At 60.3% G+C, this 57,671-nt stretch carries 38 protein-coding genes and 2 pseudogenes (2 of these 40 cut by a window edge); 22 read left to right on the top strand and 18 right to left on the bottom strand.

Features of this window, described 5'->3' with window-relative positions; genetic code table 11:
• The 4 genes from M5C01_RS16285 to M5C01_RS16270 all read right to left on the bottom strand — a co-directional run.
• Positions 1-163 carry the beginning of an efflux RND transporter permease subunit gene (locus tag M5C01_RS16285; protein ID WP_103496621.1) on the bottom strand. It extends 2,897 nt beyond the left edge of the window, so 163 of the gene's 3,060 nt are visible here — the first part of the coding sequence; it begins with the start codon at positions 161-163; its stop codon lies beyond the left edge, outside the window.
• A gap of 12 nt (positions 164-175) precedes the next feature.
• Positions 176-1,285 carry an efflux RND transporter periplasmic adaptor subunit gene (locus M5C01_RS16280; RefSeq protein ID WP_248764357.1) on the bottom strand — a complete coding sequence of 370 codons (1,110 nt, stop codon included), beginning with the start codon at positions 1,283-1,285 and terminating at the stop codon, positions 176-178.
• Positions 1,286-1,386: 101 nt separating this feature from the next.
• On the bottom strand, positions 1,387-2,913 hold the full coding sequence (locus M5C01_RS16275) for an efflux transporter outer membrane subunit (RefSeq protein WP_152740388.1): 1,527 nt from the start codon (positions 2,911-2,913) through the stop codon (positions 1,387-1,389).
• A 191-nt stretch (positions 2,914-3,104) separates the two neighbouring features.
• The gene (locus M5C01_RS16270; RefSeq protein ID WP_152740389.1) at positions 3,105-4,088 is read right to left on the bottom strand and encodes an aldo/keto reductase; all 984 of its coding nucleotides are present in this window, start codon (positions 4,086-4,088) and stop codon (positions 3,105-3,107) included.
• Between the two features lie 106 nt (positions 4,089-4,194).
• Between M5C01_RS16270 and M5C01_RS16265 the strand changes: the two genes are divergently transcribed.
• Positions 4,195-5,097, top strand: a complete 903-nt coding sequence (locus M5C01_RS16265; protein WP_152740390.1) for a LysR family transcriptional regulator — start codon at positions 4,195-4,197, stop codon at positions 5,095-5,097.
• Between the two features lie 50 nt (positions 5,098-5,147).
• On the opposite strand, the gene M5C01_RS16260 is transcribed toward M5C01_RS16265, so the two are convergent.
• A complete protein-coding gene (locus tag M5C01_RS16260) occupies positions 5,148-5,870 on the bottom strand; it encodes a pirin family protein (RefSeq protein ID WP_152740391.1) in 723 nt (240 codons plus the stop codon).
• 223 nt (positions 5,871-6,093) lie between these two features.
• On the opposite strand from M5C01_RS16260, the gene M5C01_RS16255 reads away from it, so the two are divergent.
• Positions 6,094-7,044, top strand: coding sequence for a GlxA family transcriptional regulator (locus M5C01_RS16255; protein WP_152740392.1), 951 nt, complete (start codon positions 6,094-6,096; stop codon positions 7,042-7,044).
• A 187-nt stretch (positions 7,045-7,231) separates the two neighbouring features.
• Positions 7,232-8,728, top strand: a complete 1,497-nt coding sequence (locus M5C01_RS16250; RefSeq protein ID WP_152740393.1) for a winged helix-turn-helix domain-containing protein — start codon at positions 7,232-7,234, stop codon at positions 8,726-8,728.
• Here the strand turns inward: M5C01_RS16250 and M5C01_RS16245 are convergent.
• Entirely contained in the window at positions 8,675-11,476 is a 2,802-nt protein-coding gene (locus tag M5C01_RS16245; RefSeq protein ID WP_152740394.1) for a winged helix-turn-helix domain-containing protein, read from the bottom strand. The two genes, M5C01_RS16250 and M5C01_RS16245, sit on opposite strands and share 54 nt — an antisense overlap.
• Positions 11,477-11,606: 130 nt before the next feature.
• Between M5C01_RS16245 and M5C01_RS16240 the strand changes: the two genes are divergently transcribed.
• The 6 genes from M5C01_RS16240 to M5C01_RS16215 all read left to right on the top strand — a co-directional run bounded on the left by M5C01_RS16240 (position 11,607) and on the right by M5C01_RS16215 (position 17,644).
• Positions 11,607-12,431: an alpha/beta hydrolase gene (locus M5C01_RS16240; RefSeq protein ID WP_100941953.1), complete on the top strand. Its 825-nt coding sequence runs from the start codon at positions 11,607-11,609 to the stop codon at positions 12,429-12,431.
• Between the two features lie 20 nt (positions 12,432-12,451).
• On the top strand, positions 12,452-13,399 hold the full coding sequence (locus M5C01_RS16235; protein ID WP_103496612.1) for a LysR substrate-binding domain-containing protein: 948 nt from the start codon (positions 12,452-12,454) through the stop codon (positions 13,397-13,399).
• Positions 13,392-14,024, top strand: a complete 633-nt coding sequence (locus tag M5C01_RS16230; RefSeq protein WP_103496611.1) for an antibiotic biosynthesis monooxygenase — start codon at positions 13,392-13,394, stop codon at positions 14,022-14,024. Before M5C01_RS16235 ends, M5C01_RS16230 begins: the two co-directional genes overlap by 8 nt.
• The gene (locus tag M5C01_RS16225; RefSeq protein ID WP_103496610.1) at positions 14,021-15,859 is read left to right on the top strand and encodes an amidohydrolase; all 1,839 of its coding nucleotides are present in this window, start codon (positions 14,021-14,023) and stop codon (positions 15,857-15,859) included. The genes M5C01_RS16230 and M5C01_RS16225 overlap by 4 nt, the downstream gene beginning before the upstream one ends.
• A 68-nt stretch (positions 15,860-15,927) precedes the next feature.
• Positions 15,928-16,554 carry an isochorismate family cysteine hydrolase YcaC gene (gene ycaC / locus M5C01_RS16220; RefSeq protein ID WP_103496609.1) on the top strand — a complete coding sequence of 209 codons (627 nt, stop codon included), beginning with the start codon at positions 15,928-15,930 and terminating at the stop codon, positions 16,552-16,554.
• Between the two features lie 175 nt (positions 16,555-16,729).
• Positions 16,730-17,644, top strand: coding sequence for a LysR family transcriptional regulator (locus M5C01_RS16215; protein WP_152740395.1), 915 nt, complete (start codon positions 16,730-16,732; stop codon positions 17,642-17,644).
• A 47-nt stretch (positions 17,645-17,691) separates the two neighbouring features.
• Here the strand turns inward: M5C01_RS16215 and M5C01_RS16210 are convergent, their stop codons facing one another.
• The 4 genes from M5C01_RS16210 to pnuC form a co-directional block, all read right to left on the bottom strand.
• A complete protein-coding gene (locus M5C01_RS16210) occupies positions 17,692-18,177 on the bottom strand; it encodes a Spy/CpxP family protein refolding chaperone (protein ID WP_152740396.1) in 486 nt (161 codons plus the stop codon).
• A gap of 153 nt (positions 18,178-18,330) precedes the next feature.
• Complete coding sequence (locus tag M5C01_RS16205; RefSeq protein ID WP_152740397.1) at positions 18,331-19,929, bottom strand: lactate dehydrogenase; 1,599 nt, start codon at positions 19,927-19,929, stop codon at positions 18,331-18,333.
• Between the two features lie 130 nt (positions 19,930-20,059).
• Complete coding sequence (locus M5C01_RS16200) at positions 20,060-20,293, bottom strand: UTRA domain-containing protein (RefSeq protein WP_255916942.1); 234 nt, start codon at positions 20,291-20,293, stop codon at positions 20,060-20,062.
• 52 nt (positions 20,294-20,345) lie between these two features.
• Positions 20,346-20,951 (bottom strand): nicotinamide riboside transporter PnuC, encoded by a 606-nt coding sequence (gene pnuC / locus M5C01_RS16195; RefSeq protein WP_152740399.1) that lies wholly within the window; start codon positions 20,949-20,951, stop codon positions 20,346-20,348.
• Between the two features lie 276 nt (positions 20,952-21,227).
• On the opposite strand from pnuC, the gene M5C01_RS16190 reads away from it, so the two are divergent.
• From M5C01_RS16190 to M5C01_RS16165, 6 genes are all read left to right on the top strand, one after another.
• Positions 21,228-30,620: a filamentous hemagglutinin N-terminal domain-containing protein gene (locus tag M5C01_RS16190; RefSeq protein ID WP_152740400.1), complete on the top strand. Its 9,393-nt coding sequence runs from the start codon at positions 21,228-21,230 to the stop codon at positions 30,618-30,620.
• An 8-nt stretch (positions 30,621-30,628) separates the two neighbouring features.
• Positions 30,629-31,048, top strand: a complete 420-nt coding sequence (locus M5C01_RS16185; RefSeq protein ID WP_152740401.1) for a hypothetical protein — start codon at positions 30,629-30,631, stop codon at positions 31,046-31,048.
• 851 nt (positions 31,049-31,899) lie between these two features.
• Positions 31,900-32,103, top strand: coding sequence for a ParB N-terminal domain-containing protein (locus M5C01_RS16180; RefSeq protein ID WP_152740403.1), 204 nt, complete (start codon positions 31,900-31,902; stop codon positions 32,101-32,103).
• Positions 32,104-32,106: 3 nt separating this feature from the next.
• The gene (locus M5C01_RS16175; protein WP_152740404.1) at positions 32,107-32,442 is read left to right on the top strand and encodes a hypothetical protein; all 336 of its coding nucleotides are present in this window, start codon (positions 32,107-32,109) and stop codon (positions 32,440-32,442) included.
• A 518-nt stretch (positions 32,443-32,960) separates the two neighbouring features.
• Positions 32,961-33,368: an SMI1/KNR4 family protein gene (locus M5C01_RS16170; protein ID WP_152740406.1), complete on the top strand. Its 408-nt coding sequence runs from the start codon at positions 32,961-32,963 to the stop codon at positions 33,366-33,368.
• The gene (locus M5C01_RS16165) at positions 33,369-33,899 is read left to right on the top strand and encodes a hypothetical protein (protein ID WP_152740407.1); all 531 of its coding nucleotides are present in this window, start codon (positions 33,369-33,371) and stop codon (positions 33,897-33,899) included.
• 307 nt (positions 33,900-34,206) lie between these two features.
• On the opposite strand, the pseudogene M5C01_RS16160 reads toward M5C01_RS16165, so the two are convergent.
• A pseudogene (locus M5C01_RS16160) lies at positions 34,207-34,998 on the bottom strand (transposase); the annotation flags it as partial.
• 167 nt (positions 34,999-35,165) lie between these two features.
• Here M5C01_RS16160 and M5C01_RS16155 point away from each other — a divergent pair.
• The 4 genes from M5C01_RS16155 to M5C01_RS16140 all read left to right on the top strand — a co-directional run bounded on the left by M5C01_RS16155 (position 35,166) and on the right by M5C01_RS16140 (position 38,735).
• Complete coding sequence (locus tag M5C01_RS16155) at positions 35,166-35,609, top strand: DUF2846 domain-containing protein (RefSeq protein ID WP_103496604.1); 444 nt, start codon at positions 35,166-35,168, stop codon at positions 35,607-35,609.
• A 541-nt stretch (positions 35,610-36,150) separates the two neighbouring features.
• Positions 36,151-36,399, top strand: a complete 249-nt coding sequence (locus M5C01_RS16150; protein WP_152740408.1) for a hypothetical protein — start codon at positions 36,151-36,153, stop codon at positions 36,397-36,399.
• Between the two features lie 229 nt (positions 36,400-36,628).
• The gene (locus tag M5C01_RS16145) at positions 36,629-37,429 is read left to right on the top strand and encodes a class I SAM-dependent methyltransferase (protein WP_152740409.1); all 801 of its coding nucleotides are present in this window, start codon (positions 36,629-36,631) and stop codon (positions 37,427-37,429) included.
• A gap of 64 nt (positions 37,430-37,493) precedes the next feature.
• Entirely contained in the window at positions 37,494-38,735 is a 1,242-nt protein-coding gene (locus M5C01_RS16140; protein WP_152740410.1) for a M20/M25/M40 family metallo-hydrolase, read from the top strand.
• Positions 38,736-38,805: 70 nt separating this feature from the next.
• On the opposite strand, the pseudogene M5C01_RS16135 reads toward M5C01_RS16140, so the two are convergent.
• The 3 genes and pseudogenes from M5C01_RS16135 to M5C01_RS16125 form a co-directional block, all read right to left on the bottom strand.
• Positions 38,806-38,962 (bottom strand): annotated as a pseudogene (locus M5C01_RS16135) (addiction module antidote protein, HigA family); the annotation flags it as partial.
• Complete coding sequence (locus tag M5C01_RS16130) at positions 38,963-39,208, bottom strand: type II toxin-antitoxin system RelE/ParE family toxin (RefSeq protein ID WP_178129911.1); 246 nt, start codon at positions 39,206-39,208, stop codon at positions 38,963-38,965.
• Positions 39,209-39,223: 15 nt separating this feature from the next.
• Positions 39,224-39,796: a LuxR C-terminal-related transcriptional regulator gene (locus M5C01_RS16125; protein ID WP_103499341.1), complete on the bottom strand. Its 573-nt coding sequence runs from the start codon at positions 39,794-39,796 to the stop codon at positions 39,224-39,226.
• 149 nt (positions 39,797-39,945) lie between these two features.
• Here M5C01_RS16125 and M5C01_RS16120 point away from each other — a divergent pair, with 149 nt between their 5' ends.
• From M5C01_RS16120 to M5C01_RS16110, 3 genes are read left to right on the top strand one after another with little or no spacing between them, the layout of a single operon-like run.
• Entirely contained in the window at positions 39,946-41,124 is a 1,179-nt protein-coding gene (locus M5C01_RS16120; RefSeq protein WP_152740411.1) for an acetyl-CoA acetyltransferase, read from the top strand.
• A 2-nt stretch (positions 41,125-41,126) separates the two neighbouring features.
• Positions 41,127-42,668 (top strand): AMP-binding protein, encoded by a 1,542-nt coding sequence (locus tag M5C01_RS16115; RefSeq protein WP_103499342.1) that lies wholly within the window; start codon positions 41,127-41,129, stop codon positions 42,666-42,668.
• 41 nt (positions 42,669-42,709) lie between these two features.
• Positions 42,710-44,050, top strand: a complete 1,341-nt coding sequence (locus M5C01_RS16110) for an MFS transporter (RefSeq protein WP_247263496.1) — start codon at positions 42,710-42,712, stop codon at positions 44,048-44,050.
• Between the two features lie 108 nt (positions 44,051-44,158).
• Here the strand turns inward: M5C01_RS16110 and M5C01_RS16105 are convergent, their stop codons facing one another.
• The 4 genes from M5C01_RS16105 to M5C01_RS16090 form a co-directional block, all read right to left on the bottom strand.
• Positions 44,159-44,365: a hypothetical protein gene (locus M5C01_RS16105; RefSeq protein WP_103499346.1), complete on the bottom strand. Its 207-nt coding sequence runs from the start codon at positions 44,363-44,365 to the stop codon at positions 44,159-44,161.
• A 19-nt stretch (positions 44,366-44,384) separates the two neighbouring features.
• Positions 44,385-45,803 carry an AdeC/AdeK/OprM family multidrug efflux complex outer membrane factor gene (gene adeC, locus M5C01_RS16100; protein WP_152740412.1) on the bottom strand — a complete coding sequence of 473 codons (1,419 nt, stop codon included), beginning with the start codon at positions 45,801-45,803 and terminating at the stop codon, positions 44,385-44,387.
• Positions 45,803-46,630 (bottom strand): helix-turn-helix transcriptional regulator, encoded by an 828-nt coding sequence (locus M5C01_RS16095; RefSeq protein WP_103499344.1) that lies wholly within the window; start codon positions 46,628-46,630, stop codon positions 45,803-45,805. The genes adeC and M5C01_RS16095 overlap by 1 nt, the downstream gene beginning before the upstream one ends.
• A gap of 282 nt (positions 46,631-46,912) precedes the next feature.
• Positions 46,913-57,671, bottom strand: partial view of a non-ribosomal peptide synthetase gene (locus M5C01_RS16090; protein WP_152740413.1) — the 3' portion only. It continues 2,843 nt past the right edge of the window; only the last 10,759 of its 13,602 coding nucleotides appear in the window; the start codon falls outside the window, past its right edge; it ends in the stop codon at positions 46,913-46,915.

The following is a 57,671-nucleotide window of genomic DNA, read 5'->3' as shown; positions in this document are numbered from 1 at the left end:
CCGCACCGTAGTAGCTGGTGGTGATGGTGACCACGGTGTTTTCAGTGCGTGGCCACTGGTTGACCGGCAGCCCGAAGATCGAGCGCAACCCCAGTATCAGGATGAACAGCGAGATGACAACGGCCCAGACCGGTCGCTTGATGAAGATATCGGTAAGCTTCATGGGGCGCGCGACCTATTGTTCTTGCGGCTTGGGGGCCGCGTCGTTCAAGGGCGCGCCCTGGGTATCGACCTTCACCGGTGAGCCGTTCTTGAGCTTCATCTGGCCACTGGTGATCACCTGGTCGCCTTCCTTCACGCCGGACAGAATGGCCACCTGGTCACCGCGGGTCGGCCCGGTCTGGATAAACGTCTGCTGCGCCGTGAGCACATCGTTGCCCTGGTCGTTCTTCTGCACCGCGGTGAACACCGTCGTACCGTAAGGGTTATAAGTGACGGCGGTCTGTGGCACGGTGAGGTAGCGCTGCTTCTCTCCGGACTGCACGACGGCTTGGGCAAACATGCCGGGCACCAGGCTTTGCTTCGGATTATCGACGGTGGCTTCAACGACGACATTGCGTGTGGTCGGATCGAACCTGGTGTCGATGGCCGTGACCTTGCCGGCGAAGGTCTGCTTGGGCAGGCCGCCCGCCGTGACCGCGACGGGCAGGCCGAGGGCAATCGCCCCCACTTGGGCTTGCGGTACGTTGAAGTCGATATAGATGGGGTTGAAGGTTTGCAGGGTGGCGATCTTGTCGCCGGGGTTGAGAAATTGACCGGGATTGACACTGGTGATCCCGATCTTGCCGGCAAAGGGCGCACGGATGGTTTTCTTGGCCACCAACGCCCGCTGCTGTTCTGCAGCCGCCATCTTGGCTTTCAAGTCAGCCTCGTCCGCCTCGACCTGCGCCTGGGACACGGCGCTCACCGCCAGTTGTGCCTTGTCGCGTTTGAGGACCGTGCCGGCCAGGCTGGCGGTGGCTTCGAGGGAGTGAAGCTGGGCGATGTCCGAATCCGCATTCAACTGGACGAGCAGCTCCCCGGCCGCCACCTCCTGGCCCGGTTTGAAGCCGAGGCTGCGCACGATACCGCCGACCTCGGTGGTGACATCGACACCGCGTACCGCCTTGATCGACCCCACGCTGGAAACGCTCGGCTGCCAATCGGCGAACTCGGCGCGCATGACCGTCACCACGGCAGGGGGCAGCGGGATCTTGGATTGGGCGATCAGCTTCGAGATCTGGGTGAATTTCACCCCCGCGATGATGGCGACAATGACCAGGACCACCGCGATCATGATGAGCATGGGCTTGAGTAGCCGGCGTTTGCGCGCACCGCCAGGTTCAGTCGGCTGGGGCGATGGAGCAGCGGCAGTGTTGGCGTCAGCCATGGTTTTTTCTCGCTGTTTCAAAAACGGTCGGGGCTGCCCTGTGAAGCAGGGGCCACATCGGTTCGGTTCCACCATCCGCCGCCCAGTGCCTGGAAGAGGGCGGTGGTGTCGCTGTAGCGGGTGCTCTGCACCTTGACGCGGGTGAGTACCGCGTTCTGATAGTTCTGTTGCGCCGTCAGCAGATTCAGGTAACCCACGGCGCCAAGGCGGAACTGCGCCTGTGCCAGATCCAGGCTTTGGTGGGCAGCCTGTTCGGCTTGCACCTGCTGGTTGAGCGTATCGGCGTCCGCTTGCAGTGCCCGGAGTGCGTTGGCGACATCCTGGAAGGCGGCGATCACGGTGCTGCGATAACGTGCCGCCGATTCATCGTAGGCGGCCACAGCGGCCTGCTTGCGATGCTCCAGTGTGCCCGCGTCAAAGATCGTTTGGCTGACTGAGCCTGCGAGACTCCAGAATCCCGTGCCCGACGAAAACAGCCGGGTGCCACCCAGCGCACTGGAGCCCAGTGTTCCGCTGATGCTGAATTGCGGCAGTTGATTGGCAACGGCAACGCCGATATTGGCGCTGGCTTGGTGCAGTTGCGCTTCGGCGGAGCGCACATCGGGTCGCTGCTCGACGATGGTCGAGGGCAGGCTGAGCGGCAACTGCTCGGGCAGATGGAGGGAGGCCAGGTCGAAACTCTCCCCCTGATCCTGATTGGGAAAGCGGCCGAGATAGGCCATCAACTGATTACGGGTCTGGGCGAGCTGCTTTTGCAAGGGCGGCAAGGTCGCGCGGGTTTGGGCCAGTGCCGCCTGCTGCGTGAGCACATCGGTATTGGCGATCGCCCCCAGCCGCCGCTGCGACTGCAGGAGATCGAGCTGATCGCTCTGCAGGCGAATGATTGCCTGGGTGGCCGTCACCTGATCGCGCAGGGACGCCAGGGTCACGGCGGTGTTGACGACATTGGAGGTCAGCGTGAGGTAAGTCGCCTCCAGTTGGTAGCGTTCATACTCGGCCTGCGCCGTGGAGGATTCTATCTGGCGTCGGCCGCCCCCGAACACGTCCGGGTCGTAAGAGACGCTCAGCGATGCTGAGTTGACGGTGAGAATCCGCGCGGGCGAACCGAAGGTATTGGCGGTCGATGGCAGCTGTCGTGTCTTGGATGCACTGCCACCTAGGGAGGGAAACAGTGAAGACTGCTCGGCATAAGCCAGTTCATTGGCCTGGCGGAGGGCTGCTTGAGCGGCGGCCACGTCCGAATTGGCCTTCAGCGCCTCTTCCACCAGCGCGTTCAATGTCGGCGAGCGAAAAAGCGTCCACCATTGGCCGGGAATATCCATGCCCTCGACCAGCTTTTGCGCGGCACCTCCGTCTGCCACGTCCGCCGAGGCGGTGGTCGTCGCCAGTTTCTCCTGCGAATAACCGGCATTTTTAGCGACACTGGGCCGGGTAAAGTCCGGGCCCACGGCGCAGCCCGTGAGCAGGGCGATGCAAAGTACACCGGCAGGAGCAAGCATCTGCCAGGTGTGAGAAATCGCCTGCCGCCGGGGTTGCTCTTTCATGGGCTCTCTAGTTAATCCATTAGTCAGTTTATGAATAGATCAAGCCTGCGCCCTTTGCCTCCTTGAGCGACGATTTATGCGCAAACTGCGAGAGGAGGGTAGCGCCGGGCCCAAGGCGCTAGTACCCGGCAGAAGACTAATTGCTGATTTAATGACCGTTAAGTCAAGTGAATTTTCTTGTGGGCGCGGACTCAGCGATTGACGCGTTGTTGCAAGTGCGCGGGATAGCGCTCGCCCACGACGGTAATCTGCGCCATGGCCGATTCGATGGCACTCAGGTCCGTAGGCGTCAGGATGATCTCGGCCGCGCCGATGTTTTCCTCCAGGCGATGCAGTTTGGTGGTGCCGGGTATCGGTACGATCCAGGGCTTTTGCGCCAGCAGCCAGGCGATGGCGATCTGAGCGCGGCTGGCGCCTTTGCCATCGGCGATCTGGCCGAGCACTTCGACCAGATGAGCGTTTGCCTTGCGATTTTCTTCAGAGAACCGCGGGACCAGGCTACGGAAATCACCGGCGGCGAAGGTGGTTCGCTCGTCGATCGCACCCGTCAGGAAACCCTTGCCCAAGGGGCTGAAAGGCACGAAGCCGATGCCCAGCTCTTCGAGGGTCGGCAAAATTTCCGCTTCCGGCTCGCGCCACCACAGAGAATACTCGCTCTGTAGCGCGGTGACCGGTTGAACCGCATGGGCCCGGCGAATTGCTTGCACGCCCGCTTCGGACAGGCCGAAGTGCTTGACCTTGCCTTCTTCGATCAACTGCTTGACGGTCCCGGCCACCTCTTCAATCGGAACGTTCGGATCGACCCGGTGTTGATAGAGCAGGTCGATGCGGTCAGTACGCAGGCGCTTGAGCGCGGCTTCCGTTACCGCGCGAATCGTCTGCGGGCGGCTGTCCAGGCCTTCCGAGACCAGGCCGTCCTTGAAGCCGAATTTGGTGGCAATCACCACCTGGTCGCGAATGGGCGTCAGCGCCTCACCCAGCAAGGTCTCATTGGCATAGGGGCCATAGGCTTCGGCACTGTCGAAGAAGTTCACGCCCTGGTCGAATGCGTGGCGAATCAGCTTGATCGCCGCCGCCGTTTCCTGCGCCGGCCCATAGCCGTAGCTCAAGCTCATGCAGCCCAGGCCCATGGCCGAGACTTCCAGGCCGCTGTTACCTAATTGACGTTTGCGCATGCTCTATCTCCTTCATAACGATGGGATGAATGAAGGCAGCTTAAATTGCTGTATAAATATCAACAATTAGGCTACGGTTTTATGTGCTATTGAGGAGAATTCATCAATGATTCGTGCAGGATTACCGGAGTTGACGGCGTTCGTTGCCATTGCCGAGCAACGCAGTTTCAGCGGTGCGGCGCGACTATTGGGGGTTTCGCCGTCGGCGCTCAGTCATTCGATGCGTGGCCTGGAGGCGCGCCTGGAGCTGCGCCTGTTCAACCGCACAACACGATCCGTCGCCCTGACCGAAGCGGGGGATCAGTTGTTCCAGAGAGTCAGGCCCTTGCTGGGGGATCTGGAAAGTGCGGTGAATGAAGTCACCTCGGCGCGTAATACACCGTCAGGCTCGATTCGTCTCAGTGCGTCGGAATCCTCTTTTCGGCCACTGATCCGCCACGTCATCCCGGGCTTTCTCGCCGCCAACCCGCAGATCCATATCGAGTGCATTGCCGACGGCCGTCTGGTGGACATTGTCGCCGATGGTTTTGATGCGGGTATCCGTCTTCACGACGACGTGCCCCGGGACATGATCGCGGTGCGATTTGGCCCGGATATTCGTTTTGTGGCCGTCGCATCGCCCGACTACCTTGAGCACCACGAGGCGCCCAAGGCGCCCCATGACCTCAAGCAACACCGTTGCATCCGTTTCCGTTTTGCCAGTGGAGCGTTATTTCGCTGGGACCTGGAGCATCTGGGCAGGAGCGCGAACATCGACGTGGACGGTCCGATGACCATGGACAACCTCAACCTGATGGTCGAGGCGGCCCTGGCGGGTATCGGTGTGGCCTGGGTGCCCGAGGCGCAAGTGACGGAGCACGTGGAGGCCGGGCGCCTGATTCAGCTGTTGCCGGAATGGAGCCCTTACTACCCTGGGCTCTGCCTCTATTACCCGGCCAATCGACATCCGCCCATGGCGCTCAGATTGTTTGCCCAGGCCGTGCGGGAGTGGGCAAGCCAAGGATTGTGAATGATGGGCAACATGGCTGAAGCCCGGGCACAGGCCCGGGCCCGCTACACTCATGGCATTTGCGGCAGTTCTTGAGGGCGCAGGTCGAACACCAGCACTTCGGCATCCGCGCCATTGCTCAAGGTCAGCACCTGTTCATCCCGAACCCGCACGCCATCGCCCTCCTGCAGTTGCACGCCGTTGAGTTCGACATTGCCCCGGGCGACATGCACGTAGGCATAGCGATTGGCGGCCAACTCCAGGGTGGCGCTTTCCTTGCCGTCAATCAGCGCGGCATAAACCCGTGCATCCTGACGCACGCTCAGTGAGCCGTTGGCCCCGTCAGGCGAGATGATCAATTGCAGCCGACCGCGTTTTTTCTGAGTACTGAAGTGCTCTTGCTGATAACGCGGTTTGGCGCCGACGACGTCCGGCACGATCCAGATTTGCAGGAAGTGCACCGGCCGGTTGGCCGAGTGGTTGTACTCGCTATGGGCCACGCCACTGCCGGCGCTCATCAGTTGCACGTCGCCGGGGCGGATCACCGAACCGGTGCCCAGGGTGTCCTTGTGTTCCAGGGCGCCTTCGAGCACATAGGAGAAAATCTCCATGTCCCGGTGCGGGTGTTGACCGAAACCCTTGCCGGCGGCCACCCGGTCGTCGTTGATCACCAGCAGGTCGGAAAAACCCTGCTCCCGCGGGTTGCGGTAATTGGCGAAGGAAAAGGTATGGAACGACTTCAACCAGCCGTGATTGGCGGCGCCACGCTCAGAGGCTTTGCGAAGGGTCAGCATGTTGAGATCTCCCGTAGGGACGAGAATTCGTCCGAGTGAGGAGAAGGTTAATGTTTACCGCTGGGAGCAATAAGTAGGTGGAAGTTGAAATACTGTCTCTTTCAGGTTGACAGTTTTGTGCGGGAAATCACGTATTCTCAGCCGCCGTTCGTGCCATATCCGGTCATACTGTCCAATGTCGGCGTGAAGCTTCTATTCTTTTTATATCAATGAGTTAAAACCCATGAAAACAGTGGCGATGGTGCTGTTCCCGGACTTTCTCCTGCTCGACATGGCCGGGCCCATGGAGGTGTTTTCCATCGCCAATCGTTATCTGGGGCCGGACGACCACTATCAGCTGTCGCTGATTGGCACTGAGCACGAGGCGGTGCGGGCCTCCAACGGTGTCCGGGTACAGGCTGACACGCACATCGATCAGGCGGATGGGGGCTATGACCTGTTGCTGGTGCCTGGCGGCCCCGGCGCCTATAACGAAAAAAATCCGTCGCTGCTCGCCTGGCTCCAGGACGCTGTCCGGCGGGTGACCTGTTATGGCTCGATCTGCACGGGGGCCTTCGTGCTGGGGCATGCCGGTTTACTGGATGGCTATCGCGTGACGACTCATTGGCACTATACGGAACGGTTGATCAAGGCTTTCCCCAAGGCGGCGGTGGAGACCGATCAGATTTACGTCAAGGACCGCAACCTGATCACCTCTGGCGGCGTTACTGCCGGCATAGACCTGGCCTTGGCGGTGGTCGCCCGGGACCACGGCAAGAAAGTCGCCCAGGACGTGGCCAAGGTATTGCTGGTGGCGATGACGCGCCAGGGCGGACAGGCGCAGTACAGTCCGTTGATGGCGGCGGTGTCACCTCATGAAACCCCGGTTACCCGGGTTCAGCATCATGTGCTCGAACACCTCGATGAAAGCTTCAGCGTCGAACGCATGGCCGGGCTGGCGAATATGAGTGCGCGGCATTTTGCCCGGATATTTACCCGGGAAGTGAACATGACGCCGATGGCGTTTGTGCAAAATGCACGCATCGATTGCGCCAGGCGTCTGCTGGAAACCAGCGACTTGCCACTCAAGACCGTGGCCTACAAAAGCGGCTTCGGCAGCGTACGGCACATGCGCTTTCTGTTCAGTGAGAAACTCGGCCTGACCCCCAGTCAGTACCGCGAACAGTTCAGCTAGAGCGCTCTTGTCCGTCCCGCGCACTGGGATGGCCGTAGCGCTCCTCCCGTGGTGGTTGTACCCTCACCCATGCCTGCCAAGATATCCATGAATTTTTAGCCATGGAGGTGCGGGAGCCTGGGTCAACGTGCGCAACGGAGCATGCAGTACCTTTGGGCCGGACCAGGTTTTCAGCACGTGAGCGTGCATGAACGACCTCAGAGATCTGAACCGCGATGGGCCGCTGCGCTTCGGTCCCTATATGTTCCACCCCTGGCAAAGGTTGATTCTCGACGGTGACAGGCCCCTGCGCATGGGCGGGCGGGCGCTGGACATTCTACAGGTGCTGGTCGAGCGCGCCGGCAATGTGGTCGGCAAGGATGAGCTTATTGCGCGGGTCTGGCCGACCTCGGTGGTCGAGGAAATCAATCTGCGGGTGCACATCGCCGCCCTGCGTCGGGCCCTCGGTGACGGCCAGGAGGGGCAACGCTACATCGTCAACGTGCCCCAGCGTGGCTATGTCTTTATCGCCCCGGTGCAGCGGATGGCGCACGGTACGGCGGTCGCGATCGACACCTCGCCCAAGCCCCAGCACAACCTGCCTGCGCGGCTGACCCCCGTCATCGGTCGAGACGCGATGGTCGGCAGTCTGGTCCGGCAGTTGCCCGTCCACCGTTTCATGACCCTGGCCGGCCCTGCCGGCATCGGCAAGACCAGCGTGGCGTTGCGCGTGGCTGAATTGCTGCTGCAGCACTACCGCGACGGCGTCTGGATGATTGATCTTGCGGCAATCGATGATCCCGCGCGGATCATCGGGTATCTGGCGCACACCCTTGAATTGGACAGCGGTGTGGACGCCCTGAGGTCATGGCACGCCTTGCTGGTGTTCGATAATTGCGAGCATCTGCTCGAAGGCTGTCGAGCAGTCGTCGAGACATTGCGGGTTTCGGCGCCACGACTGTCGATCCTGGTCACCAGCCGCGAACCGCTGCGGGCACTGGCTGAAACAGTGCTGCGCGTGCCGCCCCTGGTCGTTCCGCCCACATCGGCGTTGCACAGTGTGGCCGATGTCATGGGCTATTCGGCAGTGCAGCTGTTTGTCAGTCGGGCCCGAGCCCGTCAGCCAGCCTTTTGCTTGCGCGAGCGGGACCTCCGGGCCGTGCGCGAAATCTGCCGTCGACTCGATGGCTTGCCGTTGGCCATCGAGTTGGCGGCGGCGCAGATCGATGCGCTGGCACTGGTGGGACTGCAAGCCCAATTGGGCAACTGCCTGCAACTGCTGACCCAAGGCCGGCGTACCGCCGTTCCACGGCATCAGACCCTCAAGTCCGCATTGGACTGGAGTTATCAGCGCCTCAGCCCGCTGGAGCAAACCGTGTTGCAGGGTCTGGCGGTGTTCAAAATGGCCTTTACCCTGGAGGCTGCCGTCGGCGCCATCAGCTGTGCGGTACTGCGCCCCACCAGTCTGGTGGACGTGGTGGAACGCCTGGCGCGCAAATCGCTGTTGTCGGTCGAACAGCGCAACGGCGTGACACGTTACCGGTTGCTCAACACCACCCGCGCCTTCGCTCTGGAAAAGCTTGAGCGCGGCGGACTGCTGCGGGCGTTTGAAATGCGCTACGCCCGCTACTTCAGCCCGGCACATTGGGCATCACGGGGCACGGTGCCGTTGCAATTCGTCGAGCAACTGACGAGCTTTGGTTAGGTCCGGTGTGGCAAAGCCTTCGGTGAATCGGGCGTAGAGTGGGGCGAGCAGCTCATGAGCTTGCTGGAAGTGACCCTGGCGCTGCCAAAGCTGTGCCAGTGAGGTGGCGCTACGTAGCTCCCAGGCCAGTGCGCCCTGGGCTTTTGCCACGGCCAGCGCCTTGAGCAGAACCGTCTCGGCCGCGCTCGCGCAGTTGGCTGTCAGCAGTGTATTGGCCCTGGCTCGAAGGATTTCCGCCGTACTCCAGCCGGCCATGCCGGTTTCGGCGCGTTCCAGCAAGGCGTCATCGAGAAAGCCGGTGTCCAGGGTCACCATGATGTCCTTGATCAGCCCGGTGCCGGGTGGCGGCGACGAGTACTCAGCGCCGCTATCGATCACCTGGGCATAGCGCCGGGCCCAGGTGTAGAACAGCAGCACCGAGTGCTTCTGTGCCTGCTCCAGCAACTGGCGCAACAGTTCACGGGCCGTCCCGGTGTCGCCGTTGTAGTGGGCGATCAGGCAGCCGGACAGCGCCAGGGTGTAGCAGATGGAGGTGCCGTGGTTGATCTGGATTGCGATATCCAGGGCCTGGCGAGCCGTGTGCCAGGCTTTTTCCGGATGGCCTTGCAGCCAGAGGATCCGCGCCAGGATCGTCAGGGCGGCGACGCTCTGGTCGTATTGCACGCCAAAGCCGCGGGTAAAGCGATTGAGGTGGCCGCTCTGGGCCATGCGCTGGATGACTTGCTCGGCATTCTCCCGCGCTTGTGGCTGGTCCCCGGCAAAGTGCAGGGCCAGCACCCGCAAGCGATGGGTGCTGAGGGACATCGCGGCGGTCCCGTTGCCGAGCAGACCCAATCGGTCGAACTGCCGGCTTTGCTCCAGGGCCTGTTGGTAGTGACCGCAACTGAGGTTGACCGCCATATGCCCGGATACCGCCCGGAGCTGGCCGGCCACATCGGCGCAGCTTTCGGCCAGGGCGCGGGCGCTCACGAAGGCGTCGACCGTTTCGGCGGTACCGCCCTGGGCGTGGTAGCAGGAGCTGCCGAGGGCGAGCTTGAGGGTCATGGTCAAGCGAGGGCAGGGTTGCGCGGCCGCCTCCAGCCGTGCCAGAGCCTTGCGTACATACCCGCCGTGTTCCTTGAGTAGCGACAGTTCCTGCCAAAGCGGCGTCGAGGCGGCTGTCAAACGGATCGCCAACAAAGACGGACCATCGCCCTTCAAGCCCCAGTCGAGTGTCGCGCGGATGTCTTCCAGGCCTCGGGCGTAACGTTCGATCCATAGCTCGGACAGGGTCAGTTCCCAGTCCTCTTGAGCCTGGTGCATCAAGGCCAGGCAACGTTCGGCGTGACGCTCGCGGACCTCCGCCAGCTCGGCGGCCTGGTCGAGTTTTTCCAGGGCGTAGCCGCGGGTGGTGTCCAGCAGGCGATAAAACACCTCCTCGTCACCGACTTCCACGTTCAGCAGGGACTTGGCCACCAGTTGGGTGATCGAGGCAAAAACCCGGTCGGGAGCGATATGTTCGCCGACGATCACCGCCGCCGCCGATGCCAGGGTGAATCCTCCCCTGAAGATGCCCAGCCGGCGCAGACAGGCCTGCTCGCAGGCATTGAGCAGTTCGAAGCTCCAATCCAGCGTGGCACGCAAGGTCTGATGACGGCCCAGTGTCGTATGGGAGCCCTGGGTCAGCAGGCGAAAACTGCCTTGCAGTTGCGTCAGCAATCCCTCGATCCCCAGGTTGGCCACTTGCGCCGCCGCCAGCTCGATCGCCAAGGGAATACCGTCCAGGCGCCGGCAGACTTCGATCGCCAGCGGCAGCTCATGGTCGGCCAATTCAAAACTGTCGTGGCTGGCCATCGCCCGCTCGACGAACAATTGCAAAGCCGAAAAGCCCAAGGCCTGAGTGCGGTTGAACGCGGCGAAGGGCGGCGGGCAGTCCAGCGACTCCAGGCGTTGCACGAATTCGCCTTCGGCCCGCAGGCTCTCGCGGCTGGTGGCCAGGATATGCACCTGTGGCGCCGCGCGCAGGATGCTTTCGCAAAGCAACGCGATGGCCTCGACCAGGTGTTCGCAGTTGTCGATGACCAGCAGCATCTGCCGCTCGCGCAGGCACGTCGCCAGGCAGTTCATCGGCTCGCCGTCATGCAGCGCCAGGTCCAGCAGCGTTGCCAGATGAGCGCTGATCATCCGCGGGTCGTGGATAGGGGCCAGGTCCAACAGTCGAATGCCGTCGCGGTAGTGACCGATCAGCTGTTCGGCAACGCGCAGCGCCACGGTGGTCTTGCCGATGCCACCGGGGCCGACCAGGGTGATGAAGCGCAGGTCGGGCAGTTGTGTCACGAGGCTGTCCAGCAAGGCGTGACGCCCGATCATGCGGGTGCGACGTATCGGCAGGTTATGACCCTTCGGCTCGTCCGAGGCACTCCCGGGGCTTTGCTCGATAGTCTCGAGAGAGACGGGCGCGACAAAGCTGTAGCCACGCTGAGCGACCGTGATGATGTAGCGCTGGCCAGCCTGGCCGTCGCCGAGGGCTTTGCGCAGTGCGGCGATGTGCACGCGCAGATTGGTGTCTTCAACCACGCTTCTGGGCCAGACCCGGGCGATCAATTGCTGCTTGCTGACCACATTCCCGGCGTGCTCCAGCAGGATCAACAGAATGTCCAGGGCGAGCCGCCCCAGGCGCAGGCGCTGATCGCCCTCCATGACCAGGCGTTGTCCGGGGTAGATCCGGTAGGGGCCGAAAAGCACGGCCTGCGCGGGGGGAAGGGCCAACAGATTACTCCTCTGGAAAATTAACAACGTTTAACTCGTCCTGTGCCCGTTCTACGTTCAAAAATCCAATCCTTCAAGTTCAACGCAAAGCTCAGCCTTCTTGCAACGACAACCCCGAGGAGCAATCGCCATGAGCACATTTACCACCCGTGACGGTACCGAGATCTACTACAAGGACTGGGGTACCGGTCAGCCCATCGTCTTCAGCCACGGCTGGCCGCTGAATGCCGACAGTTGGGAGGCGCAGATGATCTTCCTGGCTTCCAAGGGTTATCGGGTTATCGCTCATGACCGTCGTGGCCATGGCCGCTCCAGCCAACCCTGGTTCGGCAATGAAATGGACACCTACGCCGACGACCTGGCCCAATTGATCGAGCTGCTGGACCTGAATAACGTGGTGCTGTTCGGCTTCTCCACCGGCGGTGGCGAAGTGGCGCGCTACATCGGTCGTCACGGTACCGGACGGGTCGCCAAAGCGGGACTGATTTCTTCGGTGCCACCGCTGATGCTCAAGACCGAAGCCAACCCGGGCGGTTTGCCGATCGAGGTGTTCGATGGCCTGCGCCAGGGCTCCCTGGCCGACCGTTCGCAGTTGTACAAGGATGTCGCCAGCGGGCCGTTCTTTGGTTTCAACAAGCCGGGTGCCCAACCTTCGCAGGGCATGATCGACTGGTTCTGGATGCAAGGGATGATGGCTGGCCACAAAAGCGCCTATGACTGCATCAAGGCGTTCTCGGAAACCGACTTCACCGAAGACCTGAAGAAGTTCGACGTGCCGACCCTGGTGGTGCATGGCGACGCTGATCAGATCGTGCCGATCGAGGCCGCCGGCATCGCCTCGGCCAAACTGATCAAAGGCTCGAAGCTGTTGGTCTATCCCGGTGCCCCCCATGGTCTGACCGACACCCACAAGGATCAACTCAACGCCGATCTGCTGGCGTTCCTCAAGGGTTGATTGCTTGTGAGCGCGTACTGATGAACCGTAACGATCTGCGTCGCGTCGACATGAACCTGTTGGTGATTTTCGAGGCCCTGATGTTCGAAAAGAACCTGACCCGAGTGGCTGAAAAACTGTTCATGGGGCAGCCGGCCGTGAGCGCCGCGCTGGGACGCCTGCGGGATCTGTTCGACGACCCGCTGCTGCTGCGCAACGGTCGTGGGATGGAGCCGACGGCGCGGGCGTTGGCGATCCTCAAAGAGCTGCAACCGGCGATGGACACCATTTCGGGGGCGGTCAGCCGGGCCAAGGCGTTTGACCCGGCAACCAGCTGCGAGGTGTTTCGCATCGGCCTTTCGGACGATGCCGAGTTCGGTTTGTTTCCGCCATTGCTCCGGCAGTTGCAGGAGGAGGCGCCGGCGGTCGTTGTGGTGGTGCGTCGGGCCAATTATCTGTTGATGCCGGCTTTGCTGGCATCCGGGGAAATCTCCGTCGGGGTCAGTTACACCACCGAGTTGCCGGCCAACGCCAAGCGCAAGAGGCTGCGTGATATCGCCTGCAAAGTGTTGCGCGGTGACAATCGCCCCGGTCAGCTGACGCTCGATGAATACTGTCAGCGACCCCACGCCATGGTGTCGTTTTCCGGCGACCTGAGCGGCAATATCGATCTCGACCTGGCCAAGGTCGGCCGTACCCGGCGCGTGGTGCTGGGGGTTCCGCAGTTCAGTGGTTTGCGGGCGATGCTCGCCGGTACCGAAATGATCGCCACGGTGCCCGACTACGCGGCTTGCGCCTTGGTTGAAGGCGGTGCCTTGAGAGCGGAAGAACCGCCGTTCCCCATCGAGGCGGCGCAACTGTCGATGGCCTGGAGTGGCGTGCACGACAACGATCCGGCGGAGCGCTGGTTACGTTCGCGGATCAGCCAGTACATGTCTGAACCGTTGAACATCCCTGATCCTCTCACCGGAGCTTCGTATCATGCCTGATTCCAATCGCCTCGATCCCGTCGGTCGCCCGGCGCGGGGGGCTGATGAAGTCGTGACACTGATCGTCAAACACCGGGTCAAGGTCGGCTTTGAGGCCCCCTATGAAGCTTGGCTACGGCGTATTGTCGGCATTGCCGGGCAGCGCGAGGGGCATTTGGGCGTGGACGTGATTCGTGGCAGAAGTGCCGGTCTCGACCTGTTCACCTGCGTGCTGCGCTTCTGCTCCACCGAGGCGATGCAGCGCTGGCTTGATTCGCCGCAGCGGCTGGAGCTGGTCAACGAAGCCGCCCCGATGCTCGCCGACGGTGATCGGACCGAGGTCCATCCAGTCAATGCGTTCTGGTTTTCACCGCCGGCGGATGCCACCTCACCACCCCCGCGTTGGAAGCAGGCGGTGCTGACATTGATGGTGATCCTGCCGCACACCCTGCTGGTACCGCTGATCTGGGGACCGGTACTGCGGCTCGACGCGTTCCTCTCCAATTACCTGATCTCCACCTTCCTGATCACCCTGACCATCGTGCTCTCGGTGGTGTACCTGTTCATGCCCCTGGCGACCCGACTGTTTGCCCCCTGGTTGACTGCCGCCCCGTCTCATTCCACTTTGTCCGAGGAAACGCGATGAACGCCGATCTGATTTTGTTCAATGGTCAATTCCACACGGTTGACCGTGCCAAGCCCCTCGCCAGTGCGGTGGCGATCCACGATGGCCGCTTTGTGGTGGTGGGCACGGATGCCGAAGCCATGGCCTTGCGCGGTTCGAGTACCCAGGTCATCGACCTCAAGGGCCGTTGCGTCATCCCTGGTCTCAACGACTCGCACCTGCACCTGATCCGTGGTGGCTTGAACTACAACCTGGAGCTGCGCTGGGAGGGTGTGCCTTCCCTGGCCGATGCCCTGCGCATGCTCAAGGAGCAGGCCGACCGCACGCCGACGCCGCAATGGGTGAGGGTGGTGGGCGGCTGGAACGAATTCCAGTTTGCCGAAAAGCGTATGCCGACCCTGGAAGAACTCAACCAGGCCGCACCGGACACACCGGTATTCGTCTTGCACTTGTACGACCGCGCCTTGCTCAATCGCGCTGCGCTGCGGGTCGCCGGCTACACCCGTGATACGCCGAACCCGCCGGGCGGCGAGATTGTCCGCGATGCCAAAGGCGACCCGACGGGCATGTTGGTGGCGCGACCCAATGCGATGATTCTTTACTCGACCCTGGCCAAGGGACCGAAGTTGCCCCTGGAATATCAGGTCAACTCGACTCGCCAGTTCATGCGTGAACTCAACCGTCTCGGCCTGACCAGCGCTATCGATGCCGGTGGCGGTTTCCAGAATTACCCGGATGACTACGCGGTGATCGAGCAGTTGGCCAAGGACCAGCAACTGACCATTCGCATCGCCTACAACCTGTTCACCCAGAAGCCCAAGGAAGAACTGAGCGATTTCAAGAACTGGACCGGCAGCGTCACCTTGCACCAGGGCGACGACTATTTGCGGCACAACGGTGCCGGGGAGATGCTGGTGTTCTCCGCCGCCGACTTCGAAGACTTCCTCGAACCGCGCCCGGACCTGCCGCAGACCATGGAAGAAGAGCTGGAACCGGTTGTCCGCCATCTGGTGGAGCAACGTTGGCCGTTCCGTTTGCATGCGACGTACAACGAATCCATCAGCCGCATGCTCGATGTGTTCGAGAAGGTCAATCGCGACATTCCATTCAATGGCTTGCCCTGGTTCTTCGATCACGCTGAAACCATTACCCCGCAGAACATCGAACGGGTGAGGGCGTTGGGCGGCGGTATTGCGATTCAGGACCGCATGGCGTTCCAGGGCGAATACTTCGTCGAGCGTTATGGCGCCAAGGCTGCCGAAGCCACGCCGCCGATCAAACGGATGCTGGCCGAGGGTGTCCCTGTCGGCGCGGGCACCGATGCCACGCGGGTTTCCAGCTACAACCCGTGGACCTCACTGTACTGGATGGTCAGCGGGCGTACCGTGGGCGGCATGGAATTGCACCGCGAAGGGCTTTCCCGGCAGACCGCACTGGAGCTCTTCACCCATGGCAGCGCCTGGTTCTCTTCCGAGCAGGGCAAGAAAGGCCAGATCAAGGTCGGGCAACTGGCAGACGTTGTCGCCCTGACCGCGGATTTCTTCCAGGTCGAAGAAGAGGCCATCAAGTGGATCGAGTCGCTGCTGACGGTGGTCGGCGGCAAGGTGGTGTATGCCGCCGGGGACTTCGAAAAACTCGGGCCAGCCAGCGTGCCAGTGCTGCCGGACTGGTCGCCGGTAGCCAAGGTCCCCGGTCATTGGCGCCCGACGTCGCCGATGCAGGCTCAGGTTCACCATTGCAGCGGACCCTGTGCCGTTCACTCCCACAGCCATGAGCGGGCGCGCCTGTCGAATGCACCGGTCAGTGACTTCCAGGGGTTCTGGGGCGCGTTCGGCTGCTCGTGTTTTGCTTTCTGACGATCAAAAAAAGCGCCGGCCAAAGCTGTCGGCACCCTGTGCAATATCCATCCACCAAGGAGTTTTACATGAGCAACGTTCCGTACAAACGTCTGAACAAAGATGATGCGGTTGTGCTGTTGGTCGATCACCAGACCGGGCTGATCTCGCTGGTGCAGGATTTCTCACCCAACGAATTCAAGAACAACGTACTGGCGCTGGCAGACCTGGCCAAGTTCTTCAAACTGCCGACCATCCTGACCACCAGCTTTGAAAACGGCCCGAACGGCCCGATGGTGCCGGAGCTCAAGGAGCTCTTCCCGGATGCGCCGTACATTCCACGCCCTGGCCAGATCAATGCCTGGGACAACGCCGATTTCGTCAAGGCGGTAAAGGCGACCGGTCGCAAGCAACTGATCATTGCCGGCGTGGTGACCGACGTGTGCGTGGCGTTCCCGACCTTGTCTGCCCTGGCGGAAGGCTTTGAAGTGTTTGTGGTCACCGACGCGTCGGGCACCTTCAACGAAACCGTGCAGCAGGCGGCATGGGCACGGATGACGGCGGCGGGTGCGCAACTGGTGAACTGGTTCTCGGTAGCCTGCGAGCTGCAAGGCGACTGGCGCAACGACATGGAAGGCCTGGCGAACCTGTTGTCGCCGCGCATTCCGAATTATCGCAACTTGATGAACAGCTATTCGGCCCTGACCTCCAGATAAGTTCTGGTGCACTGCTGGTTCGAATGAATGCCCGCCACTGTGCGGGCATTTTTTTGATCAACGTTTCTGCAGTCACCCAGCGGGCCTTTCAATCAAGGCCTCATCACCGATTAATGGGCTGTCAGAAAAGGAAAAAGTCGCTATAACGTGTTTGGCTGTCAACCAGAGAGTGACAATGAACCCGTTCGAAGATATGCGTATTTTTTGCCAGGTCATGGACTCCGGCAGCTTCACCGCAGCGGCGGATCAGTTGGGCCTGTCCAAGCAGTTTGTCAGCCGGCGTCTGATGCAACTGGAGGAACGTCTGGGCGTGCGACTGATCAATCGCTCGACCCGGCGGCTGGACATGACGCCCCTGGGGCAGAGTTATTACGAGTCGGCTTTGCGCCTGCTCAGTGAGGTCGAGCAAGTGGAGCAGGGCATCGCCGGTCAGACGGTAGAGCCCCGTGGCACTGTTCGCCTGAGCGCTCCACTGTCGTTTGCCATGGTGCATTTGAGTGAGGTGTTGCCGGCTTTCTTGCAGCGCTATTGCGACGTCACGGTTGAAGTGGATCTCAGCGACCGACCGGTAGATTTACTCGGTGAGGGCTACGACCTGGCATTACGTATCGGGGTGCTGGAAGATTCGACGCTGATTGCCCGGCGTATCGGGTCCATCCAGCGGGTGTATTGCGCCAGTCCCGCTTACCTGGCCGAGCGCGGCACCCCGGTCAAACCCGAGGATGTGCAGGCCCATGACTGCCTGCCTTACGGCCATGGCCGCCAGGTGCAATGGCGTTTCGAAGGGCAGGGCAAGCCATTGATCGTCAATGTCACGGGACGGATGCGGGTCAACAATGGTGAGTTGCTCAAGGACGCCGCCATCGCCGGCATGGGTATTACCTATTTGCCGACCTTCATTGTCGATTCGGCCTTGAAGGATGGGCGGCTGGTGCCGGTACTGGCTGACTTCTGTCCTGAACCGTTGGCGTTATCGGCAGTTTATCCGCAGCATCGCCAGGGCTCTCGACCGGTGCGGGCGCTGATCGAGTTCTTGCGTGAACGGCTGGATTGCGACGTTACCCTCGCTCAAAGCGCTCGGCACACATGAGTGGTTGATCGCCAACATGCTCGGTGTCCACTGGGACTCTTTGCGCATCAATGAAATCTATCCGCGACTTCGTGCCGCTCCCCGCGCTCGCTGCGAAACAGTTTATCGGCGGTTTTTTTCTGGTCGGCGGACAGCGTGCCGTACAGCGCGCTGAACGAAGTGGCAAGCTTGTGCAGATTGTCCGCGTGCATCTGTGCCAGCCTGGCATAGGACTGCATCGCCTCATCGGCATTTAATGAGGGCAGCTTCTGCGCCTGATCCAGGTAGGCCTTGTCGGTACCGTGCGCATTGTCACGCATGGTTTTCGCATAGGCGTCCCACTGGGCGGACTGCTTGTCGGTGATCTTCAGTTTGGCGCGCAGTTCGTTGATCCGCTTCTCTACCAGGTCTTCGTATTTTTTGGCGTGACGGGCGGCCGTTTGGGAGACAGCGTCAGAACTTCTCGCGGCCATCGTCGGTGCCGAGAAAGAAGCGCTGAGGACGGCCAGCATCAACACAGCGGGCATGGCTGCTTTGAATGCGAAGTTTTTCATATTCGGATATCCGGATTGAGGGGGGCGGCATCTATATGCCCCAACCTTACCACCGAGGACGGGTCAGGAGTATCGCGGGTAAATCCACGGCAAGAGGGCGGGTAAAGACCCGCCCTCTTGCCCAGGTGACAGGGGTCAAGCTGACCCCCTGGATCAGCTGTTGAGTTTTTTCGGGTACGAATCCAGCAGTACCTTGTCCTGGAGGCCGTCCAGGAGTGCCTTCAAGCGCGCGGCGCCCTCTGGCGTCTTGTCCGTCTTGTCCGGGTGCAACGCCCGTTCCAGCACGGCCATGAAACTCTGGGTTTTCGATGTGTTGACGGGGGTTGAGGTGTGATCCACCAGGTGCCCCATCACGTATTTGAAGATATTTGTGGATTGGCTGGCCGACTGGGTCACCGCCGCATTGGTCAACTTACCGTCTTTGTAAGCGATATTGGTCTGGCTGCTGGCGTTGTCGCTGATCTGGTAGAACAGGTAGTTCTGCGAGTCCGCGTTGCTGCTCAGCTTCAGCTTCTGGCCCGCGGACAGCGCCTGGTGATAGCTGGCGGTCAGGTTCGATTGCTGGTTCTGCTCAATGGAGCGATTCTGCGAATCATTGCCCTTGAGTTGAGTGGTCTGGGACAGGTTATAAGCAAAGGTATCCCGCTCGCTGGGACGCATCGGGTTGCTCGCCTGGCTTGCCTGCGTCATCGACGCGGAGAAATCCGCCAGGCCGGTCAACAGCTTGCGATCCAGATTGGTGGGGGCGAGTGGATCGACGGTTGCCGGCGTGGAGGTCGCACTGGTGACGGGATAGTTGCTGTTCAGGGAGGAGAACGCATCCTTGAACATCGACATCATGTCGCGATCCGCGTGACCTCGGGCGGCTGCGGCATCAATCTGCTTGAGGTAGCTCTGCAGGGCCTTGGCCTGTTGGATGGGATTGCCGAGAATCGCCTGGCTCTTCAGGTCCACGGACAGTTGCAGATCACCTGAAGGGCCGCTCATGCTGACCGAGCGTTTCTGGCTGTCGGCATGGAACTCGAGGGTCTGGTTGTTTTTGTCGTCAATCTTGAGCTTGGTGCTCAGGTCGACCGAGGAAAATACCTTCGAGTCGAACTGGGTCAGGGCATCCAGCTTCAATTGAGGCGGCTCGGCGGTCAAACCGTCGATTGCCGCCTGGAAACCTTTGGCCATCTTGGCCAGGGCCGCACTCTCTTCAGCCGTGAGGTCGCCGCCTTCCACCTGGGCCTGCACGGCCATTCCATCGTCCTGGTTCGCCAGGCTCAAGGTCACGGTTTTACCGCTGGCGGTCTTGAGGGTCAGGCTGATCGTGCTGTCGGCATTGCTGCTGTGCAGCTTGGACTGTGCAGCGGCGATCCCGGCGGCGTTGAGCGGTCTGATGTCGGACTGCTGGACAACCGATTGCGAGATGTTCTTTTTGCCGTCGGCCAACTGTGACATCAGCGCGGCACCCAAGCCGGCAAAGCGGGCGGCGTTGGAGTTGGAGCTATTGCTGAGGTTGCCGCCCATCGTGAACGACACCTTGTCCAGCGGGCTGCTTTCCCAGGTAGGTGCCTGCGCGGCGTTAGGCAAGGTTCCACGGGCATTGTAGGTATTGATTTCGACCACGTTGTTCTGGCCGAGAAGCACGGTGGACGCCGGTGCGGAAACAGCCGCGGTTGTTTCGACAGGCTGGGCGCCAGCCGGCGTATTACCGACAAGCTGGGAAGGGTTCAGCGTCAAAACATTGATCGACGATATCCCTGTCATGGAACCTCCTGGGGCAAGAGAATTATTCTATGTACAGGAGTGTATCGACGACGACACAAATAACTTTAGGGCGTCAGCGGCAGGCCGGAGAACTGTTGTCCAGTGCACTGAGCCTTTGAAATAGAGGGATTCAAGCGCCTGTCCCCGGATACCGTGTCTCCATCACGATCGACAACGCATCGGGTCGCCAGAATTCCTGGTCGAACTCCACCGGCTGGTTCGCTTCGCCGAAGTTCAGCCGCTCCAGGTAGACGCTGGTGGAACCCACCGACAGTTGCAGCAACTGCGCCTGTTCCTCGTTGACCGTGCCGATATGCATCTCCAGCTCGCAACGCGACTGCACCCGCGAAAAACGCTTGCGCAGCAGGCGCCCCTGGAGGCATTCGCTTCTCGGCGTGCGGCGCTGGGTCTCTACACTAACGAATCAGCTCACCGCTCGTCGAGTCCGCCGGCCCTGGCTGTTCCTGGGACTTCAGGTCCTGCTGCCAGGCCCGCAGGCCATAGATCGCCAGCACCACGAAGCCGGCGTACAGCGCGGCCGTCAGTTGCAGGTCCTTGAACAGGAACAGGCCGACGTAGATCACGTCCAGCACGATCCACAGCCACCAGCTGGCGACATACTTGCGCGCCGCCCAGACACTGGCCACCAGGCTGAAGGCGGTGAGCGAGGCGTCGACCCACGGCACCGCCGCATCGGTAAAGCGGACCATCAGTCCCCCCAGCAGCACCGCGCCCACGGCTCCACAGAGCAGGCCGAGCAAGCCTTCGCGCAAGGACAACCGGGCCACATGGACCTTGCCCCCGCTCAGCCCGCCCTGGCTCCAGCGCCACCAGCCATAACCCTGCAATACGGCGAAAATGCCTTGCAGCAGCGTATCGGAATACAGTTTGGCGTCGTAGAAAATCCAGGCGTAGAGCAGCACGGCAGCGACACCGACCGGCCAGCACCAGCGAATACGCCGGGCGGTCAGCCAGACGCCGAGGACATTAACCAGGACGGCGATGATTTCAAGTGTGGACATGCGCGGATTCCTTGACGCAGGCAATGGCGGCGGCTTGACCAGGCGCTGGGCGAGAGGTCGGCCTAGTTTGGTATTGAAATCGATACTTATCAATGGATTACCGTACATTTTGGCGAAGTGGCCTTGCCGGCCAGCGCAACGCTTTGAAATATTTTGAAAATATTTAACGTTGGACAAATTGACGCCATTGGATTGGCGTCCTAGTATCGCTGCCGGTTGATGGCATAGCGCCATCTGAAGGGCGCCTTGTCGCCTGCGATGTATCGAGATCTCGACATGGACGTTCGTCAGCTTGTCTTCCTGGCCCGCCAGCCTTCTGCTGCCCTGAAAAACCGTGAGCATTTTTGGGGACTGCCCAAGCGCGGGTTGGCGTTCATTCTGGCTAACGCGATGTTCTGGCAGCCGTTGCTGGCCCAGGCGGATGGGATCGTGGTTAACGCGCCGGGGACGACCCTTGGTCAGGCGGGTAATGGCGTCCCCATCGTCAATATCGCCGCGCCGAATGCCCAGGGGCTGTCGCACAACCAGTTCAGCGACTACAACGTCGGGGCCAATGGGGTCATCCTCAACAACGCCACCGCGCGTACCCAGTCGACGCAGTTGGGCGGGATCATTCTCGGTAACCCGAATTTCAACGGTGCTGCGGCCAACGTCATCCTCAACGAAGTGAATGGCGGCAGTCCGAGCCAGTTGCGCGGCTACACCGAGGTGGCGGGGCAGTCGGCCCATGTCATCGTCGCCAACCCGTATGGGATCAGTTGCAACGGTTGCGGTTTTATCAATACCCCGCAAGCGACCTTGACCACCGGCAAGGCGGTGATCACCAACGGCCAGGTCACGGGTTATCGGGTTGACCAGGGCAGCGTGTCCATCGACGGTGCTGGCCTGAATGCCAACAACGTCGACCAGTTCGAAATCATCACCCGCGCCGCGAGCATCAACGCGCAGATCAATGCCAAGCAACTGACGATCATTGCCGGTCGCAACGATGTCGACGCCCGCACGCTCAGTGCCACGGCGCGTGCCGATGACGGCAGCAGCAAGCCCCAGGTGGCCATCGATTCTTCGGCGCTGGGCGGCATGTACGCCGGCGCCATCAAGCTGGTGGGGACCGAAGCCGGGGTAGGGGTAAAACTGGCCGGCAATCTGGCGGCCAGCGGTGGCGATATCCAGCTCAATGCCAATGGCCAGTTGAGCATGGTCCAGGCCACCGCCAGTGGCGCCGTCAATGTGAAGGCCGCGAGCCTCGATGCGCAAGGTCCGGTCTACGCCGGCAGCAGCTTGAACGTGCAGACCACGGGGGATCTCAATAGCCAGAACAACCTGGCGGCCAGGGACAGCATTACCCTCAACAGCGGCGGCCAGTTGACCAACCACGGCATTATCGAGGCCGGGGTCAATGCCGATAACACGCGCAACAGCACGGGGGATGTCAGCGTCACGGCGCAGAACGTCGTCAACACCGGGCAGAGCGTGATTGCCAGTCGCGACTTGAGCGTCACTGCTACGCAGACCTTGGGCAACCAGGGCGGTACCTTGAGCGGGCAGCGGCAAACCACCGTCACCGCAGGCACCCTCGACAACCAGAACAAGGGCCGGGTACTGAGTGCCGGGCAACTGAATCTGACCGTTGATACGGCGCTCAACGGCCTGGGCGGCCTGATCAACAGTTCGACCGCGCTTACGGCCACCTTGGGCCATCTGGTCAACAGTAACGGCCAGCTCAGTACGGACGGTACGCTCAACCTGACGGTCGATAACCTTGAGAATGGCGCTGGCACGATCTCCAGCCAGGGCGATCTTTCCGGCACGGTCCAGACCTTGGGCAACCAGGCGGGTGTGCTGGTCAGTCAAGGCAATCTGAGCCTGAGCGGCAATAGTCTCGATAACACACACGCCGGCCTGATCGGAGGCGTCAAAGGCACCACCCTCACCGTCGGACAGATCGATAACCGGGGTGGCGAGCTGTCCAGCACCCAGGCCGTGACCCTGGTGGGCCAGCAACTCAACAACGACGACAACGGCAAGGTCCTGGCCGACACCGATCTGCACGTGAGCGTCGCGGCAGTCACCAATCGCAACGGCGGTCAGCTACTCGGCAAGGCGGGCACCACCACACTCAATGGCAGCAGCCTGGACAACAGCGGTGGCACGCTTAGCGGCAAATCGGCGTTGGTCATAACCTTGGACGGTGCCCTGACTAACCTGCAGGGTTTGATCGCCAGTGACGGCAGCTTGAGTGTCAATGCCGGCAGTCTCGACAACAGCGGCGGCAATCTCTCCAGTGGCACTGCCCTGACAGTGACCAGCAACGGGGCGGTGGTCAACCAGGGTGGCACGATCGCAACTGACACCACCCTGGGTCTCACCAGCGCGAGCCTCGACAACAGTCAGAGCGGCGTGCTGACCGGCAAAGGCGCAACCCGGGTCACGACCGGTACTTTTGATAACAGCCACGGCGGTCGTCTAAGCAGCAACGACACTCTGAATCTGAACGCAGGGCAGGTGACCAACCAGGACGGCGGCAGCATTGCCAGCAGCCATGCCTTGACCGCCAGTGTCAGTGGCCTGGACCAGCAAGGCGGCCAGCTCTTCAGTACCAGCGCCCTGACCCTGGACCTCAATCACGGCCAGTTGAACAACCAGAACGGCTATATCAACGCACCATTGCTGGTGCTGAACAACCTCAAGGGCGTGAACAACCAGGGCGGTGAAATCTCCAGCGCCCAGGCCTACACCTTTGCTGCTGAAAGCCTGAGCAACGACAACGGCAAGTTGCTCAGCAACCAGGCCCTGACCCTGCGTATCGACCAGGCGCTGAGCAATATCAAGGGCATGATCGCGGCGGCTTCGGTGGATGCGCAGGCGGGCAGCCTGGACAACACGGGCGGTACCCTCACCAGTCGCGCTGATCTGGGGCTGACCGTTGGTGGTCAGCTCACCAACCAGAATCAAGGACTGATCAACGCCACCAGTGGCCTGACCATCAACAGCGCCGGGATCAACAACCAGGGCGGTAGCTTGCTGGGCAGCGCCATTGCCCTTGATTTCGGTGCGGCAACGGGCGACTTGAACAACGCCGCCGGCCAGATCACCACGGCCGGCAACCTGACGATCAATCACCTGCGCGACCTGAATAATCAGGGCGGTACGCTCTCCAGCACGCAGAGCCTCAACCTGACAGCGCGGACCCTGGATAACAGCAACGGCGGTCAACTGATCAGCAACAATCTGCTGAGCCTGACGGCCACTGACCTGATCAACCAGAACGGTGGTCTGCTCTCCGGCTGGCAGGGTGTGACACTCACGGGCAGCAGTGTGGACAACCGCAACAGCGGTACGGTTTCCAGCCGTAGCGGCAACGTCGGTGTGACCCTCAGCGGTGCCTTGCTCAACAGCAATGCCGGCGCACTGGCCAGCCAGCAGACCTTGACGGTCAACGCGGCCAGTATCGACAACAGCAACAAGGGCATCCTTTCCAGCGGGGCGGGGCAATCGCTGACCGTCAGCGGCCTGCTGAACAACGCCCAGGGCGGCCTGATCGACAGCGGTGCGGCTCTGACCCTGAACACGATGGCGTTGACCAGCAGCGGCACGATCAACGCACAACAGGCGCTGACTTTCACCGGTACGGATCTTGATAACAGCAATGGCACGCTTAGCGGTGGGACCGCCGTTACCCTGGATCTGCTGGGCACACTGACCAACACCAACGGCAAGCTCTCCGCCGTCGGCCCACTGCTGGTTCAGCGCTCCACCCAGATCAATAACCAGGGCGGTCAACTCTCCAGCCAGGGTCTGTTGACCTTGCTCACCGGCGGTCTGGATAACAGCAGCAGCGGCACCATCGGCTCCGGTGACAAGCTGTTGGTCACCTCGACCGGTACGGTGCAGAACGGCAATGGCGGTTTGATCGCCAGCCGTAACGCCGACCTGCAACTGAGCGCCGCCAGCCTCGGCAACGGCAAAGGCTCGTTGCAAGGGATGGGCGCGGTCAACCTCGATGTCAGCGGCGATATCGACAACCAGAGCGGTAAGGTCATCGCCCAGAACGGTGACCTGACCCTCAACGCGGCGAACATCGACAGCCGTGGCGGCCTGCTGTCCAGCATCGCGGGGGCGCTGCAAGCTCGCGTTGTTGGTGTGCTAAAAAACGGCTACGACCTCAACAGCAACAGCCAGGGCGGCCAGATTCAAGCCCAGCGTCTGGACCTGCAAGCCTGGGGCGGTATCGACAACTACGGTGGTCATCTCACCGCGCAAACAGGTGAGGCGCTGATCGCCACCGGGGCGGGGGATTTTGATAACCGCAATGGCGGCGTTTATGCCAAGGGCTTGGTCCAGGTCACGGGCCATAACTTCGACAACAGCGGTGACAGCGATGGGCAGATCGGCGGCAACCAGATCAGCCTGAATCTCGCGGGCGCTCTGAACAACCGCCTGGGCATTATCGAAAGTGGCAGCACCCTGGCGATTACCGCCGCGAGCCTGGATAACCAGACCGGCCAACTGCGTGCGCTGGGCGGCAGTGGCAAGACCGAATTCCAGATTGGCGGCCTGTTCGACAACAGCAACGGCAAGCTGGAAACCGCCAACAGCGACCTGACCCTGGGCGTTGGCAGCTTCCTGAACCAGGGCGGCAGTGTGCTGCATACCGGTACTGGCACGTTCGATACTGCCACGGCCAACATTACCAACGCGGGCGGCAGTTTTGTCACTCGTGGTGGCCTGACCCTCACTGCCGACAACTGGACCAATAGCAGCGTGATCCAGGCCGGTCGGTTGACGCTGAACGTCAATACCCTCAACCAGACCGCAGGTGGTCAGCTTCTGGCCTCCACCAGCTTGACCGGTACTGGCGGCAACTGGAGCAACGACGGTCTGATCGCCAGTGACGGTACGGCCAGCCTAAACCTGACCGGAAGCTATGGCGGTAACGGACGTTATACCAGCTTGAGTACCCTGGGCCTGAGTGCGGCACAGGTGAATCTGAGCAGCAGCGCTAGCATTGCCGGTGGTAGCGATACGACCCTCAATGTCGGCGGTCAACTGAGCAACTATGGGCGGCTGACTTCTGCGGCGGGCATGAGTATTACCGCAGGAACAATCAATAACTATGGAACCCTGGGCAGCGCCCAAAAGCTTTCGCTGAATACGCCAACGTTACTGAATGATCAAGGCCTGATCTTCAGCGGCTCGGATATGGACCTAAAGGTCAATGATTTCACCAGTCAGAATGCTGCTCTGTATAGCTTGGAGGGGCTGAGCATTGTTGGTGTGAATGGTGGTCGGGCCAACAGTGTAAAAAACATTGCATCCACTATTAATGTGGGCGGTGATTTTTCGCTGTCGACAAATGTGTTTGATAACAAGGTTGAAGGTGTTGAGGCTCAGGAAAAAATAATATCAGGCGATATAACGATTTATCCTGCTAATGATACTTCTACTTACGACTCCCCACCTCCACTTGTGTTTCAAGTGGTCGAGACTGGAAGGTCTGATTCAACGGTTACAGGAAATGTGTCGTCGGTCTCGGTTGGCGGGAATTTTGGGGTGAACGCTGCCGTCTTCTCAAATTTTGGATCTGTAATTTCTGCGGGGAAGAATATAACGCTGAATGTCGATTCGTTTGAAAATACATCAATAGAGTCGGGGGATTTTACCCGCACCAGATCTTATATAAGTACAGGGGATCCTTCGGTTATTAATGATCTTGTTCTGGGCCCGTATACGGCTCCGTATGGTGGGGCGTTAACGGTTTATGCGGAAAGAAACTCAAGAACTCAGTACCTGTATCATTCTTATACTACTGTTTCTGGTGATGCGGCAGTTAATGTTGATGGAATCAATTTTGGTCAGGATGCCAATTTGGAACTGTATAACCCAAAATTTGGCATTGGTCCGGAAGTTGCGGTTCCAGCATTTATCACAAATTTTCAGCTTGAAAGCGTATCCACAGTGTATGCACGTGGCGGAAACGTGCCCTCCGTTGTTCAAGCGGGGCAGGCTGTAGAGATTAATGCAAAAAACACAATTCAGAACGGTGTTTTATATAACAATATTGCGTTCGCTGGAGGCAATAATAGTACACAAGATACAGGTGTGAACAAGGAAACCCTTACAACTGTCATTAGTCTTAATCCACAGCTGCCTCCTGATTTGGCTCAGCAACAAATCAACCCGTTGTCTTTACCTGGCTTTACGCTTCCAAGCGGTTCCAACGGACTTTTTCGTCTGAGTGGGCAAAGCGGGTCCGTTCAGTCAGCAAACCAAGCTAACACGGGGTCGCAAAATTGGAGTATTGGTAGCTCCTCAATCAGCTTCGCACCGCGTCAGCAGATCCCGTTAAATCAGCAGGCAAGTAGTGCCCAACTGATAAGTGCCGATGATACGGTCGCCTCCGCGAGCAACCAAAGTTTGTCCCGCGTCCAGGGGCTACCGGACACCTCGGGCCGGACCCGTCCGCAGAAGTACCTGATCGAAACCAACCCGGCGCTGACCGACCTCAAGCAATTCATGAGCTCGGACTATCTGCTGGCTGCATTGGGTTACAACCCGGATACCAGCGCCAAACGTCTGGGCGATGGTCTCTATGAGCAGAAACTGATTGAGCAGGCGGTAGTCGCCCGTACTGGGCAACGTTTCATCGATGGCCAGACCTCGGACGAAGCCCTGTTCAAGTACCTGATGGACAACGCCATCAGCAGCCAGAAGCAGCTCAACCTCAGCTACGGCGTCAGCCTGACCAGCGAGCAGGTCGCGGCCCTGACTCACGACATCGTCTGGATGGAAAAACAGGTGGTGAATGGTGAGGAGGTCATGGTGCCGGTGCTCTACCTGGCACAGGCCAACAATCGCCTGGGCCCCAACGGCGCGTTGATCGAGGGTAACGACGTCAACTTGATCGCCGGTCAGGACCTCAACAACAGTGGCACTCTGCATGCCAACAACACTTTGTCGGCTGCTGCGGGCAACGATCTGGCCAACAGCGGGTTGACACAGGCCTACGCGCGTCTCGACCTGCTCGCCGGCAACAACCTGACGAACAGGGCTGGCGGCATCATTGCCGGGCGTGATGTTGGCCTGACAGCGGTCGCGGGCGACGTCACCAACGAACGAAGCCTCAACAACGTTGGCCTCAGTATCGATAATGTCTACAGCCATCGTGTGGATGTCGTCGACAACGCTGCACGCATTGAAGCGGCCAACACGCTAAGCATCAGCGCGGGGCGTGACGTCAACAACATTGGCAGTGTGCTGCAAAGTGGCTCTGACACGAAGATTGATGCAGGCCGTGACATCAGCCTTACCTCCGCAGCCGCCACGAACAGCGATCTTTGGGGCGCTCGGAGTATGAGTGTCCATCAAAACGTTGGCAGTGTTGAAAGCGGACGTGACCTGAGTCTTACAGCCGGGCGTGATCTGGCTGTGATTGCAAGCCAAGTCGATGTCAAGCGCGATATCGCCATGACTGCCGCGCAAAACCTGGTCCTGGCTTCGGCGGCGGACGAAAGTCACTTCGATTACGAGATTAGCCGCCTCACCGAGCAAAAAGACCACGTTGCGCAGGTATCGACCAGCGTCAACGCCGGAGGCGATCTCAGGCTCAGTGCGGGCCAAGACATGGCACTTGTTTCCAGTAAGGTCAGCGCCGGCAATGACGCCTTTCTGGTAGCCGGGGGCCAATTGAATGTGCTCGCCGCGCAGAACACCGATTACTCGCTGTATGACCAGAGAAACACTGATAACTCACGGCACGACGAGGTCACCCAGGTCACCAACATCGGTAGCCAGATTAAGGCCGGCGGCGATATCGGCCTGATCAGCGGCAGCGACCAGCGCTACCAGGTCGCCAGGCTGGACAGTAACAAGGACCTGACCTTGCAGAGCGGTGGAACCATCACCTTCGAAGGTGTGAAGGATCTGCACAAGGAGGACCACAGCAAGAGTGATAACGGCTTTGCCCGGACCAGCATGAGCGGTAGCGGCAGCACCGACGAAACCCTGAAGCAGACCGAGATGTCGGCCAAGGGACAGTTGGTTATCAAGGCGGTCGATGGGCTGCATATCGACGTCAAGCAGGTCAATGAGCAGACCGTGAGTCAGGCCATTGACGCAATGGTCCAGGCCGACCCGCAACTGGCCTGGCTCAAGGATGCCGAGAAACGCGGTGATGTGGATTGGCGGCAGATCAAGGAGATGCACGACTCCTACAGCTACAGCCATTCCGGCCTTGGGCAGGGGGCAATGCTGGCGATCATCATCATTGTCACGGTACTGACGGCGGGAACTGCGAGCAGTGCGATAGGAACAATGGCCGGGGCGAGCGCTCAAGCGGGTAGTGGCGCGGCGCTGGCGGCTGGAGGCAGCGAAGCCATGATGGCTGCGGGGACGGCGGTCGGGACTGCGTCTGCGGGCTGGGCTAACGTGGCACTGACGGCGACATTGACCTCTCTGGCCGGCACTGGTGCCGTCAGCATCATAAACGACAAAGGGAATCTGGGTGCCGCACTGGGTGACACCTTCAGTGCCAACAGCCTGAAAAATGCTGCTATAGGCGGGCTGACGGCTGGCGCCATAAGCTACGCCGACAGTACTTGGTTCAAGCCCGTGGCAGGTGCAACCAGCGGTGGTTCTCAGGTCACGACATTGGGACCGGTCCAGAATCCGGGTTACACCAGCCAGATGCTGACTTGGAGCAACGCGGCTGATACTGCTTTGCGCAGCGGCGCGAATGCGGTAATCAGCAGTGGAATCTCGACGGCCATCAATGGCGGCAGCTTTGGCAGTAACCTGGGCAGTGCATTGATCAACGAGGGTATCGATCTCGGTGCTGCGGCTGGCAACAAGGAGGTGGGTGACCTCGCTGCGGAACTGAAGGTTGCTCCGGGGACCGCGACGACAATGATGCTCCACGCCATGCTGGGTGGGCTGATCTCGGTAGCAAAGGGGCAAGACTTCACTAGTGGAGCCATTGCAGGTGGTGTTGCTGAAGGGCTGACACCTATTGCCAACGGGCTGTTGGCGCAATACGTCAGCGATAAATTTGAAGCCGGTGACCTGAGCCAGCAGGGGAGTCAGGACAAGATTGCGACCGCCCAGATTATCGGGTTGCTTTCCGCGTCTTTGGCCGGTGGTGATGCTTCCACGGGGAGCATGATTGGTGGAGCTGGGGAGAAATACAACGCGGAAGGTCACCATAATGGCGGCGTTTCGCATGGAAATATCTCCGAGGGTACCGATGAAGTTTTGCAGGAAATAAAGGATGAGATTGATGTTTTTCATCCTGATCACGGGCTTAGCGGGGAAGTCGATCTTCTTGACCCTATCCCTGGAAATGGGGTGCCTATTATTGGTGGTTCAGGCTCCAGTGGTGGTGGGAAAGCGGGGGATTCAGGGGGCTTTGGCTCGACCCCGTCTATACCTAATGCACCATTAGGTCTAGGCTCAACGGGTAGATCCGCTCCCAATAGTTTGAGTGAGCAACTTGCTATGGCAGAGGCGATGTCAAACCCCGCGGCTGGTCGTCCATTGCCGGTACCTATGACAGATTCTCGGTGGCCTGCGCAGGACGGCTGGGTGAAAACAGCCCAAAACGTCAATGGAGTTGAAATTCACTACGTAAGAAACTCCATTACTGGAGCTGTCGATGATTTTAAATTTAAGTGAGTTAAATTATGCGTGCTATTTGCAGGTCAAACTGTGGTTCAGCTATCCCGATGACAGAACGATACTGGGGGGAGACAGAAAAAACGGATTACTCTCCTTTGAGTATTGGTGACGAGTATTTTATATATGCGTTGTTGTTTGTTTCTGAGCGCGTAGATTTTTTGGTTGGCGTTCCTGGTCAATTCCCTTTTTGGGTGCCGAGCAGTTTGTTCGAGTTGGTTGATGACGAGATTCCAGTAGGTTGGAAGTTTTGTGCTACCCAGTTTCACTCTGACTATAAAGTTTTGTTTGAAAGCTTTAAAGTAAAATGTATAGTTGGGTATTCTTTATTGGTTCGTGAGTATCAGCATTATGTTGGAGTTGTTGAGCGGGATCCTGTGGAGCTTGAAAGGTTTATGTTTGAGAATTGCCCGGAAATTGTAGAGTGAGCTTTAATCGCTGAAATGGCTGGGGCGCCGAGTAGAGTGGACTCATTATCGGGGCTGGCGTTGGTATCAATGATATTGACGACCTGTACGGGTAGTTTGTTAACCTAAGTGGTGCGGAAGCAGGCGATTAAGCAGTTTTAAGTAGATGGATGGATTAAACAGGCGGCCAACTAGTCGAGGGGGCAGGCTTTGGTAATTTTTTGGTCGGAAGAAATTGATGCAATTTTAGATGCGGGGGATTCGTTAGAGTCCTCAGGTGTTCGTAATTGGGCACTTACCCCTGTGCAAGCAATAGACGCTATTGTCCGTCTATCTGATGCGGGGGTAGCTATCTTGGGTGGAGATGTTTATGTTCTGGGGTTAGGTCATGTTGAACAGGACTACAATAGTTGGTTTTGTAATAAAGATAATTTCGAGTCTGAGGCGGACTTTGTTGTTCGGAGTGCCTTGGAGGCTAGGGAGTATGTAGAGTGTTATGGTGTTTCAAATGATGGTGTTTTTTTTGCGCTAGTGCCGAGAGCATAAGATAAATAGCAATGAGTGCGGAAAAGGCCTTCGGATAGGTCTGTTTTTGTGCCGCAGGCGCAGCTCCGTGGCCTTTAATCGGCATGCGAAATAGCCTTCCAAAAAAGCTCATACTTCCTACATGTTTCAGGCGAACCAAAAAGGGGGGCGGATTTGAATGGTACTTACTTCGAAAAGGAAAAAAGGGGACTAAAAAAGGGGACAGATTTATTTGATTTTTAACGAAAAAAGGGGACGGATTTATTTGATTTTTTGGCGTTACCAAAAGTTAGCAGTAGACGCGCTCAGAAAATAAATCCGTCCCCTTTTTTCGTAATTTAATACCTATGCAAACAAGTTCTGAAATGTCAGGATCACTGATTAAGAGAATGGCAAAAGACATGTTGCAAAATGGATTTGACCAGAACTGGCCAGTAGATGCATGGATGAATCCTAATACAGGACGGTTGGAAATTCAGGATGGGCATCATCGAGCAGCTGCTGCCAAGAAGGCTGGGTTAGGTTCAATACCGGTTAATATTTGGGAGTAGTGTATGACGAAAAAATATAGGGCGGTTTTTGTCATTCCTGTTGGCGCGCTAAAAGTTTTGGGGGAGCAGGGTTGGGAGTTTTTTAGTGAGGAGCGCTTGTCTTCGGAGTTAGAGGGATTTTATGTTGAGTCTTTTCATCTAAAGAATAAAGAAAGCTACCTTGGCTTGAGGGCCTATGAGGGGGCGGGGGTGAAACTGTTGGTTGAAAGCGATTCTGAGCTTTGTACAGAATTCTTTTATTTTAGATTTTATGAAGGCTCTTTTTCTGACTTTCTTGAGGTTTTAAAAAAAGCTCAGGCTGTTGAAGTGAATGAGGTTTTCATTCCCGATGAATTTTAGATAAATTAGGAAATGGGACACTGTTTTAGGTGTTCGTTGGGTCCGGAGCACAAATTAGATCGTGAGCAGTAAATGATCTGGTGGGACGCACAATGCACGTGACGCAAAGCCGGTAGTGCTGTAGAAAAAATGATGGGGTGAGAATAAAAAAGGGGCGGATTTGAATGGTACTTACTTAACGACTAAGTAACTGAGTTGAAAGCAAAACATGAAAAATGGCTGGTCTTGGTCTATAGAAAAAGGGGACGGATTTATTTGATTTTTTTTGGTGGGCGCCAAGGCGCGGCAGTAAATGAACAGAAAATAAATCCGTCCCCTTTTGGACAAAATTAACGCCTTCATCTCAAGGGTTGTGAATCTTTACTCTGAGTTGCCAGTGTGTGTGTCTTGTAGTGGGGTTATTAGTCAGGTCGAACAGAAATTTCCCGGTGTGAAGGTTAACGTGACAACAGGTAAACGCTGATGATAAGTAGTATGCGAGAGATTTTTTCTGAATTGGAGCAGAAGGGGGGATCTCGGTGGAGAGTACTCTTGGTTGTAGTGAGGATGAGATTTTGGCTGTGGAGCGACATTTCAATTGTATACTCCCATTGGCTTATCGTGAGTTTTTGGTTGTCGCCGGGAAGTCTGCGGGAGAGTTATTCTGCGGTACAGATATATTTTACCCGAGAGTTCTTCAGCTTCAGTCTGAGGCAAAAGAGCTGCTTATTGAACTGGGTGCGCCAGATTTGTTGCCAAACAATGCAAAGGTTTTTTGCATGCATCAAGGTTATGAGATTAATTATTTTCTACCCGTATCTGATGATCCACCCGTGTTTCAGTATTTTGAAGGGCAGAGTGAAGTCCCGCAGCCATGGAAAAGTTTTTCAGAATTTCTTAGGCTCTCAGTAGAGGGGCATCTTGCACAGTGGCCAGATTTGAATTAAGTGTATAAACCAATCTTTTTTACTGACTTGACCAGCTACTCTTATCAGATAGCACCTTTTACTTTGGAAGGTGTAAAAAATGTGGGTTGGCTTGATTTTGATTCTGGGTTTCCGCAGGGTGATATGCCAAAATCAGTTTTTCAGAAATTGAAAAAACTTGCTGGTAGTAGCGGTGGTTTTCAGCCGCTTGTGGAGCCGATTCGGGAGCTGACTATTTGTCAGGTATGTGGTGTGCTTGAGTTGATTGGTTCTACTGGAAAGATATTGCCCAGCGCTGAGCTCTGGATTCCCTCGCATGAAACTATTTATGCAGCACCCATAATGATCCTGCACTTCATCGAGGTCCATAATTACCTTCCTCCCGCCGAGTTCATTGCCGCGGTAGAGGCATTAGATGAAAGTTTTCCCTTTGTCGCGGATGAAATATATAGAGAAAAGCTGAGGCTGAGTGAGTGGGGTAGACTATCAGGAGCCGAGAAAAGAAAATTTGCTGCCGCTTACAATAAACGAATGTCTGACAGTGAGTCATAATTAAAAAGTAGACACCTTCCGCCAGGGAGAAAATGGGGTAGTGGTTAGGGTTTGGTTGTCTTCCACGAGTTTCGCCGAGTCCGCGAAAAGGGGGGCACTTATGTTCTTGTGTTTGGTGGCTGTCTGTGGGGTTAAATAGCGAAAAGGAGCGAAAAGGAGACTTATTAGAGAAGGGGGCGGATTTGAATGACTCTTACTTAACGGCTAAGTGTCTGAGTTGAAAGCAAGAAATGAAAAAGGGCTGGTCTTGGTCTACGGTGATAGTTGCAAACACCACCAGAGAAAAGGGGGCGGATTTGAATGGCACTTACTTAACCTTCTTCGGATGTCCATTCTTCCTGACCTCGGTCCTTGCTGATCGGCGTGTTTTCATCAGCATGGGGTAAGGCTTGGGCCTTCGTTTTATTGCGCGCGGTTCAATCCTGCCAGGACGCTTTCCGACACGCTTCTGGGCAATCAGCTCGAGCAAATCCAACACCTTATCATCCTGTTCTTGAGCCCCGTAGTGCCTCAACGCGAGGCATAGCTGAAGGCTATGTTTGAAGCTCAGCTCGCGAGGCAGGCAGTCAGCTAACAGGGCCGATTGCGCCATGATCATCCGTATCAGGTTGTGCGCCAGCAAATAGATCCACAGCTTTTTGACGGCCATACCCGGTGTCTTACAGCTCAGTGTTTCAAGCCCCAACGTAGTCTTGAGGTTGCGCAGATCCAGCTCCACATGCCATCGGTCCTTGAACAGTGATTTGAGGGCCGCTTTGGGCACTTGCTGCGGACAACTCAAGGTGGTGACCAGGATTTTCCCGCCTGCCTTCAGTTCACGTACGGTCAGCGTTTCAGGGGCCTCTTCGTAATAGACCTGACTCATCCAGGACGGTTTTGTCTTGGGCTTTTTCAACTCAATCAAATGATTTTCCGACCCCAAGATCTTTCCCATCTGAAAGTCCGTGCTACGCCGTCGAGCTCCGTATTGTTCGAACACCCCGTCCACGCCTCGATGTTGCAGCTCACACAACAAAAAGTACGTCGCGTAATAGGCATCGCCCCGCACAATGTCACCTCGATCCAAGGTGTCGAGCATGGTTCTGAGCAGACTCTGCTGATGAGACTGTATTTCAGCACGTTTGGGGGCTTGTTCGGAGTTTCCTTAGCGGCACTGGCATCACACGCTGATGAAATTATTTCCGTTTTTTCAATGATGGCTCATTGCCTTTTGTCGAGCGCTGCCGATAACGGTTCGTTGGACTCATCAAAAAATGGAGATACACAATGTTCAAGCAGTTCACCTTCACCGCTTTGCTGGCACTGACCGCCCTTACCGCTGGCTGCGCTTCGGTAAAAATGGCTGACGACAACCAGGACGCTCAAGCCAAGACGTTTCAGGTCAGCCCCGACAAAGCCAACATCTACGTTTATCGCAACGAAAGCATGGGCGCCGGCGTGAAAATGCCCGTCGCGCTCAACGGTAAGCCAGTAGGGCAGACCGTTGCCAAGTCTTACCTGATGCTCTCTGTCCCGGCGGGCCAGCAGACGTTGGTGTCTTCGGCAGAAAACGATTCCGAGTTGAAACTTACGGCTGAAGCCGGCAAGAACTATTTTGTCTGGCAGGAAGTGAAAGTAGGTTTCATCAAGGCCCGCAACAACCTGCAAGTTGTCGACGACAAAACCGGCCGTGCCGGTGTCAGCGAAAGCAAGTTGATCCAGGCTCAGTAAGGTTCCGGTCGCTCCCGCGTGCAGTGCGGGAGCGATTCAATCAAGCGCTTATCCCGCCTCGCAGATGTAGCTCGGAAAAGGGGACGCATTTGATTGGCACTTAACTCTCTTCGGATGCCTGCTTTCCTGACATCCTCCGTTGCTGATCGACGTGTTTTCATCAGTATGGGGTAAGGCTTGGGTCTTCGCTTTAGCGCGCGCGGCTCAGTAGCGCTCAATCAATACGCGAAATGGACTGCCGAAAAAACTCATATTTCCCACGCGCTACAGGCGTGGGAGAATATTGCGTGCGCCAAACGCCAGGGCTACAGTTCGGCTGTCGCTGCAAATTCAGCGACGCGGGTTTTGCAGTCCGGTTTCGAAGAAGGCGCACAGCGCCGCGTATGCGGTATTTTTATGCTCGTGTTATGGCGAGTTGTGCGCAGGAGGCTTCGGCCTGCCGGTTCCTTCTTCCCGGTCTGCAAACCTGTGTACGGCTCGCCACCGTTCGTTTTGCAGCCTGAGATGACGAGCTTCATTCTTAAGAAGAAGGAGCGTCACCATGTCAAAGAAGATCACCCCCGATCCGCCGGCCGTTCGTAAAACCCTCAGTACCGCCGACAGAAGCCTGTACTTGCGCAAACTCTCCGATGAGCCTGAGCCGGTCCCGACCAATCCCCCTCGATTGCTCGACACCCTCGCGTTCACCTGCTCCAAACCCGTCACCCCCGAAGCCCCGTACAAACCCACGCTGTTCGCCATCCAACCGGGCGTCAATGCCCATCGATTGATTGAGGCCGTGAGCAAATAAATCTGCTCCCGTTTCTCCACTTAGAGAGATCAAGCATTTGGCTGCTTGATCTCTTTTTCGTTTAAGGGCGGCGCAAATCTTGTCGCCTTCCTTGTACCGGGCAATTCACGTACGCTTTGAAGATCGTTCGATCTCTGTATTAGACGCAATGACCATCGCGTACGACCCAGGCAAGACAGCCCGGGCAAGACTTATTGCAGACGAAGAATCATTCTAAGGGAACTAGAACATGTCATCCGCCAAGAGCGTCATCAGCAGCAATCGAGACGCCTGGAACGCCTCCGCCGATCACCACAGAACCAGCCGCGCCTGGACGACTCTCCTCGAATCTGTCGGCATGCCAGACTTTTCATGCCTGGATGCAACCCTGACCGAGCGCTTGCGTGAGGTCGGTATCGCCGGCAAGGACGTTATCCAACTGGGCTGCAACAACGGCCGCGAATCACTTTCGTTATTTGCCCTGGGCGCCCGAACCGTCGTGGGGCTGGACCAGGCCTCTGCCTTTCTGGACCAGGCACGCGAGCTGACCGCACGCTCTCCCCATACACCGACATTCGTCGAATCCGATGTGCATGAGTTACCAGCCGATCTTCACGAAAGTTTCGATATCGCCCTGATCACCATCGGCGTCCTGAACTGGATGCCAGACATCAAGGCGTTCTTCGTCCACGCAGCGAAGACGCTCAGGCCGGGCGGCACGCTGGTGATCTACGAAACCCATCCCTTTCTGGAGATGCTGGACCCCGAGTCTACCGACCCGTGGAGAATCTCCAGCTCCTACTTCCAGACCGGCCCAATCGTTGAAGACAAAACCATCGTCTACGAAGGCCAAGCCGAGGCCAACGGCATCAGTAGCTACTGGCATCCTCATACCCTGGCTGAAATCATCACCGGCGCGATCAGTGCCGGTTTGCGCATCAGTCATTTCTCGGAGTACCCGCACTCCAACCGGGAAGAGATCTATGACATCTATGAAGACGGCTATTGGGCTGTGCCAATGTGCTACACCCTGACGGGCATCAAGATGTAGCGAGGATGAAGCAACCGGTAGACAAGCAACACGCAACACTCCAATAAAAAACAAGGATCCGTTCATGACGTTCAATCTCCCCCGCACCGTATTGGCCACCACCCTCGGCCTGGCGCTCGCCTGCGGTTTCACCGCACCGGCCTGGAGCGCCGAACCCCATAAACAAATCCAGGCCGACGCCGAACAGTACAAGGCCGAAGCCCTGAAGTTGCTGGAACGCCTGGTCAATATCGATTCGGGTTCCGGCTACGAGCCGGGCCTGACCCAGGTACGCGATATCACCGTTGATGAGCTGAAAAAACTCGGCGCGACCATTGAACTGGTGCCCGACGCGCACGCCCGTAACAGCCACGTACTCGCTACCTTCAAGGGCACCGGCAAGGCCAAAATCCTGTTGATGGCGCATATGGACACGGTGTTCAAGGAAGGCTCGGCAAGCGAGCGTCCATTCCAGATCAAGGACGGTCGCGCCTACGGCCCTGGCGTAATGGATGACAAGGGCGGCATCGTCGCCGGGATCTATGCCCTCAAAGTGCTGAAGAACCAGAACTTCCAGGACTACGCGCAAATCACCTTCCTGCTCGACGCCAGCGAGGAAACCGGCTCGGAGATCGCCTCCGAACTGATCCGGAACACCGCCAAGGCCCACGACGTGACCCTGAACCTGGAACCCGGTCGTCCGGCCGATGGCCTGGTGGTCTGGCGCAAGGGCAGCGCCACCGCGGTGGTCGAGATCAAGGGCAAGGCCGCGCACGCCGGCGTGGCACCGGAGTTGGGACGCAACGCGGCCATGGAAGCAGCCCACCAGATCCTGCAACTGAGCAAGCTGGGCGATGAAGAGAAGAAGACCACCATCAACTTCACCTTGCTCAAGGCCGGGGACCGGATCAATGTGATCCCTGACCAGGCCACCGCCAAGGCCGATGTGCGGGCGGCATTGCCGGAGGAGTTCGATCGGATCGAGAAGGACCTGGCACGGGTTTCGGCCAACAAGCTGATTCCGGAAACCGAGGTCAAGACCAGCCTGTTGCGCGGTTTGCCGCCGATGCCGGAAACCGCCGAGTCGGATGCGCTGGTGACCATCGCCCAGGGGATCTACGGTGAACTGGGCCGCAAGCTGACTATCGAGGGCAGCGGCGGGGCGGCGGATGCCAGCCTGTCGGCGGGCGTGGGCACGCCGACGCTGGATGGCTTCGGGATTGTCGGCGGTAATATCCATACCCCCGAGGAATACGCCGAGGTGGAAAGCGTGTCGCCCCGGATCTATCTGCTGAGCCGCATGATCATGGAACTGGCCAAGCGCTAGGGCCTGGTTTTGTCAGATCGTTCCCGCAACGCCGGGAACGATCTGAGCGCAGGTTGCCCCCAACTTTGCATCAGCCCGCCTGGGTATAACGTTCGATAGTGGGCTGTTCTCGATGCTCCACCGTCTGCCTGAATACTCAGCCAGAGACGTGCAGTACTGATGCCAGCGCGCTCCAGTCTTACAGCAAGATCTGGGCTGATGGGGGCATGCCCATGAAGGAGCTCCGTTCAGTGGTAGTCCAAGTAGTTGACCAATTCGACGTCCGTTCCTACGAAACGGAAGATTACACGCCAGTTGGCGGTCACGGTGATTGGCCAGAATCCTGGCATTTCACCTTCTAGCGCGTGTAGCCTCCAACCAGGAAGGTTCACATCATCTGGAGTCTCTGCCCGGTTTAGCGCGAGCAATACGCCGGATAATCGCTTTGCCTGGTCCGGGCTGATACCGCTGGTTGAGCCGCTTTCGAAAAAAATCCGAAGGACTTTGCCTCAATCGACAAAGATGATCTTCGACACCAGGTCCGCGCTGTTCTTGGCCTGCATCTTTTTCATCAGGCGGGCACGGTGGACTTCCACGGTCCGATGGGAAATCGCCAGCTTGCGGGCTACTTCCTTGCAGGTCAGGCCGTTGACGATATGCATCGATATTTCCCGTTCCCGCGGCGTGAGGTCCACCGTGGCGTGGTGTGCCCGATCCAGGCGTTCGAAGTGCCAGACCATCAGCTTGAACGGATCGTCCGGAGTCAGGGTATAGCCCTGGGACCTGGCCCAGAACACCTCGCCGTTCTTGTGCTGCATAAAACGTTCGTCGGCGTAGGAGCCGCTCTTGCTGCGGCGCAGCCAACTGCGACTGCGATTGCCGATGGTCTTGTAGTCGGCCTGGGACGGGTAGATCAGCAGGGTCAACTGCCCCAGCAGCTCTTCGCGCGGGTAACCGAACAACTCCAGGAAGGCCTCGTTGCAATCGAGCATCAGGCGATTGCCGGTGATCAATTGCGCTGCGGGCGAGACCATGAAGGCCAGGCGCTGAAGGTCTTTCAGTTGTTGTGTGAAGACGGTCATTGGCATCCTGCCTCAAGGTAAGTCCGATACTGGCGATTTCCGGCCCGGAATCGCTACGTACCCAGGTAGGTAGTTGTACTAACTGGCGAGCGATACCGGCGATGCGCCATTGTAAGCAATGCCTGATCCATGCCAAGAAGAAAATCACCATGATTCATGATTGTGTCTCCATTGTTGCGGCCGGCCACTCGCGCTTTGGCCGGCTTGAAGGTTCCACCCTGGAAGATCTGATCGTTCAGGTGACCCGTCAGGCGCTGGCGGATGCCGCGATCTCGGCTTCGGAGATCGATGCGTTGTTCCTCGGGCATTTCAATTCGGGCCTGGTCCCGGACGGTTTTGCCAGCTCGTTGCTGCTGCAAGCCGACCCGGGGCTGCGCTTCAAACCCGCCACCCGCTGTGAAAACGCCTGTGCTTCGGGCTCGGCGGCGATCCAGGCGGGGATCAACGCGATTCTCTCGGGCTCCGCCGAGCTGGTGCTGGTAGTGGGCGCCGAGAAGATGACCGGCAACTCCACGGCCGAGGTCACCAAGGCCCTGGCCGGTGCGGGGTACCAGAACGATAGCGAGGAGGCGGGCTTGAGTTTTCCGCAACTGTTCGGCCTTGCCGCGCAGCAGTACCGCCAGCGTTACCACTGCCCCATGGCGTCCATGGCCGCCATCGCGTCCAAGAACCACGCCAATGCCATGGCCAATCCCCTGGCCCAGATGCATCGGGTGATGGATTTCGAACACTGCAACAACGTCTCCCGGAGCAATCCCTATGTCGCGCCGTCGCTGCGCCTGACCGATTGTTCGCTGATCAGCGACGGCGCGGCGGCCATTGTGCTGGCCTCGTCCCGGCGCGCGCAGCAGTTCCGCCGCGAGGTGCGGATCCGCTCGACCGCCCAGGTCAATGATCTTCTGCCGATCGCCCGCCGTGACATCCTCGCCTTCGAAGGGCCGCAGCGGGCGATCCACTCGGCCCTGCGCAGCGCCAGTGTGACCCTCGGCGACCTCGGCTTTGCCGAAGTCCATGACTGCTTTACCATCGCCGAGCTGCTGATCTACGAAGCCATGGGTCTGGCGCCCCGGGGCGAAGGGCATCGGGCCCTGGATGACGGCACCGTGCGCCCGGGTGGGCGGCTGCCGGTGAACCTGTCCGGCGGACTCAAGGCCAAGGGACACCCGGTGGGCGCGACCGGGGTCTCGATGCATGCCCTGGCATTTCGGCAACTGACCGGCGAACCGATTGGCCTCGCGGCCCAGAATCCCGAGTTCGGTCTGGTATTCAATATGGGTGGCATGGCGGTCGCCAACTACGCTTCGGTTCTTCAGGCACGCAGGAGCTGAGCATGAATATCGCCAACTGGCTGGAAGACACCGCCTTGCGTTGTCCGGAGCAACCCGCCTTGTTCGAGGGGCTGAGGCAAGTCGCCAACTATGGGGCCTTTGTGGCCCTGGTTCGGCACCGGGCCGCGTATCTGGTCAACGAGCACGGGATCGTCCCTGGTGATCGTGTCGCCCTGTTCATGCTGAACTGCTGTGAATACCTCGAGCTGCTCTACGCCATCTGGTGGGTCGGCGCCGTGGCGGTGCCGATCAACTGCAAGCTGCACCCTGTCGAGGTCAGCTGGATCGTCGAGAACGCCCAGGCCCGGCTGATTTTCACTGACGGTGGCGAGGTGTTCGCGCCCGATATCCCGCTGCCGGGTTGCCGAGAGCTGGATCGGGAAGACATGGGCGAGTTCGAGCCGGTGGCTTCGACGGCGCTGGATACCCCTTGTCTGCGTCATGCCGATGACCTGGCCTGGTTGTTCTACACCTCCGGCACCACCGGTCGATCCAAGGGCGTGATGCTGAGCCATGGCAACCTTATGGCCATGTCGCTGTGCTATCCGCTGGATGTGGACCCGGTCAGTGCCGAGGATGCCGTGGTCTATGCGGCGCCGATGTCCCATGGTGCCGGTCTCTACAACTTTATCCACGTGCGCCGTGGCGCGCGCCATGTGGTCCCTGAGTCCCGTGGCTTCAGGGCCGACGAGCTGTTCGGCCTGGCGAACTGGCTGGGCAATGTCAGTCTGTTCACGGCGCCCACCATGCTCAAGCGCATGGTCGAGCAGGCCCGCCGTCAAGGTTATAGCGGGGAGGGCATCAAGACGATTGTCTATGGTGGCGCTCCCATGTACCAGGCGGACCTGAAGGAGGCCCTCGTTACTTTCGGGCCACGACTGGTGCAGATCTATGGCCAGGGCGAGAGCCCGATGACCATCAGTGCCTTGTCCCGCCAGGTGATTGCCGATCGCAAACACCCCGAATGGGCGACGCTGACCGCGTCCGTGGGCCGCGCCCAGTCCTGCGTGGAAATCCGCATCCTCGATCCCGGGCACCGGCCGCTGCCGGTTGGTCAGATGGGCGAAATCGCCGTGCGCGGGCCCACCGTCATGCAAGGTTACTGGCGCAACGAGGCCGCAACGCGCCAGACCCTGGTGGAAGGCTGGCTGCTGACCGGTGACGTGGGCTTTGTCGACGAGGCCGGTTACCTGACGCTCACCGACCGCTCCAAGGATGTGATCATTTCCGGCGGCAGCAACATCTATCCCCGGGAAGTCGAGGAAGTGCTGGCACAGCACCCGGGGGTCTTTGAAGTCTGTGTGGTGGGCGAAACGGATGCACACTGGGGTGAATCGGTGGTAGCGTTCGTCGTCGCGCGCATCGCCGGGACGCTTGACGAGTCGTCGCTCAATGCCTGGTTCGTCGAGCGCATGGCCTCGTTCAAGAAGCCGAAGAAGTATGTCTTTCGCAGCGATCTGCCAAGAAACAGCTATGGCAAGGTCCTCAAGACCGAACTGCGCCTGTGGTTGAAGCACAGCGCCAATGACACCCTCGTTCCCTGAACAACCCTTTTACGGATAGCCATCAGACAGGAGTCCCTTCCATGGGAATGCAACACACAGACCCGGCCCGGCAACGACGCCGGGCGTTTATCGGTGCAACTTCCGGCCACCTGATCGAATGGTACGACTACGGCGTCTACGGCTTTCTCGCCGTCTATATCGGCCGGTCGTTCTTCGTCTCCGACGACCCCACCACCAGCCTGCTCGCCAGTTTCGCCGCCTTTGCCCTGAGCTTTTTCATCCGGCCGTTGGGCGGACTGTTCTTCGGCCCGCTGGCGGACAAGATCGGTCGACGCAAGACCCTGATCACGGTGCTGGTGATGATGGCCGGTTCCACCTGCCTGCTGGGGTTGTTGCCGACCTATGCAACCTTGGGGATTGCCGCGCCGATCCTGCTGGTGCTGATTCGTTGCGTGCAGGGTTTTTCCGCCGGCGGCGAGATCGGCACCATCACCAGCTTTATTTCCGAGTACGCGGGGCCAGGACGGCGAGGCTTTGCCACTTGCTGGCTGATGGTCACGGCGGTGCTTGGCCTGTTGCTCGGTGGCGCGGTGGCCAACGGCATGACCTGGACCCTGGGCGCAGAGCTGATGCAGGACTGGGGTTGGCGCATTCCCTTTTTGATGGCGGCGCCCCTGGGCCTGATCTCGATGTACATTCGCCTGAAGCTGGAAGACAGCCCCGAGTTTATCGCCTTGTTGCAGGCCGGGCAGACCTCGAAGGCGCCACTGCGGGAAGTCTGGCAGTGGAAACGGGCGATTGCCCTGGTGTTCTTTATCATCACCCTGCACAGCTCGATCTTCTACCTGGTACTGACCTTTGCCTCGACCTACATGTCGAGCATTCTCAAGTTCGACAGCGGCACGACCCTGCTCTACGTCTTTACCGCCAGCTTCTCGGCGGCCTTTGTGATGCCGTTCGGCGGGGCGTTCACCGACCGCTACGGGCGCAAGCCGTTTCTGCTGGTGGTGGGGACCCTGGCGACCCTGGCGATGTTCTGGCTGTTCAAGTCGGCGCCGACGGCCACGGCGGCCTCGTTTTTCTGGCCGCTGATGGCGGTGGCGATCCTGTTCGGGCTGTATGCCTCGTCGACCTACGCACTGATGAGCGAACTGCTGCCCACGCGCATCCGTTCCACCGGTATCGCGGTGGCGTACAACATTCCGGTGGCGGTATTCGGTGGCAGCGCGCCGCTGATTTCCACCTGGCTGATCAAGTTGACCGGGGACATTACTTCGCCCTGGTACTTCTATGTCGGCACGGGGGTGGTGTCGCTGATTGCGCTGGTGTTGTTGCGTCAGGGGGATTTTGTTGCCAGCACCGGTGCGGCCCAGACCCGCAAAGTGGTGCCGAGCGCCGCTGCACCGATGCCGGCCAGTTAATGAGATCTTGAGAACGCCACAACCTTGTAGGAGCAGGGCTTGCCCGCGAAGGCGTACTTGAGGCCGCCAAAAGCTTCGCGGGCAAGCCCTGCTCCTACAGGACCGTGTTCAGCCTTGATTGGGCACCGCTTCCCTGGGCGCCAGAATCAGGTCCCGCGCAGAATAGAAACCCTGCACCAACCGATTCTTGGCCCGGTACTCGCACAACACCAGCAGGGTCTCCGGGAGATGGGCGGCCGTTGAGCCGTGCTTGACCACCATTATCTTGCCGCCCGAGCGCAGGCGTACATGTGAACCAGGTTCGAATGTGCCCATCATCAGTGACCTCACAAGGTTACAAGGTTTTTTGTGTCCGCTGCGTCCAACCCCCACCGAGGGCCTTGTAGAGATTGACCTCGGCGGTCAGTTGCGACAGCCGATCGGTGATCAGGCTCTGCTGGGCGCTGAACAGTGAGCGCTGGGCATCGAGAAAGGTCAGGCTGTTGTCGACGCCGATACGATAGCGGCGTTCCGCCAGGCGGTAATACTCCTGGTTGGCCTGCACCAGATCGTTCTGTGCTTTCAATTGGTTCTTGTAGGTCTGGCGTGCCGCCAGGCCGTCGGAAACTTCCTGGAAGGCGGTCTGGATCGATTTCTCGTACTGCGAGACGCGGATGTCCTTCTGGATTTTCGAGTAATCCAGGCTCGCCTGCAGGCTGCCGGCGTTGAAAATCGGGATATTGATCTGCGGTTGAAACAGCCAGCCTCCCGAGCCGCCCTTGAACAGCCCGGACAGTTCATTGCTGGAAGTCCCGGCGTTGGCGGTCAGGGTGATGCTCGGGAAAAACGCCGCGCGGGCGGCCCCGATGCTGGCATTGGCCGACTGCAACTGATATTCGGCCTGGAGGATGTCCGGACGCCGTTGCAGCAGGTCCGAAGGCAGGCCGGCCGGTACTTCGGCGAGCCAGTCGGAGGCCAGTGGGCGGCTGGACGGGGTGTCCGCGACCGCGGTGCCCACCAGCAGGGTCAGGCTGTTGAGGTCCTGGGCGACCTGGCGCTGAAAGGCCGCCAGGCTGGTCCTGGCGCTTTCCACCGAGGTGCGCGACTGGGCCAGGGCCAGGGACGAGGTGGTGCCGACTTGCTGGCTGCGTTCGGTCAGGCGCAGGCTCTTCTCGTAGGAGCTGAGGGTGTCCTGGGTCAAGGCCAGCAGTTCCTGGTCGGCGCGCCAGGTCAGGTAGGCGTTGGCGACACTGGCCACCAGGCTCAACTGGGTGCTGCGCCGGGCTTCTTCGCTGGACAGATAGGTCAACGAGGCCTGGTCACTGAGGGCGCGGATGCGTCCGAACAGGTCCAGTTCATAGGAACTGATCCCCAGTGTTGCCGAATAGGTGCTGCTGGTCACCGCGCTGCCGGTTTGCGTGAGACTGGCCGGCAGGCGCTGGCGGGTGCCGCTGCCGTTGGCGCTGATCGCCGGGAACAGGTCGGCGCGCTGGATCTGGTATTGCGCCTGGTAGGCCTGGACATTGAGGGCCGCCACACGCAGGTCGCGATTGTTCAGCAGCGCGCTTTCGATCAGTTGTTGCAGCGTCGGATCGCGGAACAGCTCACGCCAGCCCACGTCCGCGGCCATCGTCCCGGAGAGAGCCGGGGCGTAGGCGGGTGTCTGCGGGTATTGTGCGGCGACCGGCGCGGCGGGGCGCTGGTAGTCCGGGATCAGCGAGCAGCCGCTCAGGGCAAAGGCCATGGCCACCCAGGGGCTCAGGGATTTGTTCATTATGCTCCTATCATCCACTTGGCCAACCCATGTCGCCCGCTGACACCCAGCTTGGCCGCGGAACGCTTGAGGTAGGTTTCGATGGAACTGTTCTTGACGCAGAGTTTTTCTGCGATCTCAGGTACGGTGCCGCCGGCCAGCAGCCCCAGGCAGACCTCTTTTTCCCGCACCGAGAGCGTGACCTCGCAAGCACTCAGACGCTCGTTGAACTCGCGCTGCAACTGCGTCTGTTCCAGGGCAACCAGGTTGCGTGGGCTTGACCCACTCGGGCTTTTTGCGCTGGATTGGCGATGGGCACGGGCATGTCGCTCCGTCAGGGGCAACAAGGTCTCGGAGAGGTATTTCAGAAAGGACAGCTCTTGCAGGGTGAAGTCGCGATCCACCCGTGGGCGGTGCAGCGAAATCACACAGCAACGATTGGCCTTGCGCGAAATCAGGCTGCACTGATGGGATGTGCCGAGGCAGTTATTGTCCTTCTCGTTTTTCATCCGGGCATTGAGGTGGATCAGCAGGGCGTCTTCCACTTCCAGCACGCGCTTGACCAAGGGATGGTCGTTGCGGTGCTTGGCATTGGTTGGGCAGACCGCTTGCATCTGCGGGCTCAACTCAAGACCGGCGTAGCCCAGCAACTGGACATCGACAACCGCCGATTGGGCGTCGTCGACGGTCCATTCGCTCAGTTCAACGCGGCTGACCGCCACCGAAGCGTTGATCAGTTGGTGCATGTTCGTCAGGAATGTTTCATTGCCGACGCTGGAAACCAGTTTCCCCAGCTCCAGGTAAATGTGGCTTTTCTCTACATCTTTGGCATTCGTCTGTTGGTTCATATGCTGATCCTGCATATCAGAAGTAGCTTGCAATCCTGTCGTCGGGGAGTACGAAGTCCGTCCGCCTCCCCGGGACGCTCAAACCATTTCTAGCCTTGATACCTGGAAGTTCAGGTATCACCCGTGAATCCCTTCACAAAAACGATTCAGTCAGTAGTGATAATTAAGCTCAGTTAAGTAGGAAAAGTCTGTAGTGGAAAACAGGGACATCCTACGCCGCGGAGCCGGCGCTGTTTAGTTGACGCTGACATTGTGAGAATGAAAAGCGCTCCTGTCTGAGATTCATGACACTTCACCTGCCTTCAGCGCCTGGGAAATCGCCTGGCCCAGCGCACTGACATAAGGGGCCTTGACCAGTGTGTTGTGGGTTCCGGGCAGCGCTGTGACGCTTGGCGGGGTCCCGAGCAACGCCCCCCAGCCCAGCAGCGGGTCGCTGCGTTCCTGCCCGCTGGCGGTAAACAGCGTGACCTTGAGCGGGGTGGCCGGGCTGACATAGGCGCCGACGGCCAGGCGCGTCGCATAGGCCACCGCGAGGTGGCTGCGCAACAAGCCGGCATCGACGTCCTGGGGCAGCTCCTCCGGCAGCAGCCGGTGGCTCATGCACAGGGCCAGCATCGCCTCGATGGCTTCTTCTTGGGCCAGCTCGGTCAGTTGTCGGCGCACATCCGGGTCGACCTGCCCGGGCAGCCAGGCCATCAGGAATTGCCCTTCGCTCAAGGACTCCGGCGCGGCCTGTTCAGGGCGGGCCGAGGCGTCGATGATGCCGAGGAACTCCAACTGCTCGCCGCCGGCTTGCAGCTGACGGGCCATTTCATAGGCGATCAGGCCGCCGGCCGACCAGCCGGCGAGGCGGTAAGGCCCTTGTGGCTGGACCTGGCGAATCGCCGCCAGGTAACGCGCGGCCATGGCCGGCACTTCGAACAAGGGTGTTTCGCCGGCGACCAGGCCACTGGCGGCCAGGCCGTAGAGCGGCACCTGTGGGTCGAGCACCGGGGCCAGGTCGCGGACATATTGCACTTCGCCGCCCAGGGGGTGGACCAGGAACAGCGGCCGTTGCGAGCCGGTACGGCGTACCGGCACCAGATTGCTGTGCTGACCGGGGCGCGTCTGGCCGTCCAGGGTCCGGGCGAAACCGGCGATGGTCGGTTCGACGAACAGATCGCGCACGGCAATCGGCTTGCCGAGCACCTTGCGCAAGCGCGAGGCCATCTGCACCGCCATCAGCGAAATACCGCCGAGGCTGAAGAAGTCGTCATGCCGGCTGACGTTCTCCAGCTTGAACAGGTCCTTCCAGAGGTTGGCGATGGCGATTTCGGTATCGCCCTGGGGCGCTTCGTAAGGCAGAGCCTCGGACGGCTGTGCTTCAGCGGCGGCGGGGACTGCCTCGGCATGGGCCGCACGCGGTAGTGTCGGGGTGTTCTCCAGCACCTGGCCGATCGTCTGCTGCGCGCCGGCCACCAGGTTTTCCAGGACCTTGGCAAACAACCCGGCGATGGCCTCCACCGTCGCGGTGTCGAACAGGTCGCTGGCGTATTGCAGGCTGCCGCCGATGTGATCGGCGGTGTCCACCAGCGACAACGACAGGTCGAACTGAGTGGTGCGGTGCGCGCTGTCCAGGGACTCGACCTGCAGGCCGGGCAGTTGCAGCGGTGCCGGCGGGGTGTTGTCCAGGCTCAGCATCACCTGGAACAACGGGCTGTGGCTCATGCTGCGGGTCGGCTGCAAGGCACTGACCACCTGCTCGAACGGCAGGTCCTGATGGCTGTAGGCCGCCAGTGTCAGGTCCTTGATCCGCACGAGCAGCTCGGCGACACGGGTGTCGGCTCCGCCCGCAACGCGCAGCGCCAGGGTGTTGGCAAAGAAACCGATCAACGGCTCCAGTTCCGGACGTTGACGGTTGGCCACCGGGGTACCGACCACCACATCGTTCTGGCCACTCAGATGACTCATCAGCACCGACCAGCCGGCCAGCAGGACCATGAACAGCGTGCTGCCCTGGGCCTGGCTGAAGGCGCGCAGGTCGGCGCTCAAGGCCGGCGAGAAGGCGCAGTTGACGATCCCACCGGCATAACTCTGGATGGCCGGGCGCGGACGATCCAGGGGCAGGTTCAGCAGGCTCGGCGCACCTTCCAGATGCTGGCGCCAGAAGTCGACCTGGGCTTGCAGCGCCGGGCCGTCGAGGGACTGGCGCTGCCAGGCGGCGTAGTCCACGTATTGCAGGGCCAGGGCCGGCAACGGGTCCTTGTGGCCTTGGCTGAACGCGGTGTACAGCACGCTCACCTCATGGGCCAGGACACTGTTGGACCAGCCGTCGGAGACGATGTGATGCAGGGTGATCAACAGCACGTGCTCTTCGTCGGCCATTTGCAGCAGCAAACCACGCAGCAATGGCCCCTGGCTCAGGTCGAACAACTGTGTCGCACTGTCCTGACCGAGGCGGGCCAGGGTCGCCGCGCGTTCATCACTCGGCAATTCGCGCAGGTCCTCTTGTGCCAGCGGGAAGCGGGTATCGGCCGGAGCGATTTTCTGCAGCGGTTCGCCGTCCACCAGTTCAAAGCGCGTGCGCAGGGTTTCGTGGCGTGCCACCAGGCGATCCAGGGTGGCGTGCAAGGCGGCCTTGTCCAGCGTGCCGGTCAGGCGCAATGCCGTCGGCAAGTGGTAGGCGGCGCCGGCGGCGTGATCCAGGTGATCGAGGAACCACAGGCGTTGCTGGGAGAACGACAACGGCAGGCGGCCCGAGCGGTTGGCCAGGGGAATCGATTGCGCTTCGCTCGGTGCCGAGGCGTTGACCAGTGAGGCCAGGCCCCGCACGGTCGGTGCGTCGAACAGCTCGCGCAGGGTGATTCGCGCGCCGAGCTTGCGCCGCAGCCGCGAGAGCAACTGCACGGCCAGCAGCGAATGGCCGCCCAGTTCGAGGAAACCGTCGTTGCGCCCGACCTGATCCAGGTGCAGCAAGCCTTTCCAGATCTCGGCGATGGCCAGTTCGGTATCGCCTTGCGGCGCCTCGTAGGCCTTGCTGGCCAGGGCGTCCTGGCCGGGGGCGGGCAGGGCGCGGCGGTCGAGCTTGCCGTTGGCGGTCAGCGGCAGGGCGTCCAGATGGACGAAGGCGCTCGGCACCATGTACTCGGGCAGGTGCTTGAGCAGCTCGCTGCGCAGGTGTTCGGCCGGAACCGGCTCGCCACAGACATAGGCGACCAGGCGCTGGTTCTCCGAATCACCCTGGCTGTCGTCGCGGGAGATGACGATCGCTTCGCGCAGACCCGGGACGGCCAGCAGGGCGTTTTCGATTTCACCCAGCTCGATACGGAAACCGCGGATCTTCACCTGGAAGTCGTTACGGCCCAGGTACTCCAGGGTGCCGTCGGCCAGCCAGCGGCCGAGGTCGCCGGTTTTGTAGAGGCGGGCATTCGGGACGTCGGAGAAACGGTCGGCGATAAAACGTTCCGCGCTCAGTTCGTCGCGGTTGAGGTAACCACGGGCCACACCGGCACCGCCGATATGGATTTCCCCGGCCACGCCCAGTGGTGCGGGTTCGCCACGGGCATCGAGGACATGCACCTGGACGTTGGCAATCGGCCGGCCGATGCTCGGTTTTTCACCGAGATCACGGATCAGGTCGATGGTGGCGTCCACCGTGCACTCGGTCGGGCCGTACATGTTGTAGAAGCGGATGGTCGGGCAGTTGCGCAGCTTTTCCCAGGTGCTGGCGTTGATCGCTTCGCCACCCAGCAGCACGCTGATCGGCTGGTAGCTGCTGCGTTCCAGCAGGCCGGCGGAGAGCAGGGTATCGAGCTGCGACGGGGTCGAGTCGAAGGCATGCACCTGATGGGCTTCGAGGAAGTCCAGCAGTTCGCTGCCGCTGGCGCGGATCAGTTGCGGGATGATCACCAGCTTGTGGCCGGAGAACAGCTGCGAGATACCCTTGATCGACATGTCGAAGAAGAAGCCGGCGTTAAGCGCCACGGTCGCTGGCGTCGGGCAATGCTGGTGGGTGGTGCGGGTCAGCACGTTCCAGAAGTTGAACACCGAGCGGTGCTCGACCATCACGCCCTTGGACTGGCCGGTGGAACCGGAGGTGTAGATCACGTAGGCCAGGTTTTCTGGCGTCAGGCCCGGAACCACTGGGTTGGCGTCGAAAGCCTCATCATCGGCGGCACGCAGTGATTCGGCGGTGTCGAGCAGCACCAGCGGCGTGTCGCCAGCCGGCAGGGTGAGCGCCGTTTGGGTCAACAAGGCGCGTGGCTGGCTGTCCTGCAGCATGAAAGCCATGCGGTCGGCGGGGTGGGCCGGGTCGATAGGCACATAGGCCGCACCGGCCTTGAGCACACCTAGCAGACCGACAATCATGTCCAGGCTGCGTTCGGCGCAGATGGCCACGCGTTCGTCGGGTTGTACACCAAGGGCCAGCAGTTGCCGGGCCAGATGGTTGGCGCGGCGGTTGAGCTGGCGATAGCTCAGTTGCCGGCCTTCACAGACCAGGGCCACGGCCTCGGGGTTAGCGCGGACCTGGGTTTCGAACAGGGCATGGATCGGCTCTGCGGGGGCAAACGCGGTAGCGGTGTTGTTGAAGCTGTTGAGCAGCAGTTGCCGCTCGGCTTCGGGCACGACGTCCAGGCTGCTGGCCAGACGTGCCGGGTCTTGCTCAAGCGCCTCGACCAGCTCGGCAACGGCCTGACCAAGATAGGCGGCGATGCGGTGCGGGTCGATACCACTGATGGATTGCGCGGTCAGGGAGAAACCGCTGGCCACGTTCGCTACGGCAATCTCGATCGGGTAGTTGGTGCGGGTTTCAGAGGCGATGAAGTGGATACCTTCATGCTCGCCCATGTCCTCGACGTTCTCCCCGGAGGCATTCACCAGGTCGCCGTGACGGCAGTTGAGGATCACCGTGAACAACGGCAACGACGCATCCACCGCACTGCAACGCTGGGCCAGGGCCAACGGCGCCTGCTCGTGGGTCAGGAGTTCACTGAGCTGCTGGTAGGCGTCCTGGACGATATCGCCCACGCTGTGGTGTTGCAGGCGAATACGCATCGGCAGGGTGTTGATAAACATTCCCAGCGCATGGTCGGCACCGGTGGTGCCCTGGGAGCGCCCGGACAACACGGTACCGAAGATCCCGTCGTCGCGCCCGCTGGTGGCCGCGACCACCAGGCCCCAGGCCGCATGGAACAGCACCGAGGTCGGTACGCCCTGGGCGCGCGCGGTGCGATAGACCCGGGCACTGAGATCTTCGCTCAAGTGCTGCACCGCACGCTGGATCCCGGCGCCGTTGCCGCGAACATCGAGCACGCCATAAGGCGCGGTGGTGGCATCGACATCGGCCAGCAGGCGGCGGAAGTAGGCCTCATGCTCGGCTTGGGAAACGCTGGCGGCCTGGGCGATGAAATTGCGGTAGGGCTGCGACGGCGGCAGGCTGTCGGCCTGGCCGGCCAGCACCGCCTGGATCTCCAGCATGATCAGGCGCAAGGTGACGTTGTCGCTGACCAGGTGGTGGTCGAGCAATGCCAGCAGCCACTGTTCGCGCCGGGCATCGTAGGTGATATGCGCGGCGATCAGCGGTGCCTGTTGCAGATCCAGACGCAGATGATGGGTGTCGGTACGCTGGCGTAACGTCTCCAGGGCGTCTTCACCGGGTGCTGTCTCCAGGTTGATCACCGGCAGTTGGGCCCGGCGATGAACCACCTGCACCGGTTGCGGCAGGCCGTGCCAGCGCAGGGCGGTGCGCAGGATGTCATGGCGGTTGATCACCACCTGCACGGCGGCGAGGAAGTTGTCCAGCAGCGTGCGAGTGGTAAAGGTCACCACGGTGCGCATCAGGTAGGCGTCGCCTTCGGACTGCAACAGGTGGTGGAAGAGGATGCCTTCCTGCAAGGACGACAGCGGGTAGATGTCCTGCACGTTGGCGGCGCCGCCCGGAACATCGGCGACGATTTGTTCGATCTCCTGCGGGCTCAGCGTCACCAGCGGCAGCATCTGCGGGGTCAGCGCGGTGCAATCGGCCGGGATCAGGTTGGCCGGGACCACCCGTTCGGCACGGCTGCCGCCGGCGAGGACGGTGGCCATGGCCTGCAGGGTTGGCGCCGAGAACACGGTGCGCACATCCAGTTGCAGACCGGCCTGGCGCAAGCGTTCGATCAGGCTGATCACCAGGAAGGAGTGACCGCCGAGTTCGAAGAAGTGATCCTGGCGACCGACCCGCTCAACGCCGAGCAATTCCTGCCAGGCAGCGGCCAGGGTGGTTTCGATCGCCCCCAGCGGTGCTTCGTAGCGGCGGCTGACGGCGGCGGACAGGTCCGGTGCCGGCAGGGCCGTACGGTCGAGCTTGCCGTTGGTGGTCAACGGCCAGGCCGCGAGGGTCACGAAGGCGCTCGGCAGCATATGTTCGGCCAGCACGCTGGCCAGTTGGCCGCGCAGGGCCGAGGACTCGGGAACGCTGCCGTCTTCGGCGATCAGGTAGGCCACCAGGCGTTTGTCGCCGGGTTGGTCCTCACGGACGATCACCAGGGCTTCGCGGACTTCGGCACAGGCCAGCAGTTGCGCCTCGATTTCACCCAGTTCGATACGGAAACCGCGGATCTTGATCTGCGAGTCGTTGCGGCCGACGTAGACCACGCCGCCATCAGTGCGGTAACGGGCGACGTCGCCGGTGCGATACAGGCGGGCACCCGGCACATCGGAGTAAGGGTCGGCGATAAAGCGTTCGGCGTTCAGCGCGTCACGGTTCAGGTAATGCCGGGCGACCCCGGCGCCACCGATATAGATCTCGCCATTGACGCCCACCGGCACCGGTTGCTGGTAGTCATCGAGGATGCGCAGGCACAGGTCCGGCAGCGCCGGGCCGATCAGGCTCGGTGCGGCGGTGTCGATCTCGGCCTGGCTGACCGGGTAGTAGGTGGCGTGCACGGTGATCTCGGTGATGCCGTACATGTTCACCAGGCGGGTGCGCGATAGCGGGGTACTCGCGGTCCACGGCCGCAGGCTGCGAAAGTCCAGGGCCTCGCCGCCGAAGATGACTTCGCGCAGGCTGTGTTCTGCCTCGCTGCGGCCGCGCGCCTCGATAAACTGGCGGAAGGCGCTCGGCGTCTGGTTCAGCACGCTGACCTGCTGCTGGCAGACCAGGGCATAGAAGTCATCCGGCGAACGGGCCACGTCGCTCGGCACGATCACCAGCTTGCCGCCGTAACTCAGGGCGCCCCAGATTTCCCAGACCGAGAAGTCGAAGGCGAAGGAGTGGAACAGCGTCCAGGTGTCGCTGTGGTCGAAGTCGAACAACTCGGCGGTGGTGTCGAACAGCCGCGCGACATTGCCGTGTTCCACCAGCACGCCCTTGGGCAAACCGGTGGAACCCGAGGTGTAGATGACGTAGGCCAGGTGCTGCGGCGCCAGGCCCAGTTCGTCGGCCTGCGGGTTGAGGTCCAGGTTGCTGTCAGCGGCGGCGTCTTCGCGGTTCAACTCGTCGAGTTTCAGCACCGGCACGTTATGCGCCAGCAGGGCATCGAGGCAGGCCGTCTGTGCGAGCAACGCCACCGGTGCGCTGTCGTCCAGCAGGTAGGCGAGGCGTTCGGCCGGGTAGGCCGGGTCCAGCGGCACGTAGGCGGCACCGGCCTTGAGCACGGCCAGCACTGCGCAGAGCATGTCGACGCCGCGCAGGGAGAGGATCGCCACCCGATCATCCGGGCGCACCCCCTGGGCGAGCAGGGCGCGGGCAATGCCGTTGGCGCGGCGGTTGAGGGCCTGGTAGCTCAGGCTCTGCTCGCCGAAGACCAGGGCGGTGCGCTGCGGGTGATTGGCCGCCTGGGTTTCGAAACGCTGGTGAATCAGTTGCTCGACAGCGAATGTCGCTTTCGGCGGTAGCAGCGCCGGCGAGGCCTGGCGTTGCGCGGGGGTGAGCAATGGCAGGCCGAGTACCGGTTGCGCAACATCTTCGATCATCGCTTCCAGCAGGATCTGGAAGTGCTGGGCGAAGCGTTCGACGGTGGCGCGGTCGAACAGGTCGCTGGCGTACTCGATCACCCCGGCCAGGGTACCGTTGCTGCTGCCGAGGGTCAGCATCAGGTCGAATTGCGCGGTTTCATGGGCCTGGGCCACGGGCACCAGGCTCAGGCCCGGCAGGCTCAGTTCGACGCCAGCCGGGGTATTGTCCAGCGACAGGGCGACCTGGCACAACGGGTTGTGGCTCAGGGAGCGTGGCGGCTGCAAGGCCTCGATCACTTGCTCGAACGGAATGTCCTGGTGTTCGTGGGCCGCCAGGGTGGTCTGGCGGACCTGCTCCAGCAGTTGCGCCACGCTCGGGTCCTGCCCGAGGTCGACGCGCAGGGCCAGGGTGTTGACGAAGAAACCGATCAGGTTTTCGGTTTCGGTCCGGCCGCGGTTGGCGGTCGGTACGCCGATCACCACGTCGCGCTCGTTGCCCAGGCGTGCCATCAGCACCGACCAGGCACTGAGCAGGCCCATGAACAGGGTGATGTTGTGGGCCTGGCAGAAGCGCTCCAGGCGTTGGTACAGCGCCGCATCGATCTGTACCGGTACGTCGCCGCCACGGTAGCTCTGCACTGCGGGGCGTGGCCGGTCGGTGGGCAGGGACAGCAGCGCCGGGGCGCCGCCCAGGTGCCCACGCCAGAATTCGGCCTGTTCGGCCAGGCGCTCGCCGGTGAAGGTGCGGCGCTGCCACGCGGCGTAGTCGGCATACTGGATCGACAGGATCGGCAGCGGGTCTTCCTGCTGCTGGTTGAAGGCCTGGTAAAGGGCGGCGAACTCCTTGACCAGCACCCCCACCGACCAACCGTCGGAGATGATGTGGTGCTGGGTGATCAGCAGGATGTGTTCGTCATCCGCGAGGCGCAGCAGGCGCCCGCGAATCAGCGGACCCTGGCGCAGGTCGAAGGGCGCCGTGGCTTCGCTGTTGCCAGTGCGCGAGGCGCTGAGGCTGGCCTGCTCGTAGGACAGCGTGCGCAAGTCCTGCTCGGCCAGGGCGAAACCGCAGTCCGCCGGGGCGATAATCTGCACCGGCTGTTCGCCGTGGCGTTCGAAGGTGGTGCGCAGGCTTTCGTGACGCGCCACCAGGCGGTCGAGGGCGGCCTTGAGTGCGACGTGGTCGAGATTGCCGCGCAACAGCAGCGACATCGGCATGTGATAGGCACTGCTGGCGCCGGGATCGAGCTGGTCGAGGAACCACAGGCGTTGCTGGGAGAACGACAGCGCCAAGGGCGCGCTGCGCTCGACCGGCTCGATGCTGTCGGTCCCGGTCGCTTGCAGGCCGCCGACCACCCGCGCCAGTTCGGCCACGGTGGGGTGGCTGAACAGCTGGCGCAGCATCATCTCGCCGCCCAGTTGCTGACGTACCCGGGAAACCAGTTGCGCGGCCAGCAGGGAGTGGCCGCCGAGTTCGAAGAAGCCGTCATGCCGGCCCACGCGTTCCAGGCCCAGCAGTTCCTGGAATATCTGCGCCAGGGCCAGTTCGGTGGCGCCTTGCGGTGCGGTGTAGCCGCGCTCGGACATGGCATCCAGGTCCGGCGCCGGCAGCGCGTCCTGGTCCAGCTTGCCGTTGCCGGTCAGCGGGTAGGCCGCCAGGCTGACAAAGGCGCTGGGGATCATATAGTCCGGCAGGGTGGCGCCCAGTTGTTTGCGCAAGGCCGCGATTTCCAGGCGGACCGACGGCTTGGCGATCAGGTAGGCAATCAGGCGCTTGCCCTGGCCCACGTCATCGCGAGCCAGGACCCGGGCTTCGCGCACGCCGTCACAGGCCAGCAGCTTGGCCTCGATTTCCCCCAGCTCGATACGGAAACCGCGAATCTTCACCTGGGCGTCCATCCGACCCAGGTGAATGATCTCGCCGTTGTCCAGCAATTTGCCCAGGTCCCCGGAGCGATACAGGCGCTCACCGGGACGCAGAGGGTCGGCGATAAAACGTTCGGCGGTCAGCTGCTCACGGTTCAGGTAACCGCGACCGACCCCCAGGCCGCCGACACAGATTTCCCCGGCCACGCCGATGGGCAGCAGGCGCTGCTGGGCGTCGAGGACATAGGCCACGGTGGTCGGGATCGGCCGGCCGACATTGGAGATACCGGCAGCGATATCCGCCGCCGCGATGGCCTTGTAGGTCACGTGCACGCAGGTTTCGGTGATGCCGTACATGTTTACCAGCGCCACATGGGCGAAGGCTTGATGGAAGGCGTCGAGCTTGCCCAGCTCCAGGCTTTCACCGCCGAAGATCACATAACGCAGGTGTTCCAGGCGCACATCGCTGCGGGCCAGGGCGGCGCCGCTGAGCTGCAGGAAGGCCGACGGGGTCTGGTTGAGCACCGTCACCTGTTCGCGTTCGAGGAAACCCAGCAGCTCCGCCGGATCGCGGCGCAGGGCTTCGGGGACCAGGGTCAGGCGGCCACCATGGAGCAGGGCGCCGTACATCTCCCAGACCGAGAAGTCGAAGGCGTTGGAGTGGAACAGCGACCAGACATCCTCGGCGTTGAAGGCGAATTCCGAGCGATTGTTGTGCATCAGCCGCACGACGTTGCGGTGTTCCAGCAGCGCACCCTTGGGTTCGCCGGTGGAGCCCGAGGTGTAGATCACATAGCAGAGATGATCCGGGGCGTTGAGGTTGGGCAGGTTGGCCGAATCCCGGGCGTTGTGGGGCGCCGCATGGGTCGATTCGGGCGCGAAGACTTCAATGCCGAGCGCCAGCAGCGCGGGGCTGATGTCCTGGCCGGCGATGGCCTTGCTGGCACCGCTGTCGCGCAACACATAGGCGATACGTTCAGCCGGCGAAGCGGGATCGATCGGCACATAGGCGGCGCCGGCCTTGAGCACCGCCAGGGTGGCGATGATCATCGCCAGCGAGCGCTCCAGGGCAATGGCCACCAGTTCCTGCGGTTGCACGCCCGCGTCGCGCAGACTGTGGGCCAGGCGGTTGGCCTGTTCGTTGAGTTGGCGATAGCTCAGGCGTTCCTCGCCGAGGTTGACGGCGATATTGTCCGGGGTCAGGCGTGCCTGTTCCTCGAAGATCTGGTGCAGGGTCAGGCTGTCGGGCCAGGCGGCTTCG

It is taken from the genome of Pseudomonas sp. MWU12-2319 (assembly GCF_023242525.1).
In the GTDB taxonomy this organism is placed as follows: domain Bacteria; phylum Pseudomonadota; class Gammaproteobacteria; order Pseudomonadales; family Pseudomonadaceae; genus Aquipseudomonas; species Aquipseudomonas gingeri_D.
The sequence above is the reverse complement of the archived record's forward strand: the minus strand, read 5'-3'. Positions and strand labels throughout refer to the sequence as shown.

Coding starts and splice junctions, on each gene's coding strand:
- M5C01_RS16280 (WP_248764357.1), bottom strand. CDS start 1,285: ATGCTCATCATGATCGCGGTGGTCCTGGTCATTGTCGCCATCATCGCG.
- M5C01_RS16275 (WP_152740388.1), bottom strand. CDS start 2,913: ATGAAAGAGCAACCCCGGCGGCAGGCGATTTCTCACACCTGGCAGATG.
- M5C01_RS16270 (WP_152740389.1), bottom strand. CDS start 4,088: ATGCGCAAACGTCAATTAGGTAACAGCGGCCTGGAAGTCTCGGCCATG.
- M5C01_RS16265 (WP_152740390.1), top strand. CDS start 4,195: ATGATTCGTGCAGGATTACCGGAGTTGACGGCGTTCGTTGCCATTGCC.
- M5C01_RS16260 (WP_152740391.1), bottom strand. CDS start 5,870: ATGCTGACCCTTCGCAAAGCCTCTGAGCGTGGCGCCGCCAATCACGGC.
- M5C01_RS16255 (WP_152740392.1), top strand. CDS start 6,094: ATGAAAACAGTGGCGATGGTGCTGTTCCCGGACTTTCTCCTGCTCGAC.
- M5C01_RS16250 (WP_152740393.1), top strand. CDS start 7,232: ATGAACGACCTCAGAGATCTGAACCGCGATGGGCCGCTGCGCTTCGGT.
- M5C01_RS16240 (WP_100941953.1), top strand. CDS start 11,607: ATGAGCACATTTACCACCCGTGACGGTACCGAGATCTACTACAAGGAC.
- M5C01_RS16235 (WP_103496612.1), top strand. CDS start 12,452: ATGAACCGTAACGATCTGCGTCGCGTCGACATGAACCTGTTGGTGATT.
- M5C01_RS16230 (WP_103496611.1), top strand. CDS start 13,392: ATGCCTGATTCCAATCGCCTCGATCCCGTCGGTCGCCCGGCGCGGGGG.
- M5C01_RS16225 (WP_103496610.1), top strand. CDS start 14,021: ATGAACGCCGATCTGATTTTGTTCAATGGTCAATTCCACACGGTTGAC.
- ycaC (WP_103496609.1), top strand. CDS start 15,928: ATGAGCAACGTTCCGTACAAACGTCTGAACAAAGATGATGCGGTTGTG.
- M5C01_RS16215 (WP_152740395.1), top strand. CDS start 16,730: ATGAACCCGTTCGAAGATATGCGTATTTTTTGCCAGGTCATGGACTCC.
- M5C01_RS16210 (WP_152740396.1), bottom strand. CDS start 18,177: ATGAAAAACTTCGCATTCAAAGCAGCCATGCCCGCTGTGTTGATGCTG.
- M5C01_RS16205 (WP_152740397.1), bottom strand. CDS start 19,929: ATGACAGGGATATCGTCGATCAATGTTTTGACGCTGAACCCTTCCCAG.
- pnuC (WP_152740399.1), bottom strand. CDS start 20,951: ATGTCCACACTTGAAATCATCGCCGTCCTGGTTAATGTCCTCGGCGTC.
- M5C01_RS16190 (WP_152740400.1), top strand. CDS start 21,228: ATGGACGTTCGTCAGCTTGTCTTCCTGGCCCGCCAGCCTTCTGCTGCC.
- M5C01_RS16185 (WP_152740401.1), top strand. CDS start 30,629: ATGCGTGCTATTTGCAGGTCAAACTGTGGTTCAGCTATCCCGATGACA.
- M5C01_RS16180 (WP_152740403.1), top strand. CDS start 31,900: ATGCAAACAAGTTCTGAAATGTCAGGATCACTGATTAAGAGAATGGCA.
- M5C01_RS16175 (WP_152740404.1), top strand. CDS start 32,107: ATGACGAAAAAATATAGGGCGGTTTTTGTCATTCCTGTTGGCGCGCTA.
- M5C01_RS16155 (WP_103496604.1), top strand. CDS start 35,166: ATGTTCAAGCAGTTCACCTTCACCGCTTTGCTGGCACTGACCGCCCTT.
- M5C01_RS16150 (WP_152740408.1), top strand. CDS start 36,151: ATGTCAAAGAAGATCACCCCCGATCCGCCGGCCGTTCGTAAAACCCTC.
- M5C01_RS16145 (WP_152740409.1), top strand. CDS start 36,629: ATGTCATCCGCCAAGAGCGTCATCAGCAGCAATCGAGACGCCTGGAAC.
- M5C01_RS16140 (WP_152740410.1), top strand. CDS start 37,494: ATGACGTTCAATCTCCCCCGCACCGTATTGGCCACCACCCTCGGCCTG.
- M5C01_RS16125 (WP_103499341.1), bottom strand. CDS start 39,796: ATGACCGTCTTCACACAACAACTGAAAGACCTTCAGCGCCTGGCCTTC.
- M5C01_RS16120 (WP_152740411.1), top strand. CDS start 39,946: ATGATTCATGATTGTGTCTCCATTGTTGCGGCCGGCCACTCGCGCTTT.
- M5C01_RS16115 (WP_103499342.1), top strand. CDS start 41,127: ATGAATATCGCCAACTGGCTGGAAGACACCGCCTTGCGTTGTCCGGAG.
- M5C01_RS16110 (WP_247263496.1), top strand. CDS start 42,710: ATGGGAATGCAACACACAGACCCGGCCCGGCAACGACGCCGGGCGTTT.
- M5C01_RS16105 (WP_103499346.1), bottom strand. CDS start 44,365: ATGGGCACATTCGAACCTGGTTCACATGTACGCCTGCGCTCGGGCGGC.
- adeC (WP_152740412.1), bottom strand. CDS start 45,803: ATGAACAAATCCCTGAGCCCCTGGGTGGCCATGGCCTTTGCCCTGAGC.
- M5C01_RS16095 (WP_103499344.1), bottom strand. CDS start 46,630: ATGAACCAACAGACGAATGCCAAAGATGTAGAGAAAAGCCACATTTAC.